41 protein-coding genes, 3 tRNA genes and 1 pseudogene (1 of these 45 running past the window's edge) are annotated in these 57,671 nt (G+C 50.4%); 40 read left to right on the top strand and 5 right to left on the bottom strand.

All coding sequences use genetic code 11. The annotated features are described in order from the left end of the window. From HMPREF1246_RS07480 to HMPREF1246_RS07390, 17 genes are all read left to right on the top strand, one after another. On the top strand, nucleotides 1-855 hold the end of the coding sequence (locus tag HMPREF1246_RS07480) for an OPT family oligopeptide transporter (RefSeq protein ID WP_035224582.1). The gene continues 1,038 nt to the left of window position 1, outside the view; 855 of the gene's 1,893 nt are visible here — the last part of the coding sequence; its start codon lies off the left edge, out of view; the stop codon is at nucleotides 853-855. Nucleotides 856-919: 64 nt separating this feature from the next. After that, entirely contained in the window at nucleotides 920-1,264 is a 345-nt protein-coding gene (locus HMPREF1246_RS07475) for a PqqD family protein (protein ID WP_009015409.1), read from the top strand. A 463-nt stretch (nucleotides 1,265-1,727) separates the two neighbouring features. Further along, on the top strand, nucleotides 1,728-3,035 hold the full coding sequence (locus tag HMPREF1246_RS07470; RefSeq protein WP_009015408.1) for a 2-hydroxycarboxylate transporter family protein: 1,308 nt from the start codon (nucleotides 1,728-1,730) through the stop codon (nucleotides 3,033-3,035). A gap of 136 nt (nucleotides 3,036-3,171) precedes the next feature. Beyond that, nucleotides 3,172-4,809 (top strand): glycosyltransferase family 39 protein, encoded by a 1,638-nt coding sequence (locus HMPREF1246_RS07465; protein WP_021737134.1) that lies wholly within the window; start codon nucleotides 3,172-3,174, stop codon nucleotides 4,807-4,809. A gap of 11 nt (nucleotides 4,810-4,820) precedes the next feature. Next, a complete protein-coding gene (locus HMPREF1246_RS07460; protein WP_014129071.1) occupies nucleotides 4,821-5,309 on the top strand; it encodes a hypothetical protein in 489 nt (162 codons plus the stop codon). Between the two features lie 563 nt (nucleotides 5,310-5,872). Next, nucleotides 5,873-7,069, top strand: a complete 1,197-nt coding sequence (locus tag HMPREF1246_RS07455) for an autotransporter outer membrane beta-barrel domain-containing protein (protein WP_231368260.1) — start codon at nucleotides 5,873-5,875, stop codon at nucleotides 7,067-7,069. Between the two features lie 142 nt (nucleotides 7,070-7,211). Continuing rightward, nucleotides 7,212-7,285 (top strand) — tRNA-Gln (locus HMPREF1246_RS07450). A 113-nt stretch (nucleotides 7,286-7,398) separates the two neighbouring features. Next, nucleotides 7,399-7,806 carry a MarR family winged helix-turn-helix transcriptional regulator gene (locus tag HMPREF1246_RS07445; protein WP_021737152.1) on the top strand — a complete coding sequence of 136 codons (408 nt, stop codon included), beginning with the start codon at nucleotides 7,399-7,401 and terminating at the stop codon, nucleotides 7,804-7,806. A 21-nt stretch (nucleotides 7,807-7,827) separates the two neighbouring features. Further along, nucleotides 7,828-9,336, top strand: coding sequence for an NAD(P)/FAD-dependent oxidoreductase (locus HMPREF1246_RS07440; protein WP_021737149.1), 1,509 nt, complete (start codon nucleotides 7,828-7,830; stop codon nucleotides 9,334-9,336). An 829-nt stretch (nucleotides 9,337-10,165) separates the two neighbouring features. Further along, nucleotides 10,166-10,240: transfer RNA gene (locus HMPREF1246_RS07435), tRNA-Glu, on the top strand. A gap of 77 nt (nucleotides 10,241-10,317) precedes the next feature. After that, the gene (locus HMPREF1246_RS07430; protein WP_014129067.1) at nucleotides 10,318-11,304 is read left to right on the top strand and encodes an iron ABC transporter permease; all 987 of its coding nucleotides are present in this window, start codon (nucleotides 10,318-10,320) and stop codon (nucleotides 11,302-11,304) included. 89 nt (nucleotides 11,305-11,393) lie between these two features. Beyond that, the gene (locus HMPREF1246_RS07425) at nucleotides 11,394-12,575 is read left to right on the top strand and encodes a M48 family metallopeptidase (RefSeq protein WP_021737150.1); all 1,182 of its coding nucleotides are present in this window, start codon (nucleotides 11,394-11,396) and stop codon (nucleotides 12,573-12,575) included. A 148-nt stretch (nucleotides 12,576-12,723) separates the two neighbouring features. Continuing rightward, complete coding sequence (locus tag HMPREF1246_RS07420) at nucleotides 12,724-13,281, top strand: flavin reductase family protein (protein WP_021737151.1); 558 nt, start codon at nucleotides 12,724-12,726, stop codon at nucleotides 13,279-13,281. A 1,126-nt stretch (nucleotides 13,282-14,407) separates the two neighbouring features. Next, complete coding sequence (locus HMPREF1246_RS07405; RefSeq protein WP_021737155.1) at nucleotides 14,408-15,010, top strand: hypothetical protein; 603 nt, start codon at nucleotides 14,408-14,410, stop codon at nucleotides 15,008-15,010. A 206-nt stretch (nucleotides 15,011-15,216) separates the two neighbouring features. Further along, nucleotides 15,217-17,607 (top strand): phosphoenolpyruvate synthase, encoded by a 2,391-nt coding sequence (gene ppsA / locus HMPREF1246_RS07400; protein ID WP_021737132.1) that lies wholly within the window; start codon nucleotides 15,217-15,219, stop codon nucleotides 17,605-17,607. A gap of 130 nt (nucleotides 17,608-17,737) precedes the next feature. After that, nucleotides 17,738-18,400, top strand: coding sequence for a helix-turn-helix transcriptional regulator (locus tag HMPREF1246_RS07395; RefSeq protein ID WP_009015397.1), 663 nt, complete (start codon nucleotides 17,738-17,740; stop codon nucleotides 18,398-18,400). Next, nucleotides 18,366-19,214, top strand: a complete 849-nt coding sequence (locus HMPREF1246_RS07390; RefSeq protein WP_009015396.1) for a pyruvate, water dikinase regulatory protein — start codon at nucleotides 18,366-18,368, stop codon at nucleotides 19,212-19,214. Before HMPREF1246_RS07395 ends, HMPREF1246_RS07390 begins: the two co-directional genes overlap by 35 nt. 43 nt (nucleotides 19,215-19,257) lie before the next feature. Here HMPREF1246_RS07390 and HMPREF1246_RS07385 read toward each other — a convergent pair whose 3' ends face one another. Next, nucleotides 19,258-19,743 carry an LptA/OstA family protein gene (locus tag HMPREF1246_RS07385; protein ID WP_009015395.1) on the bottom strand — a complete coding sequence of 162 codons (486 nt, stop codon included), beginning with the start codon at nucleotides 19,741-19,743 and terminating at the stop codon, nucleotides 19,258-19,260. Between the two features lie 236 nt (nucleotides 19,744-19,979). Here HMPREF1246_RS07385 and dnaG point away from each other — a divergent pair, with 236 nt between their 5' ends. From dnaG to glyS, 14 genes and pseudogenes are all read left to right on the top strand, one after another. After that, the gene (gene dnaG / locus HMPREF1246_RS07380) at nucleotides 19,980-21,797 is read left to right on the top strand and encodes a DNA primase (RefSeq protein WP_021737137.1); all 1,818 of its coding nucleotides are present in this window, start codon (nucleotides 19,980-19,982) and stop codon (nucleotides 21,795-21,797) included. Nucleotides 21,798-21,839: 42 nt separating this feature from the next. Continuing rightward, nucleotides 21,840-22,346, top strand: a pseudogene (locus HMPREF1246_RS11105) (RNA polymerase sigma factor region1.1 domain-containing protein); the annotation flags it as partial. Between the two features lie 54 nt (nucleotides 22,347-22,400). Next, on the top strand, nucleotides 22,401-23,588 hold the full coding sequence (rpoD, locus tag HMPREF1246_RS11020; protein WP_369751267.1) for an RNA polymerase sigma factor RpoD: 1,188 nt from the start codon (nucleotides 22,401-22,403) through the stop codon (nucleotides 23,586-23,588). A gap of 45 nt (nucleotides 23,589-23,633) precedes the next feature. Continuing rightward, nucleotides 23,634-23,708, top strand: a tRNA-Ile gene (locus HMPREF1246_RS07370). A gap of 453 nt (nucleotides 23,709-24,161) precedes the next feature. Then, entirely contained in the window at nucleotides 24,162-25,697 is a 1,536-nt protein-coding gene (locus HMPREF1246_RS07365; protein ID WP_021737147.1) for an AbgT family transporter, read from the top strand. 75 nt (nucleotides 25,698-25,772) lie between these two features. Then, nucleotides 25,773-26,942, top strand: a complete 1,170-nt coding sequence (locus tag HMPREF1246_RS07360) for a M20 family metallopeptidase (protein WP_021737145.1) — start codon at nucleotides 25,773-25,775, stop codon at nucleotides 26,940-26,942. A 3-nt stretch (nucleotides 26,943-26,945) separates the two neighbouring features. After that, nucleotides 26,946-28,124 (top strand): M20 family metallopeptidase, encoded by a 1,179-nt coding sequence (locus HMPREF1246_RS07355; protein WP_021737129.1) that lies wholly within the window; start codon nucleotides 26,946-26,948, stop codon nucleotides 28,122-28,124. Nucleotides 28,125-28,533: 409 nt separating this feature from the next. Then, complete coding sequence (locus tag HMPREF1246_RS07350) at nucleotides 28,534-29,706, top strand: M20 family metallopeptidase (protein ID WP_021737130.1); 1,173 nt, start codon at nucleotides 28,534-28,536, stop codon at nucleotides 29,704-29,706. A gap of 19 nt (nucleotides 29,707-29,725) precedes the next feature. Next, the gene (locus HMPREF1246_RS07345) at nucleotides 29,726-31,165 is read left to right on the top strand and encodes a YfcC family protein (RefSeq protein ID WP_009015391.1); all 1,440 of its coding nucleotides are present in this window, start codon (nucleotides 29,726-29,728) and stop codon (nucleotides 31,163-31,165) included. Between the two features lie 144 nt (nucleotides 31,166-31,309). Continuing rightward, the gene (locus HMPREF1246_RS07340; RefSeq protein ID WP_009014977.1) at nucleotides 31,310-33,343 is read left to right on the top strand and encodes an LTA synthase family protein; all 2,034 of its coding nucleotides are present in this window, start codon (nucleotides 31,310-31,312) and stop codon (nucleotides 33,341-33,343) included. 2 nt (nucleotides 33,344-33,345) lie between these two features. After that, nucleotides 33,346-34,089, top strand: coding sequence for a glycosyltransferase family 2 protein (locus tag HMPREF1246_RS07335; protein ID WP_009014976.1), 744 nt, complete (start codon nucleotides 33,346-33,348; stop codon nucleotides 34,087-34,089). Nucleotides 34,090-34,576: 487 nt separating this feature from the next. Next, nucleotides 34,577-36,031 carry an amino acid permease gene (locus HMPREF1246_RS07330; RefSeq protein WP_009014975.1) on the top strand — a complete coding sequence of 485 codons (1,455 nt, stop codon included), beginning with the start codon at nucleotides 34,577-34,579 and terminating at the stop codon, nucleotides 36,029-36,031. A gap of 524 nt (nucleotides 36,032-36,555) precedes the next feature. Next, on the top strand, nucleotides 36,556-37,434 hold the full coding sequence (glyQ, locus tag HMPREF1246_RS07325) for a glycine--tRNA ligase subunit alpha (RefSeq protein ID WP_021737128.1): 879 nt from the start codon (nucleotides 36,556-36,558) through the stop codon (nucleotides 37,432-37,434). Further along, the gene (gene glyS, locus HMPREF1246_RS07320; protein WP_009014973.1) at nucleotides 37,434-39,494 is read left to right on the top strand and encodes a glycine--tRNA ligase subunit beta; all 2,061 of its coding nucleotides are present in this window, start codon (nucleotides 37,434-37,436) and stop codon (nucleotides 39,492-39,494) included. Before glyQ ends, glyS begins: the two co-directional genes overlap by 1 nt. Nucleotides 39,495-39,567: 73 nt before the next feature. Here glyS and HMPREF1246_RS07315 read toward each other — a convergent pair whose 3' ends face one another. Both HMPREF1246_RS07315 and HMPREF1246_RS07310 read right to left on the bottom strand, forming a co-directional pair. Next, on the bottom strand, nucleotides 39,568-39,858 hold the full coding sequence (locus HMPREF1246_RS07315; protein ID WP_009014972.1) for a GNAT family N-acetyltransferase: 291 nt from the start codon (nucleotides 39,856-39,858) through the stop codon (nucleotides 39,568-39,570). Nucleotides 39,859-39,999: 141 nt separating this feature from the next. Further along, entirely contained in the window at nucleotides 40,000-41,136 is a 1,137-nt protein-coding gene (locus HMPREF1246_RS07310) for a PLP-dependent aspartate aminotransferase family protein (RefSeq protein ID WP_009014971.1), read from the bottom strand. Between the two features lie 296 nt (nucleotides 41,137-41,432). Here HMPREF1246_RS07310 and gatC point away from each other — a divergent pair, with 296 nt between their 5' ends. Genes gatC through gatB form a run of 3 tightly spaced genes read left to right on the top strand, consistent with a single transcriptional unit; the run spans nucleotide 41,433 to nucleotide 44,646 of the window. After that, the gene (gene gatC / locus HMPREF1246_RS07305) at nucleotides 41,433-41,720 is read left to right on the top strand and encodes an Asp-tRNA(Asn)/Glu-tRNA(Gln) amidotransferase subunit GatC (protein ID WP_009014970.1); all 288 of its coding nucleotides are present in this window, start codon (nucleotides 41,433-41,435) and stop codon (nucleotides 41,718-41,720) included. A gap of 14 nt (nucleotides 41,721-41,734) precedes the next feature. Continuing rightward, complete coding sequence (gene gatA / locus HMPREF1246_RS07300; protein WP_021737139.1) at nucleotides 41,735-43,201, top strand: Asp-tRNA(Asn)/Glu-tRNA(Gln) amidotransferase subunit GatA; 1,467 nt, start codon at nucleotides 41,735-41,737, stop codon at nucleotides 43,199-43,201. Continuing rightward, the gene (gatB, locus tag HMPREF1246_RS07295; RefSeq protein ID WP_009014968.1) at nucleotides 43,201-44,646 is read left to right on the top strand and encodes an Asp-tRNA(Asn)/Glu-tRNA(Gln) amidotransferase subunit GatB; all 1,446 of its coding nucleotides are present in this window, start codon (nucleotides 43,201-43,203) and stop codon (nucleotides 44,644-44,646) included. Before gatA ends, gatB begins: the two co-directional genes overlap by 1 nt. Nucleotides 44,647-45,061: 415 nt before the next feature. Here the strand turns inward: gatB and HMPREF1246_RS07285 are convergent, their stop codons facing one another. After that, entirely contained in the window at nucleotides 45,062-45,952 is an 891-nt protein-coding gene (locus HMPREF1246_RS07285; protein ID WP_021737146.1) for a DMT family transporter, read from the bottom strand. Nucleotides 45,953-46,226: 274 nt separating this feature from the next. On the opposite strand from HMPREF1246_RS07285, the gene rplU reads away from it, so the two are divergent. From rplU to rpmA, 3 genes are read left to right on the top strand one after another with little or no spacing between them, the layout of a single operon-like run. Continuing rightward, a complete protein-coding gene (rplU, locus tag HMPREF1246_RS07280) occupies nucleotides 46,227-46,538 on the top strand; it encodes a 50S ribosomal protein L21 (RefSeq protein ID WP_021737136.1) in 312 nt (103 codons plus the stop codon). 3 nt (nucleotides 46,539-46,541) lie between these two features. Then, a complete protein-coding gene (locus HMPREF1246_RS07275) occupies nucleotides 46,542-46,868 on the top strand; it encodes a ribosomal-processing cysteine protease Prp (RefSeq protein WP_009014965.1) in 327 nt (108 codons plus the stop codon). A gap of 5 nt (nucleotides 46,869-46,873) precedes the next feature. Next, nucleotides 46,874-47,164, top strand: a complete 291-nt coding sequence (rpmA, locus tag HMPREF1246_RS10300; RefSeq protein WP_016459987.1) for a 50S ribosomal protein L27 — start codon at nucleotides 46,874-46,876, stop codon at nucleotides 47,162-47,164. Nucleotides 47,165-47,278: 114 nt separating this feature from the next. Here the strand turns inward: rpmA and HMPREF1246_RS07265 are convergent, their stop codons facing one another. After that, entirely contained in the window at nucleotides 47,279-47,887 is a 609-nt protein-coding gene (locus tag HMPREF1246_RS07265) for a tetratricopeptide repeat protein (RefSeq protein WP_021737133.1), read from the bottom strand. 219 nt (nucleotides 47,888-48,106) lie between these two features. Between HMPREF1246_RS07265 and HMPREF1246_RS07260 the strand changes: the two genes are divergently transcribed. The 3 genes from HMPREF1246_RS07260 (at nucleotide 48,107) to rpoC (ending at nucleotide 57,617) form a co-directional block, all read left to right on the top strand. Then, nucleotides 48,107-48,460 (top strand): hypothetical protein, encoded by a 354-nt coding sequence (locus HMPREF1246_RS07260; RefSeq protein WP_035224553.1) that lies wholly within the window; start codon nucleotides 48,107-48,109, stop codon nucleotides 48,458-48,460. Nucleotides 48,461-49,858: 1,398 nt separating this feature from the next. After that, entirely contained in the window at nucleotides 49,859-53,590 is a 3,732-nt protein-coding gene (gene rpoB, locus HMPREF1246_RS07255; RefSeq protein ID WP_016459989.1) for a DNA-directed RNA polymerase subunit beta, read from the top strand. A 43-nt stretch (nucleotides 53,591-53,633) separates the two neighbouring features. Then, complete coding sequence (gene rpoC / locus HMPREF1246_RS07250) at nucleotides 53,634-57,617, top strand: DNA-directed RNA polymerase subunit beta' (protein ID WP_081690380.1); 3,984 nt, start codon at nucleotides 53,634-53,636, stop codon at nucleotides 57,615-57,617. Nucleotides 57,618-57,671: the final 54 nt, after the last annotated feature.

Below are 57,671 nucleotides of genomic sequence, written 5' to 3'. Positions count from 1 at the left end.
ATGATTCCTCTCAATGCTTTTGGAGCTCTGCTGGTTGCTGTTTTTGGCTTTTTCTTTGCAACCGTCTCTTCCCGCATGGTCGGGCTGATCGGATCGTCCAACAACCCTGTTTCCGGAATGGCCATTGCTACCCTCCTGGTTTCCACCTTACTGCTCAAGAATACGGGCAATGACGGTGCCATGGGAATGGTCACGGCCATTTCCATCGGCGGCATCATCTGTGTCGTGGCTGCCATTGCCGGGGATATTTCCCAAGACCTCAAAACGGGTTTTCTTGTGGGTGCAACGCCTAAGAAGCAGCAGATTGGAGAAATCCTAGGGGTTATTTGTTCAGCCATTGCTATTGGCAGCATCATGTATCTGTTGAATTCTGCCTGGGGCTATGGTTCTGCTGAGTTGCCCGCTCCGCAGGCCATGCTCATGAAAATGGTGGTTGAAGGTGTCATGCTGGGGAACCTGCCTTGGAATCTCGTCCTTATCGGTGTATTCCTTTCCCTTGCCATGTGGATCCTTGGTATCCCTGTTCTGGCAGTGGCCATTGGAGTTTACCTTCCCATCCATCTGTCGGCTCCCATTATGGTGGGCGGGCTGCTGCGCCGGTATATGGAATCCCGTAACTTTGCTGATGCCGCGGAAAGAACAAATTGTGTTCAGTCCGGCGTACTCTATAGTTCCGGTCTGATTGCCGGGGAAGGCCTGATCGGAATCTTGCTCGCCATCCTTGCCGTCATGGATTTGGATCTTGATATGTCAAAAACCATCAATCTGGGGAATGTGGGAGGCCTTGTCGTCTTTGCCCTTCTTGTGGCGACCATCTACGCGGCTTGCCAGAAGGGCCGGAAATCCCGTCCCTAACCCTGTCTGTAGGGTGTCAGGCTGCAGATTACAGAAACCAATCCCTTGATTTTGGAGAAAGCACATGAAAAAGGAAAAAGAAAACTACTTGGACCGGATTCCCTGCCATACCAGCGGGTATCGATGGACCCGGGATGAAGGGGGCCTTGTTACGATTCATGTCGTGCATCGTGGCTTTTTCGCCCGCTTGGCCCAGGATTTTTTTAACCGGCCTTCTGTTAGCCATATTGACCTTGATGCGTTTGGCAGTGCCCTTTGGCTAAGCATGGATGGGAAAAAGAACGTCGGGGACCTTGCTCAGATGATGGAAAGCCGGTTTGGGAAGCAGGTTTATCCCCTTTATGAGCGCTTGATCGTTTTTTTGCAGATGTTGGTCCAGCAGCAATTCATTACGTGGAAAAAAATCTGATTGGCTCTTGCTTCAGTTTGCGTCTAAAGGCTAGAAAAAGACACGGGGCGCTCCTTAAAAGGCGGCTTCCTGCACTCAAATGGAAAATCTTGTTCTTTTGGGAAAGGCTGCAGGCTTTTCTTTGGCCCTTCCCGCCAGCAGAGCAGCTGCTTTTTGATAGAAACCGGATATCGCTTTTTCCAGCTGAATCTTTTATGTAGGAATGACCCTCATGGCGTCTTAAAAACAGCCCTTCTATCTCTTGCTGGATAGGGGACTGGGACGACAGGGGGTCTTTCTTTTGTTATCGGCACACAGTGCCTGACTGCGATGGAAAAACATCAGGTAGATTCTGAATTGTAAATGATTTGACATTCCGCCCTCATATGACTATGATAGAAAACGCTCTTGAATTAATCATAATTTAAGGTAAAGTCTATTCAAAATAGACGGAAAGAAGAAATGTAAAGGAGAATGAGAGTTTATGTCAAATGAGAAAGTCAAGTCATTTCGCCCTTTTGGGCTCACCTGGCCCCTTTGCTTAGGGTTTATTGTCATCATTTTTGCTGGGGTATGGACTGGATCCTTGACGACAGACCTTGCCGGTGGTTTTGCCTTGACGCTTGCCATGGGTATCGTTTTCAATGAAATCGGGGAACGGATTCCCTTCTGGAATTCTTACGTAGGGGGCGGGCTTGTCCTGTCGTTCCTGGCATCGGCCTATTTGTTTACCAACCATCTGATTCCCGAACAATATGCGAAATCCGTTTCCTACTTGATGAATGAATCAGACTTTCTGAGCTTTTTTATCGTCTTTTTGATCTGCGGTTCCATTTTGGGGCTGGAAAAGAAATTGCTCATTAAATCTTTTGCCGGCTATCTTCCCGCTATCTTCGGCGGCCTTATCGGCGCCGCTTGTTTAGGCATTGTAGGGGGCTTTTTCTTTGGCATCTCTCCATCCATGATTGTCCTCAACTACGTGCTTCCCATCATGGGCGGCGGCAATGGCGCAGGGGCTGTACCGCTTTCCCAGATCTATGAAAGCGTGACCGGTCATAAGGCTTCTGATTATTATGCATTTGCCATTACGGTCCTTACCATTGCCAATATCTTTGCCATCCTTTCGGCTGCCGTATTGGATCAAATCGGCCGCAAACATCCTTCCTGGACGGGTGACGGATCAACCTTGATCCGGAAGGGCCTTGATATCGAAGCGGAAAAAAATGATGCCGTACCTTCCATCAAGGAAATCGGCGGGGCTTTCTTTATGGCCATCAGCCTGTATGCAGCTGGCACCCTCCTTGGTAAATCCCTTTTGCCAACGGTCTTTGGGGTGGCCATCCATCCTTTTGCTTGGATGATTGTCGTTGTGACAATCCTGGCCATGCTTGGCTGGGTTCCCCAAGAGACCAAGGCCGCTGCAAAACGCCTGCAGTCTTTCATGAGCTCCTGCCTTGTTCTGACCATCATGGTCGGCGTTGGGGCGGATACGGACCTCAACCAATTGATGGCGGCCATTACGCTGAGTAACGTCGTCATTTCTTTCCTTATCGTTGTTGGCGCCATTTTGGGTTCTGCCATTGTCGGACAGTGGGTTGGTTTTTATCCGATTGATTCAGCCATCACGGCTGGCCTTTGCATGGCAAACCGCGGCGGATCAGGAGACCTTGCCGTATTGGGGGCCTCCCACCGGATGGGACTGATTGCTTATTCCCAGCTTTCTTCCCGTCTTGGCGGCGGGATTGTCCTCATCTTGGGATCCGTCCTGTTTGGCTCCATGATTGGAAAATAACGGGTTTTGTTGAGCCCTAGGCACCTGGCTTTTGCCGGGTGCCTTCTTCATTTCCCGGGCAGTGTCCTTTTTCCTAGGAAAATGATACAATAGGCAGTATCGACTTGAGTCAATCTATTTTTTGGGAGGCACCGCCATGAAAAAACGCTACTGGGTCATTTTTTGGCTCGCTGCTGTACTGCTCTTATACTACCTCAATGGAACCTTGCCCCTGACAGACAGTGTGGAAGGAAACTATGCCCTTACGGCCAAGGAAATGGTTGTAAGTGGAGACTTTTTATCCCCCCAGATTTATGGCAGGTATTGGTTTGATAAACCAGTTTTTGCCTATTGGATGATTGCCTTGGGCTTTAAACTTTTTGGATTTACGGAATTTGGGGCTCGTTTTTTCCCTTCTCTTTATGGTCTTTTGGGCCTTTATCTGGTGACTTGGGGCGGCAGGAAACTCTACGGGGAAAAAGTGGGATTCTTCAGTGGTGTCTTTCTGCTCATGACGCTTCAATTTTTTACCATTTCGAAGTCGGTCCTTACAGATGGCATGCTCTTCCTATTTTTGAATGGAGCCCTTCTTTTTTACTACTTGGGCTATAGCACGCCGCAGAAAAAGTATTACTACGGGATGTATGTCTGCGCAGCCCTAGCCACCCTCACCAAGGGCCCTATCGGTTTTTTGCTTCCTGGCCTGATTTTCCTGCTCTTTCTTATCTGGCGCCGGGATTTTGCCTCACTTAAATCGGCAAAACTGGGAAGCGGCATCCTTTTGTTTCTTCTTGTAGGGGCCCCTTGGTATGTGGCCATGGCCATAAAGCATCCAGACTTTCTTTCTGGGTTCATTGGTACGCAGAATTTCCTGCGAGCTACGGTATCGGAGCATCCTCGGGATAACGTCATTTGGTATTATACGGCAGTGAATCTGTTGAATGCATATGCTTGGATTGGCCTGCTGCCAGGGGCGCTGAAGGCCTATTTGTGGAAGGATCACCATCTTGTCCGGCCTTCTGCGCGGGAAGGCTACCTGCTGCTCTGGATTGGGACAATCTTTATTTTCTTCCAGTGCATGGCAACGAAATACATTACCTATACCTATCCCATCTTGATGCCGCTCAGTATTTTTACGGCCTCTTATTTTGTCGAAAAAGGAGAAGCCCTCTCCCTTAAAGGCGTCCTTGGGGGGAACCTCCTTTTTTATGGAGCCTTGGCGGCAGCTGCCTACCATCTGCCGAAACTGGCACCGGGGCTGCTTTCCCATCCAAAGGATATCTTTTACTTTGTCAGCATCTTCTTAGGCTGCTTTTTGGTCCTTTCCATCCACCGCTTCCGAGGTAAATCTGTACGGGAAGTGATGACCATGACCATTCTTTTGACTTATCTTTTCTTCTTCTGCATTACCAAGATGCTGGCCCTGCCGCTTATGAGCGGAGTGACCGGAAAATGGGTGGGACTTTATATCAATACCATGATTCCCGAAAATGTGCCTATTTACGTACGGGGCGGCGGATATCCAACGTCGACATGGTTCTATACGGATCGAATCCTGACCATGCTTGTTCCAGATGAGCAGACGGAAGCCTTTGCTCCCAAGGATTACAGCTGGTCGGCCAAGAATATCATGCCATGGACCACGTACAGCAAGGTCCAGAATGTACCTGAAGCGGTCGTGCTCGTTGACACGAATACACGGAAAATCAAGACGAAACTCGAAGAAGATTGGCCCGGTGCATGGGAAAAAATCAAGTTCTATGGCCAATGGACCATGATGATCAAACATCGCTAGGAGGAAATTCCATGGAAGAAAATGACATCAAATCCTATCTTGACAGTCATGAAACCATTCAGTTCCAAGTGACGCGGGAAGAATTGGATGATCCAAAGAAGAGTGCCCGCTATTTTGCCCTGTTGGATTACTTTGGAGCCCATCCACAGGAAGCTGGGAAATTCTGCAGCCGTCTCCTTTTGGTCTTTCATCCAAGCTGCGGTACAGACTTATGGGAAAATGAAGCCGCCGCAGCCTTCGTCAAACGGCTTACTGCCTATCCCTATCTTTTCTTTCTTGCCGAAAAGGAAGGGGAGACCTTGAAGTTCCTGACGGCGCTTAGCTGCCGTAAGGGGGGGCTTGTCGGCGATAATCTTTCCCTTGATAAGGACCTTTTCAATGAACTTCTTCAAAAACAAATGAAGGGCATCCTTGTCATGAGCCAGGCGGCCCATTTTAGCCCGGAAAATGCCAAGAGCATCATGGACAGCGTCTTCACCTATTTCGGTATGGATAATTAGCTGTCACAAACTGTTCAAATCTGCGCCCTTTCTTTGACAAGAATTTGGGCTATACTTCTTCTTGTAGCAGGGATCACCCCTCCTTGCTGCAATCTTCCCCATCAAATCATCATAAACAACTTCCTTTCTGGAAAAGGCCTCCGCCGGAATCGGCAGGGGCCTTTTTCCGCAGGAGATTTTCTTCCTCTGCGTCCCATATCTTAGACCGAAATGAATCGAGGAAAACTTCTCTTTTCCCTATTGCTTAATAAAATAAATCATCGTGATAAATTAAATTCAGGAAAGAATGTGAATAATAGGGAATGATCTTATTTCATATTGATTTCATAAGGATTTATGTCATTCCTTTTGACTTGCGAGTCAAATTCACAAATAGTTCATTCTTTCTTTATTGCTTTTTAAGAAAGAATCTTATATACTGGGCATGTAGCAAGGATTACCCCTCCTTGCTGCAATCTTCCCCATCAAATCATCATAAACAACTTCCTTTCAAGAAAAGGCACCCGTTTCCCCGACGGGTGCTTTTTCTTGAAAGGAAGCTTTTTTTATTTTTCGGCAACGGCGTGACCTGGCGCATGACGGGTCCTTCGCCCGTCACAACACTCACAGGGAAGGGCGACGTCTACTTTGAAAACGGCGGTGACGCCCTGTGCATCGGCACGTTGGGGAATGATTCCCGGACTTTCTACATGGACCTTGACGGCGATGACGGCGTGAGCAGCGACATGCTCTACATCGGCGAAGAACCGGAAGCAGAGCAGAACCTCGTCGTCAAGAACCTTGCTGCGCTCGACAAGCAGGTGGAAGATGGCGAAGCCGTCCGCTTTGCTACCGCTAGAAATGGCAGAAATGCTTTCCGAGACGGCAAGACCGTGGGCTACACGACAAACGGCATCTACCGCGACGCCTTCAAAGTCGACTGCCGCGACGTGGCGGACGATCCCCAAGCGACTGACGAATACAACAAGGCCTACAACGGCGACACGTCGGATGGCATCCGGAAACCGACGACAGCGGACGTGGCTTCGATGTATCTTAGTGGCGAGAATTCGCAGAACGTGTATCTCGTCAAATCCATCGACAGCATCAACGACGGCGCGAAAACGCCGGCTAAATCCGATGAAATCGTTCTGCGCTACGTGGCGGATCTTGATACCTTCACCAAGCGTTCGGGCAATACGACATACTTCACGCCCGGCGCGGACCAGGGCGGTTGGATCCGCTTCGGGTACCGCAATCTCGGGGTCGACGGCATTGGCAAAGTAAACGGCAACACGTACGAACTGGGTTACACAAAGGTCCTGGACGACAAGGAGAACTACAAGCATCGCTTCAGCCTCTCTGGTGCCTGCGGCAAGGAAAGCGGAAGCTGGGAAGGTCTTGGCGGCTATGACTTTACGGACTCCCAGGGCATCCATGTGTCGGCGGACCATGATTGGAGCCTCATTGGCCGCGTCGGCTTTGACCTTGTAGATGAAATGGATAAGGAAAAGAACACCAAGCTATACCTGAAAGCAAGTCTTCTCCGCGAATTTATCGACGGTTATGATGTTGTGGCAGAAAGCCTCGCCCAAGGTGGGACTGTGGCTGGCACCTACCGTACGGCGGGCAGCCGCCGCGGGACTTGGGGGGTCATCGGTCTTGGTTACAGCACGGTCATTGGAAAGAACCAGACCTTCTATGTCGATGCCGAACGGTATGTGGGCAACGACTTTAGCCGGACCTACGATATCCGTGCTGGAATTAACTGGAAATTCTAAAAGTAAAAAGGCGGAGCGCAGGGGCGTTCCGCCTTTTTGCTTTTTCCAAAGGAGGGAAGAGGGGAAGCTCTTTTTTTGTAAAAAATATTTCAAAAAAGGGGTTGCATTTTATTTTATCTTTGCTATAATAATGACTGTTCCTTCCGGGATGGTGTAATGGTAGCACAGGAGATTCTGGATCTTCTTGTCTGGGTTCGAGTCCTAGTCCCGGAGCCATATGGAAGCTAAGCTGTCACTTTAGTGGCAGCTTTTTTGTTACAAAAAATCATACTTGACAGGAACCCTACCATCCAATATGATGTATATACAACAAATGAAAGGAGGTTCCCATGGAAATCTGTCATTGCTGGCGCCTTAAACGGGCGGCTCACCATTTAAATGAATTCTATGACAAAGCCCTTGCGCCGTCGGGCGTCACCATCAGTCAGTATGGGATGCTCCGGGAAATCAACCAGCATGGAGGCTGCAGCGTCATGGATCTAGCCGGATATCTGGATCTGGAACGGTCCACGCTGACGCGCAGCTTAAAACCCCTCATGCAAAAAGGATTTGTTTCGGACTGCCGGGAATGTCACATGAGAAACTGCCGGCTTGTCCTGACAGCTGAAGGTCACAAGGCCTTTGAAGAGGCCCATCTGCTTTGGCAAAAAGCCCAGGCTGCTTATGAAGCGGCCTTGGGAACAGAGGGTGTAAGAACCCTGGAAACGCTGCTTGCCGCGATCCAGCAGGCAACCTGATTTTGTGATAAGGAGAAAACCATGAAAAAATATGATGTTATCCTCATTGGAACGGGCGCGGCCAATATCATCGCCGATGCGGCGCAGCTGGCCGGAAAGAAAGTGGCCCTTATTGAACGCGGTGCCTATGGTGGGACCTGCCTGAACAGGGGCTGCATTCCGACGAAGATCCTTGTGAGTGCGGCAAATGCTGTTCTTTCCATCAAAGAGGCCGCCCGCATTGGCGTCAAGGCAGAACAAGTAACGCTTGATTGGAAAACCGTTTCTCGCCGCCTGCAGGCTAAACTTTCCGAGAGCCCGGAAATCAAGACGTATTATGAAGCCTTTCCCAATGTGGATACCTTTGACGGAACGGCTTCCTTTACGGGGAAAAAGACCCTTTCCATTGCTATGAATGACGGTACGACGGAAGAACTGGAAGGGAAGATGATCGTTATCGGAACCGGGGGCAGGACCAATATTCCTAAGTTTCCTGGCCTTGAAGACGTAGGGTATATTACGTCCGAATCCTTCTTTACAGACGCCTTCCCTCAAAGGCCTTACAAGAGCCTGATCATTCTTGGCGGTGGTCCCATTGGCTGTGAATTTGCCCATATCTTTGACGCTGCAGGAACGGACGTGACCATCGTTCAGCATAATGTGCGCCTGCTTCCTAAAGAAGATGCCGATGTATCGACTTTTCTCCTGAAACAGTTCCAAAACCGCGGTCTTCATGTGGCCCTTAACAAGGAAACCCTTTCCGCCCGCATCGAAAATGGGGAAAAGGTTGTTGTCCTTGAAGACCGTGGAACTGGTGAGAAAACGGAAGTACGGGGAGAGGAAATCCTTGTCGCCCCGGGCATCCGTCCTATGACGGACCTGCTCCATCTGGAAAACACGGACGTCACGGTTGATAAACGGGGCTATATTGAAACCAATGAATTTCTCGAAACCGCGGCAGAAGGCATTTGGGCCATTGGCGACGTGAACGGGCGGGCCCCTTTCCGTCATAAGGCCAACTACGAAGCCGAAATCCTTGCGGACAATCTTTTTGGCACGGCGGCACCTGCTCATTGGCGCTGGGCTGAATATGGCGTTGTACCTGCCGTGACCTATACCTATCCAGAAGCGGCCCACGTGGGCCTGACAGCGGATGCGGCCCAAAAATTGGGATACCGTACAAAAGTGGCCGTGAATCACTTTTCTCACTCGGCGAAAGGATACGCCCTCGGGTATGAAGAGGGGGCTGATGACGATGGGTTCATTAAATTGGTCCTTGATGCTGATACGGGAAAAATCCTAGGGGCCCATATCATTGGCCCAGAAGCTTCCATCCTGATCCAGCCTTTCATTGATCTTATGAACAGCGGTACTCATGTCATTGCGCCGCTTCATCCGGAAATTGCGTCAGAAACGGTGAAACATCTGCGTGCCATGCCCCTTACAAGGATCCTTGACCCGCATAATGTCAGGACCCTCAATGAGACCATGACCCCTCATCCGTCCCTTAGTGAAGTGACCATGTGGACGCGGTATTATGTGATGCCTTAAGTATTTGATCGGCGCAATAATCGTGCCGATTCGATGCAGTTACGTGTCATCATTGGCTTTAAAAAGATATATCTGATGCTAATGATGGCATGTCCCATCGCAAGAAGATACGTACCACAATCTCATTTCTAAGACGCCCGAAATATGCCTTCGTCGATTCCTTTTGAGTCAGCCCAAAAATCGGGCTGATTTGATGAAGTGTGTGAGGCCACTTTTTAAAAAGGTTTTGTGGAAACAATGACCTCATGGCCTATCGTACGATGGACCGTCCCACGTTTGGGGGTAGCTTACGCCTGGGCGCTTCCTTTCCTAACCATGTGTCGTCACTTCCAGCGCCCAGCTTATCAAAGCGGAAGCTTTTTGCAATCTTCAGTCCATATGGACCCATCTACTTTGTCGCCCGCGCACCCAACCTCCTCAACGTACTGGCCTCTGGCCGCAAGGAAACTCACGCGTCGCCAATTTATTTTTGGTGGCGCCGCTTCGGAGAACCTCCACGCAACAGCTCCCGCGACGCTGCGCTAGCGGATTGCTGGCGACTCAGATCCACCGTCGTCGCTGAGGCCGGGGTCTCCTCGCAATTGGGCCCATCCGAGCCAAATTTACAAAAAAGCAAATGGAAGGTAATAAACGAAGGGAAAAGGAGGGGAATGGGACTGATTTAAAGGTGCTGTGAGTTTATGAGTGGTGAGTTGTGAGAAAAACCACGAAGGTGCGGGACCAAACAGACTCTCTTCTTTTTCCCTTTTCACCGCCAGCTGGTGATTTTCCTTGACAATCAGGGAAAAAGCGCCTATACTTACAAGGTACTAACAGTTTTGCTAGTCATGGCGCCATGGTCAAGCGGCTAAGACGTTGCCCTCTCAAGGCAAAATCACGAGTTCGATTCTCGTTGGCGCTACCAATTTGGAACAAGGCAGCTTCTGCTGCAGTTGAGACGCTCCTTGGGAGCGTCTTTTTTTTGTCTTGGAAAGGAGGGGCATGATGCGGGAAAAAGGGTTGGGACGGGTTTATGCAGTCCTTTTCATCCTGCTTTGGCTGATTTTTTTGGGTAGCCTTTTGACGGGCCTGATTCCTGTCAACGTCCAGCATCTTCTTATGGGCACACTCACGGACGAGGAAAAGACGGTCCTTACCGTCATTCGCCTGCCACGCTTTTGTTATGGGGCTCTCATTGGATCGGCCCTGGCAGCAAGCGGAGCCGCGCTTCAGGGAGTTTTTGGCAACCCTCTTGCAGACCCTGGACTTTTAGGTATTTCGAGCGGTGCTTCCCTGGGTGCTGTGCTTGTCCTTATCCTGAACCTAGCTGTCCTGTCACCGCTCATGGTCCCGTTGGGGGCTTTTATGGGCGCAGCCTTGATCTCTTTTTTTGTTGCCCTCTTGGGGCGCCGCTCCTTTAAGGCTTCCGTCACGTATCTTCTTTTGGGCGGCGTGGCAGTGAGCTTTTTTTGTGCGGCCCTTGTGTCAGGACTCCTTAGCTTTGCACCAGCGCCCATCATGCAGCAGTACTTCTTCTGGACCTTAGGGAGCCTCGGTACGGCTTCCCTCAAGGCATGGCCTCTTGCGGGGCTGATTCTTGTCCTTTTGCCCGGCGTCTTTATTTGGGGGCGGCCTCTGAATCTCTTATCTCTTGGTGGGGAGCAGGCAGCTGCCCTGGGACTTAATGTTGCGTTTTGGCGTAAGCTCATCCTTTTCTGGACGGCCCTTTTGACCAGCCTTGCTGTTTGTCTTGGCGGCAATATCGGTTTTGTTGGGCTCATCGTTCCCCATATGGGACGTTTTTTGAGCGGGGCCGACCACCATCGTCTCCTGCCTTTTGCCGCCCTGATTGGGGCTGTATTCCTCACGTTCTGTGACCTTATGGGGCGATGGATCCTTCCCGGCAGCGAGATCCGGACAGGAATCATAACTGCCCTTTTGGGCTCGCCCTATTTTCTCTATCTGCTTCATCAGAAGAAAGGGGCCTGATCCTTCTTTTTCTCTATGCCAAGTGCGGTGCCTGTGCTACAATAAAGAAAACTGGTTCTTACAGGATGATCCTTTTTCTGGAGGTTGATATGATGGAACGTTCAGTTTGGAAAAATCGTCTGGCATCCGCTGTCTTAGCAGGTGTCATGGGGCTTGGTCTTTCCTTTACAGCCCTTCCCATGCCTAGGGCCTATGCCGATGTGTTAGGTGCCATCCTTGCTGGGGTACAGGGCGTCGCGATTTATGGACAGGTTGATAAGGCCCTTAATTACTACAATAACACGGAAGAGGGACGGCAGAAACTTTTCTCGTCGTACAAGGAAAAATATGGCGTCAATTACGATGGTTATTTAAATGGTCAGCTTACGGACATGATGGGGCAGCTGACCAGCGCCATTGGGGCTGTAGATCCTACTATCCATCAAAAACCTTATCTTTATTTCATCAATAATGATAAATCTTTCAATGCGTTCTGCAGTATGGGCCATGTCATGAGCGTCAATACAGGGCTTTATTCCATGACGAGCAATCCTGATGAAATTGCCGTTGTCCTGCTTCATGAAATGGGGCATGGACAGAAGAACCATGTGGTCTCAAGTACGCGCAAAAAGATGCAGGTGGCCGTGGCAGCCGGCGTCGTAAGCGGCGCTGCGGGAAGCGGGATGGCGGATCTGGCCCTTAATATCCTTGTGAACCAGATTGATAATGTTCAGATTGGCAAAAGTGATGAATGGGAAGCTGATAACCTGGCACTGACCTATTTGCTTAACTCCAATTATAACCCGGGTGCGTCAGCCGCCATGTGGCAGCGAGTCATGGACCGGTCAAAGACGTATAAATCCAGTTTTGTTGGTGAAATCTTCTCGCCATCTGATCATCCGACCCATCAGCAGCGCCGCGATAATTATGCCAAGCGCCTGACTGATCTGTCCGGCGGCAACGTGACCATCGATGCGGATAAGGGCATGGTCAAAGTAGGGGGAAAGGATTTTGTCGCGCCTCATGCCTATGGCGATATGTCCGCAAAGGAACGCTCCTATTTTGTCATGGGCAACCTCGCCGCTGCTTTCCTGCATAAACAAAACCTTAAGGACGCTTCTTCTCAAGGCAGTACCGTATATTTGGGCAATCAGCCCATCATGGTCTCCGTAAATGGCGATCCAAGCGCGGCTGAACTTGCTCAGAAACTCAATGCAATCAAGAGCAGCAAGGAGAGCAAAGTCGCGTCTCGGGAGCTTAAGCTGCAGAAAAAAGCAGCCCCTAAAAAATAAAAGACGGTGAAAGGCCCTGTGCTTACGCGCAGGGCCTTTTTAGATGGCAGAATTGACGGAAGGGGAAGCTTATGCTAATATAAATGCGTGCACTTGCAAATAAATGCAGTGCTTCAAGAAACAGTCATCCAATTAAGGAGGGATATGAATGAGAAAAGAATTTGCTGTTAAACCCATTGCGCTTCCCCAGCCCGTCTTTATCATCGGAACCTATGACAAGGACGGGACGCCCAATGCGATGAACGCAGCTTGGGGCTGCCATAACGAAATGGACCAAATGATGTTTGCCCTCGCAAAAGGGCATAAGACGGTTAAGAATCTTTTGGAGACGAAAGCCTTTACTGTCAGCATGGGAACAGTGGAGCAGCTTGCTGCCTGTGACTATGTGGGCCTTGTAAGCGGCAGCAAGGAACCGCGGAAAGTGGAAAAGGCCGGCTTTCACGCGAAAAAAGCCCTTCACGTCAACGCCCCGTACTTTGAGGAACTGCCCATGACGCTTGAGTGCGAAGTCCTTTCCTATAACGAAGAAACGGAAATCCTTACAGGGCGGATTGTTGGCATTAGTGCTGATGAAAGCATCCTGACCGGGGGAAACATCGATCCAAAGAAACTGCGTCCTCTTGTCTTTGATATGGCTAACATGAAGTACCTTGTCGCCGAAGAGACGGTGGGAAATGCGTTTAGTGAGGGGAAGAAGTTATTTTAGTCAGCGCACAAATCGCGCTGATTTGATGGAGTTACGTGCTCCTATTGCCTTATAAAAATCTATGGTAACAATGGGACCATGACTTATCGTACGATGGACCGTCTCACGTTTGGGGATCGCTTACGCCTGGGCGCTTCCTTTCCTAACCATGTGTCATCACTTCCAGCGCCCAGCTTATGAAAGCGGAAGCTTTTTGCAATCTTCGGCCCATATGGGCCCATCTACTTTGCCGCCCGCGCCCCAACCTCCTCAACGTACCGGCCTCTGGCCGCAAGGAAACTCACGCGTCGCCGATTTGTTTTTGGCGGCGCCGCTTCGGAGAATCTTTGCGCAACAGCCCCCCGCGTCGCTGCGCTAGCAGATTGCTGGCGTCTCAGGTTTGCCGTCGCCGGTGGAATCGGAGGCTCTTTGCAATTGGACCCATCTGAACTGAATTTGCAAAAAGCAAGTTGTACGACGTCGTCGTCAGCCTGCAGTTTTTTTCCTAGCATCTGAACCAATCTGAGCCCCATTCGAATCATGTAAATAGAAGAAAGACCAGAACGCCGGCACCAAACTGCCCCTTTTCATCCACCCCCCACCAAGCCTGCTTGGTGGATACCCCCGCCTTGGTAAGCTGGAACGGCATTCGCCGTCTCTAAGGCAAAAGATCAAATCAGTTAGTGCTGATAAGAAGAAAATACTTTCTGATTCCATGTTGCGAAAATTTTAAGACCAAATAACAAAGAAAATTTTGTTGGACTAGCGAAGAAGCCTCAATCCGAAAACGCGCTTTGATTCGGTTTGAGGCTCTCTTTATATTCTTTTTCTTTAGGTACAATGCTGGATGCATCGTACCGTCCTTCATGCGGTCTTTTGCCTTAGAACTCGACTCGTAGAGTCGATCCGCCTCGCCAGGACGGGGGACCGAAAACCGCATATTGCCTCATTATAATGAGGCAGGCGTGCCCTTTCGGTGGTGGATGAGGAGCGCAGCGACGTTTCTTTATGAGCGCTAGCGAGGAACATCACATGATGGTCCAAAACCGCTGCAGATGGAGCAAATTTGCTCCATTGTCGGTTGCGGGACCGTGTTATCGTGTGATTTAATCCGTGCCGGCCCATCATTGCAACGGGTTTTTCGACCGTGTCCATGACCTTCCTCCTCGTTGTGGCCCGCATCTGGCCCCTTTCGGCCATTCCTGACACGTACTTTACGAGCGAAAAGGCCACTGTTCCTAAAGAAGAGGGAAGCCGCCTCGAGCGGGCTTGGAAGCTCGGCCTTGAAACGGATGCGGCCCAGCCCCCTGTTTTGAAGCTCTGCACGGATAACCTCATGAGCGGTCTCAAGATGGCCTTTGGCGTCATTCCTTCCATTACATCCATTGGGCTCTTGGGCCTCTTCCTTGCGGAATTTACACCCATCTTTGATTATTTCAGCTATCTCTTCGTTCCTTTCTTCAAACTCTTCGGTGTGTCCCAAGCGGTCCTTGCCGGTAAGGCAGCGGCCTTGAGCCTTCCGGAAATGTTCCTGCCGGCCATCCTCATCAAGGGGTCGGGGGGCCATGCTTTTGAAGTTTGTCATCGCTGTGGTCAGCATTTCCGCAATCCTTTTTTTCTCAGCCAGCATCCCCTGCATCATGGGGACGGATATTCCGCTCAAGATGCGGGACATCGTCATCATCTGGTTCGAACGGGTGGTCTTTTTCATCATCACGATCTCCATTGCCATGTTCTTGGGGCTGTCTGATTAATAGTGTACACTAATTAGAAGTCCTATCCTTTTCTGCTATCGGAGGGGATGGGACTTCTTTTTGAGTAAAAACAAGGCTGTATGCACCTTGCCGCCTCTTTTCCGGATTTCTGAAAAAGAGGGTTGAATATGCGTCATAATGGTGATATAGTGTATACTAAATTGAAACGATGTTTTCAAGTTTTGCTGAAAAGGAGCCCAACATGGATAAATCAAATGCTTATTTGCTGTGGTTTGAACAACTGGAAAGAAAAGACGTCGACATTGTCGGCGGCAAATCCTCTTCTCTTGGGGAAATGACGTCCAAGACCGATGTTCCTGTGCCGTATGGCTTTGCTACGACGGCCCATGCTTATCGGTATTTCATTGACCAGACGGGCCTGCGCGAAAAGATGCGCAGCATCCTTGCGGAACTGACGGATGTGGAAAATAGTGAACTTCTCTCCTCGGTCTGCGTGCGCCTGCGCGGAGCCATCATGGAACAGGAAATGCCCCAGGATCTTCAGGATGCCATCCGCAGAGCCTATGAAGAGCTGGCTCACAAGATGAATGAAGATGAACCCTATGTAGCCGTTCGCTCCAGTGCCACGGCTGAGGACCTGCCTGACGCCAGCTTTGCTGGCCAGCAGGATACGTATCTTAATGTCCATGGTGCCGATCAGGTCATCCGCAAGGTCAAGGAATGTTACGCTTCCTGCTTTACGGACCGCGCTGTCTACTATCGGGAAAAACAGGGTTATGATCATCTGTCCCTTGCTCTTTCCGCAGTTGTCCAGATGATGGTCTTTTCCAAAGCCGCCGGCGTTATGTTCACGGTAAATGTGGCTAACGGTGATGACAAGAACATCATGATCGAAGGGGCCTACGGCCTTGGTGAATATGTGGTTGGCGGCATTGTAACGCCGGACAGCTACGTCGTTTCCAAAGACGAAATGAAGCTCATTTCAGTATCGGTCAATGAACAGGATAAGATGCTCATCCGCAAGCCCGGCGGCGATACCATGGAAGTGCCTGTTCCTGAAGCAGACCGCAGGAAACAGACCCTGACAAACGCACAGATCCTGGAACTTGCAGGATACGCCAAAAAGATTGAAGCCCATTATGGCTGTTATATGGATATGGAATGGGGCATTGATGAAAGGGATGGCAAGATCTGGATTCTTCAGGCTCGTCCGGAAACTGTTTGGTCCCGCCGCAACAAGGAAAAGAAGAACGAAGAAGGACAGACGGCCGGATCCATGGAAGGGGCCAAGGTTCTTTTGAAGGGCCTTCCCGCAAGCCCGGGTCAGGGCTATGGCAAAGCCCATGTCATCCGCGACCCGAAGGATATTGACGAATTCAAGGATGGAGAAATCCTCGTTACGGAAATGACGGCTCCGGACTGGGTGCCTGCCATGAAAAAGGCACAGGCCATTGTCACGGACAGTGGCGGCATGACCTGCCATGCTTCCATTGTCAGCCGCGAACTGGGTATCCCCTGCGTCGTTGGCACCAAATCCCGCGGTGAAGCGGCTACGGAAGTCCTCAAAGGCGGCGAAGAAATCACGGTCGATGCGTCAAACGGCGTTGTTTTTGCAGGCAACCTTCAGGTAAAGAAGGCGGAAGCTGCCGCCGCGCCGGCGCAAGCTGCTGCTGTTGCGGAAACCTTCCCTGTAACGGGAACCAAGATCTACATGAATTTGGGTGATCCGTCCCTTGCCGATAAATACGCCAGCCTGCCCTGCGACGGCATTGGCCTCATGCGTGAGGAATTCATCTGGACGACCTATATCCATGAACATCCGCTTTATCTTCTGAAGACGGGTCATCCGGAAAAGGTTGTCGAAGCCCTTGCCGAAGGGTTCCGCAAGGTGGCTCAGGCCATGGCTCCGCGCCCTGTTACCCTGCGCTTCAGCGATTTCAAGTCCAGCGAATACCGCGACCTTAAGGGTGGGGAAGAATTTGAACCCCATGAACCGAGTGCCCTCCTTGGCTGGAGAGGGGCTTCCCGTTACTACGATCCGAAATACACGGCTGCTTTTCGTCTGGAAGTCCAGGCGGTCCGCAAGGTTCGTGAAGAATACGGCCTCAAGAACCTCAACGTCATGATTCCTTTCTGCCGCACCGTGGACGAATGTGCCAAGGTCGTATCCATCATGGAAGAAGAAGGACTCCATCGCGGACCGGACTTCAAGGTCTGGCTCATGGCGGAAATCCCGGCAAATATCATCCTTGCCGACAAATTTAATCAATATGTCGACGGCTATTCCATCGGTTCCAACGACCTTACGATGCTGACGTTGGGCTGTGACCGTGACAACGATGTCATTTCCCACCTTTTTGATGAACGCAATCTGGCTGTACGCCGCGCGGTACGCCACCTTATCGAAGTGGCCCACCGGGATGGCAAGACGGTCTCCCTCTGTGGGCAGGCTGCCAGCGTCTATCCGGAATTTGCCGAATTCCTTGTGGAAAGCGGCATTGATAGTATGTCTGTCAACCCTGACGCTGTGAAATTCACGAAAAAGATGGTGGCCCAGGTCGAGCAGCGGATCATCCTTGATAAACTGACGGGCCGCGGTCGCAATAAGAACGACGAAGAACTGGCTTGGTAATAGTCCCTGCAGGAAAGGCTGCTGCCGTGCGGCAGCAGCCTTTTCCTGCAAGAGGGAAGAATGCAGGGAAATGTTCTTGACGGATGCACGAAAATTAGGTACGCTTTTTTCGTAATGTGGAAGAAAGGGGGTGAATCCCATTCCACTAAGTGATAGACAGAAAAAAATTGCCGAGATTGTTCGCCGGAGCGGCCCCATTACGGGAACGGAAATTGCCGGAGAACTAGGTCTTACGCGGGCCGCCCTGCGCAGTGACCTTGCCATCCTCACCATGGGCGGGATTCTTGATGCCCGGCCTCGCGTTGGTTATTTCTACACGGGGAAAAGCACCTTGGGTATGCTGGTGGAGGAATTGTCTTCCATTACAATTGAGGATATCATGAGTGTCCCCATTGTCGTCAGTGCCAGCAAAAGTGCCTATGATGCTGTCGTCACCATGTTTTTGGAAGATGTAGGAACCCTCTTTGTTGTGGATGGAAAGGGATGCCTTTTTGGGGTCATTTCCCGTAAGGATCTTCTCAAGGCGTCGCTCAGCCAAGGCGCGGACCTACATAATCTGCCCCTTGCAATGGTCATGACGGGGCTATCCAAGATTGTCCTTTCTAAGCCCCATGAACCAGCTGCTGCGGCGGCTAGACGTCTTATCGAAAGGGAAGTGGACTGCTTGCCCGTAGTTCTTCCTTTTGACGAAAAAAAGGGCAAATGGAAACTCGTCGGACGCGTCTCCAAGACCAATATGACGAGACTTCTGGCAGAACTTGCCGAAGGAAAGGGAGGGACCTATCATAGCTAATCAACCCATCATCTATGCCATTTCCGACTCCATTGGGGAGACCAGTGAATCGGTTGTCCGTGCTACAACGAGCCAGTTTGTGCAGGAAAAGTTTGATATCATCCGTGTGCCCTATGTCAACAGCATTGAACAGATTGATAAGATTGTCCAAGAAGCAAAGGAATCCAATGCGGTTATCTGCTATACCATCGTATCTCCGGAAATCAGGGCCGAAGTCGCCCGCAAGACCCAGGAACTGAATGTGACTGCCGTTGATATCTTGGGGCCGGTCCTGACGGCCATTGAAAAGACCAGCGGGCTTACACCAAAAAATCAGCCTGGCCTCATCCATGCCTTGGATCATGAATATTTCAAACGCGTTGCCGCCGTGGAATTTGCCATCAAGTATGATGACGGGAAAAATCCTTGGGGCCTTACGAAAGCGGACCTTGTCATCATTGGGGTATCCCGTACTTCGAAGACGCCCCTTTCCATGTATCTTGCCAATAAGCAGCTCAAAGTGGCCAACGTTCCCCTTGTGCCGGAGATTCCGCCGCCTGAGGAACTTTTCAAGGTCCCGAATAACCGCATCATTGGTCTTCTCATCGATCCACACAAGCTCAATGAGATCCGTATTGCCCGTCTTAAGGCGATGGGGCTTGGGGATACAGCAAACTATGCGGACCTGCGTCGTATTGAAGAGGAACTCGATTATGCGCGAGCCATTATGCAGCGGCTCCACTGTATGATCATCAATGTTTCGAATCGGGCCATTGAAGAAACGGCAAGTCTCATTTTGGAGTATCTGCGCAAAAACTTTGATTTTGAATATTAAAAAACTGGGGAAAAGCGTTCAGGCTTTTCCCCGGTTTTTCGATTTACTGCACGATTTTCTTCGTCTTCACATTATAGGTAAGCGTGTCCTTTTCAACGCGATCCCCGGTCTTATGATTTACGTAGACCGCATCTCCCGTAAAGGTGGCAAGTTTCGTCTCCCAGTCAAAACGCCCCTGCTGGGCCCGGATGTCCGCATCTCCTTCTTCAAAGATGACGGGGCCTTCTACCTCGGCCGAATGATCACTATGCCGGACGATGGTGGATGTTCCCCGAAAGGTAATGTCTCCATCGACGAGGCTGATGTTTCCCCAAGCCCGTACTTCGTTGGTAAGGAGCGAAACTTCAGCTCGGTCAGCCGTAATGGTGCGGTTCCCTGTTTTTACGGCGACATGGCCGGAAAGACGGTAAGTCAGCGTATCAGGATCAAATTCCTGATGATCATACGTAATTTCTGGTGCTGCTGACGCTAAAGGAGCAGAAAGAAAAGTCATAAGAAGACAACAGCATAAGAAAATTTTTTTCAGCATCGGCGACGCCTCCTCAAGAAAAAGTCCAGCAGAAAAATGGCTTTTCCACGATTCTTCCATAAAAAATAACACTTAATTATACGCTATCTTGAAGAAAATTTCATTACAAAAAAGGGAATTCGTCACTTGTGTAGAATAAGATAAATAGCGAAGGAAAATTGAGGGAAGGCGTCTGCGGAGGTTTTCCCTTATTTTTATGATAGACAAGGGACTTTTTTAGGAAAGGCGGTGACGGTATGGGAGATCTCAAGGAAAAATATGAGAGCTTCAAGGAACAGGTCCGTCAGGCCGCTGATATTGTGAGCGTTGTTTCCGAAACGGTGGACCTCAAGAAAAAAGGCCGCCGTTTCTGGGGATGCTGCCCTTTCCACTCGGAAAAAACGCCTTCTTTTACCGTGAATCCAGAAAAGGGCTTTTTTCACTGCTTTGGCTGCGGCGCCGGCGGTGATGTCTTCACCTTCGTCATGAAGCGGGACCACGTTTCCTTTGTTGAGGCGGAACGGATCCTAGCCAATAAGTACGGAATTCCCATTCCGGAACCTGAAAAGACGGCTGAGGAAATCCGTCGGGAGCAGGAGGAAAAAGAAATCGTCGGGACCAATGAGCTGGCAGCCCGGTTCTTCCATGCGTGCCTGACAAAGACTCAATACGGAAAGGAAGGATTGACATATCTTGCCAGCCGCGGCATTGGTATGGATATTGTCGAGTCCTTTGAGTTGGGGCTTGCTCCACCGGATGCCCAGACCTTTCATAAGGCCCTTGAAAAGAGAGGAATCCCTGAAAAGACGCTCCTTAAGGCCGGGCTTATAGGCCAGTCCGATTCCGGTCGGATCTATGACAAATTCCGTGAGCGGATCATGATCCCCATCAAGAACCCTCGGGGGAAAGTCGTTGGCTTTACGGGCCGCATCCTGCGCAAGGAGGCTTCGCCGGCCAAATACATGAATACACCGGAGACAAGCTGGTTCCATAAAGGACGCCTGCTCTTTGGGATGGACCGGGCGCTTCCGAGCATCAGGAAGCGGCGCCAGGCACTCATTGTCGAAGGCCATATGGATGCCATCAGTCTCCATGCGGCAGGTATCACTTGGGCTGTGGCGTCCATGGGAACGGCCTTCACGGAATATCAGGCGAAGCTTCTAAAGCGCGTCACACCGGAAGTCATCTTCTGCTTTGACAGCGATAACGCCGGACGCAATGCAGCCATGCGGTCCATTCCCATTGCCCTTGCCGTGGGCCTTGAATGCCGCGTCATGCACGTTACAGACGGCAAGGACCCCGATGAATTCATCCGCAAGGACGGGCAGGAAGCCTTCCTTTCCCTCTTGGACCAGGCCAAGGGCGGCATTGATTACGAAGTCGACACGGTGCTCTCCCAAAGCGATGTAACGACTCTTTCAGGAAAGGTGGGGGCCGTTTCGGAAATCCTGCCCTTTTTCAAGGACTGCCGCTCTGATGTGGAAGTGGGTGAACGTATCCGCGATCTTTCAAGGCGCCTTGTCCTTGATGAGGGTGAAATCCGGAGTGAGTACCAAAAGCTTGTCCGCCCCAATGGGAGCGGACGCCCCTTCAATCCCGAATGGCTGCTGCAAAAGAAGGTTGCAATCAAAAGCCCGACCCAACAGGCTGAGCGGGGCGTGCTCTATGCACTTCTCATGGGCTTGGAAATCGATCCTGATCAGGCAGGTTTTGCTCATACGGATGCGTTTTCAACCGCTGCAAGACGGGCCATCTTTACCTCTTATTGTGCTCGCAAGGGAGCCGGCACTTTTCATGATGGACGGGACCTTTTTGAGGATGTAAATGAAGAAGGAGCCGCGGAACTATCGACCATCCTTGCTTCGTCAATCCCTCAAGAAACGCTCCCAGAAGTGCTCCGGGACTGTCTTTTCCGGCTGCAGACAGCAACGCTTGAAAAAGAATATGAACGGCACAGTGAACTGGCCCAGCGCTATGAAAAAGAAGGTAATGAAAAATTTTTAGAGGAATTACAGGAATGCCGACGAATAAGAATGGAGATACGAAATTTAAGAAGTGCGGTACCCACCCGGTGACCGCAGTACTTTTGATGATGAGGGGAAGGAGGGAACGCTCAAATGACTGATCAAAAAATAAAGGAGCTGGAAACTAAAAAGGTGAAGGAAACCAAAGAAACCGAAAAGAAACCGGCTGCAAAGAAGAAGACGGCGGCTAAATCGTCCGCTAAATCAGCCACGGCTAAAACAAAGACCAGTGGTAAGAAAGCTGCTCCCAAGAAAGATGCAGCACCGCAAAAGACCACCGCTGAGTGGATTACTGAATTCGAAGCCTTGGCAAAAAAGAATTCAGGCGTTCTCACTTATAAGGAAATCCAGGATCGCATGCAGAATACAGATTCCATTTCCGTTGATGAAATGGATGAAATTTATTCAAAACTGGCAGAAAAGAATATCGAAGTTGTTGATGACCATGCCGAAGAGGAAGAACCGGAAAACATGGACGATGAGGAACTGACCATTGAAGAGTCGGAACTGTCCAACCTGTCTGTCCCAGAAGGGGTCATCGTCGATGATCCTGTCCGTATGTATCTTAAGGAAATCGGCCGCGTGCCCCTGCTTTCAGGAAATGATGAAATCAAGCTGGCTAAACGGACCGATAAAGGCAATCAGGCCGCCGTCATTTTGGACGGTCAGTCCCCGGAAGTTGAACGGGAACCTGTCAATAAGCGCCTGAGCGCGGCAAAGCTCCTCGATACGATCGAGCAATACCTCAAGGAAGAGGAAATTTGGTGTGACAGCAGGACTGTATCCATCGTTTATCGCTTTATCCTAGCGGAAACGCAGGATAATCCAAGCCTTGATGAAGCGGCTATTGAAGCCTACAGCCCGGCCTTTACCGTAGATGAACGCAAGCGCCTGCAGCGGTTGCTTCTTGAAAAAGGGTATCATCTGACCCGTTCGCCCAAGACTGGCAGCGGAGATGAGGAAGTTGACGACAAGTCCTATCTGCCTGAGCTCTATGATCTGTTTGCCGCTGTTTCTGAAAAAGTTGAAACAAAACCGGACGAATCACTGAGCATCCGTCTTGAAGAGGACCGTAAGCGTTTTAACCGTGTCCTGCATCGGGCCGCTATGTGCGGTGAAAAAGCGAAGAAGGCTCTTTCGGAAGCCAACCTGCGGCTTGTTGTCTCCATTGCCAAACGGTATGTAGGCCGTGGCATGCTTTTCCTTGATTTGATCCAAGAGGGCAACCTGGGCCTCATTAAGGCTGTTGAAAAATTTGACTATAATAAGGGATTCAAGTTCAGTACCTATGCTACTTGGTGGATCCGTCAGGCCATTACCCGTGCCATCGCTGACCAGGCCCGTACAATTCGTATTCCTGTACATATGGTTGAAACCATCAATAAACTGGTTCGCGTTTCCCGCCAGCTCCTGCAGGAACTGGGCCGTGAACCGACTCCGGAAGAAATCGCCCAGGAAATGGATGTGCCTGTTGAACGGGTCCGGGAAATCCAGAAGATCGCCCAGGAACCGGTTTCCCTTGAAACGCCGATTGGCGAAGAAGAAGATTCCCATCTGGGAGACTTCATTGAGGATCAAGAAGCTCCCTCACCAGCAGAAGCCGCTTCCTATACATTGCTTCAGGAACAGCTGGGAAAAGTCCTTCAGGAGCATTTGAGCCCCCGCGAACGGCGTGTCCTCGAATTGCGCTTTGGTCTTCTCGATGGACGTACGCGTACCCTCGAAGAAGTCGGTCAGTACTTTGGTGTGACCCGTGAACGGATTCGTCAGATCGAAGCCAAGGCCCTGCGCAAGCTGAGAAGTCCGAAACGGAGCAAACCCCTCAAGGAATTCCTCGAGTAAGAAACGTTGACAGCGCATCTTTTTCTGGGGTATAATTCCTACATTGGGCCTATAGCTCAGCGGTAGAGCCCCCGGCTCATAACCGGTTGGTCCTAGGTTCGAATCCTAGTGGGCCCACCAACTTCACTCTATGCGAACCCTCTGTCTTTGGACAGGGGGTTTGTTTTATACATAATTATTTATCCAAACACCTTCCCTCGGGAGGGTGTTTTTGCATGCAATGAAATCAGCATTCGTGATGAATTTTTACATGAATTTACTAAACAAAATCAATAAAAGTTTTTCAATTATTACAGTTTGCATCCAAATTAGCAGTTAGATGGTGAATGAATTTACAAGCCATGACGAATGTGGTAAAACTAAAACAATAAAGGCGAATAAAAGGAGTAATATTCGAGTTGTCTCGAATATTAAAAAACTTAACGTTAATTACATGCGGGAAATAAAGGGATACCCGATTTTTACCGAATCTGGATCCGTATGCTTACCAGTTCCCGATGCTTCAACATAAAGAAAGGGGGAGTATTTTTTAGTCGCCTGTATTTAATCCACATAAAGAAAGGAAGAATGACTATGGAAACAAAGAAAAAGACATTTATGGATCGGTTTCTTAACTTTGTAGAAACTGTTGGAAATGCCCTTCCCGATCCAGCCTCTCTTTTTATTATCCTCGCACTTATTACCTTGGTCCTATCGGCCATCTTTGGAAGTATGGGAGCTTCTGCCGTTCACCCTGGTACGGGAAAAACCATCAAGGTCCTCAATCTTATGACTCTTGATGGCTTCCGGATGATTTGGAGCCAAGCTGTCAATAACTTTGCAAGTTTTGCACCCTTGGCCATGGTTCTTGTCTGTGTCATCGGCGCAGGCCTTGCTGAACGAAGTGGCTTTTTGGCCACCTTTATGCAGGTAGCCCTTGGCAAAGCCGCTCCGGCTGTTGTTACCTTTGCCATTATTTTTATTGGAATTAATGGCAATGTGGCCGGCGACTCTGCTTTTGTTGTCCTGCCGCCTGTAGCGGGTGTTGTGTTCCTTAGTTTGGGAAGGAATCCCTTGGTTGGTGTATTCTGCGCTTTTGCTAGTGTTGCTGCTGGCTTTTGTGCTAACATGATGCTCGGTATGTCTGATTCCTTGGCGTATGGCTTTACGGAAGCGGCCGCTCGTCTCATCGATCCAAATTATCAAGCTTCTCCTGCCATCAACTATTATTTCATGGTTGCATCCTGTATTGTTCTTAGTCTAGTTGGAACTTTTGTAACGGAGCGTTTCATGATTCCCCGCTTTGCTGGGGAAGATCTGAGTCAGTACGAACTTGATAAGGATCTGACAAACATCACGCCGGGAAAGGTGTCAGCTGTCAAAAAAGCCTGTATTGGTGCGCTCCTTACGATTATCGTCATTGGCCTCATGTGCGTCGGTGAGGATCCGATTTTAGGAAACCCAAAGACTCATTCCGTCCTTGACCCTAAATCGCCTTTCATGACGGGCATCATCCTCATGGTTACGTTGGTTCTTTTCGTTCCTGGTGCTGTCTTTGGCTTTGCCAGCGGGAAATACAAGAATGATAAGGATATGTTCGCCGATATCTCCATGGGCTTCAAAGATGTATCATCTTACATTTTACTTTGCTTCTTCTGTGCACAGTTTACGAAGTTCTTTGCTTGGTCGAATCTTGGCGTAGTCCTTGCTATCAATGGGGCAAATCTTTTGAAGACTTGGAACTTTACGGGTGTTCCGCTTATCATCGGTCTTATTATTGTGTCCTGTATTGTCAACATTTTCATTGGTTCTGCTTCAGCAAAATGGGCAATCTTGGCCCCAGTCATGGTGCCCATGATGATGCTCTTAGGCTACGATCCTGCTCTAACCCAGGCGGCCTATCGTATTGGGGATTCCATTACGAACCCCCTTTCTCCGCTCTTTTACTACTTCCCTTTAATCCTTGGCTTTGTCCGGAAGTATCAAAAGGATGCAGGCATGGGAACCATCATCGCCAATATGATCCCTTATTCCCTGTCCTTTGCTATTAGCTGGATTGTCCTCATCGCCATTTGGGTCATCTTCAATATTCCCCTTGGCCCTGGCGGTCCTATTCTCCTTTCTCATTGAGTTGAAGCAATGGTCCTGCCGATTTTGGCAGGACCCTCTTTGGCTGTTTATAAACGTTAAGGAAAAGGTGATTATATGGATTTACGTAAGGCAATCTGTGAGCTTTCAGAAACGCTCACAAGAGACAGACATGAACTTCACGAGCATCCAGAACTTTCCTTTAAAGAAGCAAAAACGACGGAATATATTGCTAAAAGACTGGAAAGCATGGGAATTCCTGTGATGCGCTATCCCTCCTATTATGGTCTAGTCGGGACCATTGCCGGCAAAGCACAGGGCAAGACCGTTCTTTTGCGGGCCGATATTGATGCCCTTCCCATAAAAGAAGCAAGCGGCGTATCCTTTGCTTCCCAAAATATAGGTGTTATGCATGCCTGCGGTCATGATGCCCATACGGCGATGCTTCTTGGCGCAGCAAAGGTACTTAAAGAGGAGTCTAAAAATTTTTTGGGGACCGTGAAGCTCCTTTTTCAGTCGGCTGAGGAATCGGGTAATGGGGCGCCCTTTTACATTAAAAACGGCATCTTAAAGGATGTCGATGCGGCTTTTGCAATCCATGTGCAGCCTGGACTGCCTCTTGGAACCATCTCTCTTGATGCAGGTCTCCGCTCCACGTCCTGCACCAACTTTAACCTGACCATTACGGGAACTTCGGCTCATGGATCAACGCCTCATCTCGGTCACGATGCAATCGTGGCCGCAAGCGCAGTGATCATGGATATCCAAACCCTTGTGAGTCGGATCAGCGATCCCTTGAATCCCCTTGTTGTGACAATCGGAAAGGTGGAGGCTGGAAAACAGTTCAATATCATCTGTGACGAGGTGAAACTGGAAGGCACCATCCGGACTTATGACCGTGACCTTTTTGAAGGGATTCCCAAAAAGTTGGAAGCCTTGGCACAAGGCACGGCGGAAGCCATGGACTGCCATGCAAAGATGGACGTTGTCACCCACGAACCACTGTGCAGCAATGATGACCCAGCGCTCCTCGACGCAGCTTCCAAAGCTGCTGTTTCCCTCTGGGGTGAGGAAGCCCTTGTCACTATGCCGGCCATGATGGCGTCTGAAGACTTTGCTTTTATCATGGATGAAGTTCCCAGCGTAATCGCCTATTTGGGGACGGGTACAGACACCGATAAGTCCCCACTTCACAGCAATACGTTCCGTATTGATGATGCGGTCCTTCCTCGCGGGGCTGGAATTTATGCCGGTTTTGCACTGAATGTATTGGGAAAGGAAGGCTGACTTATGGATGAACTGAAAAAAGACGCCCTTGCCTTGAAGGACTATATCATCAAGGAACGCCGTTATTTCCATAGCCATCCGGAACTGGGCTGTCACGAACTGGGAACGACGGCGCACATCAAAGAAGCCTTGGAGACTATTGGCGTTGAAGTGCAAACTTTCTCCGGAATGACGGGCTGTGTGGGCATCATCCGGGGCAAACAATCTGGAAAGACAGTTACGCTCCGCGCTGATATTGATGCGCTCCCCATTACGGAACATGCGAACGGAAGGGACTATGCTTCGCAGAACCCTGGGGTCATGCATGCCTGCGGACACGATGCCCATATGGCCATGCTCCTCGGTGCCGCCCGTCTCCTTGTAGAGCGGCGGGAAGAAATCTGTGGTACCGTCAAACTGCTTTTCCAGATGGGAGAGGAAATCGGCACCGAATCGCGCCATTATGTAGAAGCGGGCGCCTTGGATGATGTGGACGCCATTTTTGGTCAGCATATTTGGGCACTCCTTCCCGTTGGGACTGCCAATCTCGAAGACGGTCCCCGCATGGCGTCCAGTGACCGTTTTACCATTACGATCCATGGAAAGGCCGCGCATGGGAGCGCACCGCAAAATGGCCATGATACCATCGTCGCTGCAGCAGCCACTGTCATGGGCCTTCAGACCCTTGTAAGCCGTGTCAATGATCCGAAGAATACCTTTGTCCTTACTGTAGGAATGATGAATGGGGGGACCCAAAGCAACATCATTGCTGATAAAACGGTACTTGTGGGGACTACGAGGGCTCTTGTTAACGACTTCCGTAAAAAGATCCCCGGTCTCATTGAGAACCTTTCAAAGAATCTTGTCAAAGCCTATGGTTGTACGGCAGATTTGACCTATTTCTTTGGCCCTGATCCCCTCGATAACAGTCATCACGAGCTCAATGAAATCGGCCGGGCGGCTTATCGCTATATGCTGGGGGGCGATGCCCTTGTTCCCATGCGAAAACAGATGGGTGCAGAGGATTTTTCCGTCTACATGGCAAAGACCGCCGGCGTTTTTGGCTTCTTGGGGACCCGCAATGAAGCAAAGGGCTCTGTTTATCCTCATCATCATCCGGATTTTTGTGTTGACGAGGACTCCCTGCCCTATGGAGCTGGTGTGTACGCATATTTTGCCCTCCATTATTTGGCTGGGAAATAATAACTAAGGGACTATAAAAGCCGCAAGGGCAGCGCTAAACCGCTCTACGGGAGGGCGGTGAATTGTTCTTTAACACGGTCCGTGAATCAAATCGCTGCGACAGGAGTCTTGCGATTAGCGGTTTTGGCCCGTCGAAAAATGTTCCTCGCTAGTCGCTCGGAGGGAGACGTCGGGCTCCCCTTTTATTTCTACTCCGAGAAAAAATAGGGGGAGAGGGGATTTTGTCCACTCAGCATGCATAATTAACCACGCAGACCCGAATGAAGCAAGGATTAGGTCTTTCAATTCACACTAAGCTCCAAATGCATACACGGTTTTGAAGAAAAAGTAGTTGCACCATGCATAATCGTGGAGTAAAATGTATTTATATTCATTTCGCAAAATTGACACAGTGAGGAAAGGGATAACTATGGAAAATTTACAAGAAACCATTCAAAATAAAGTATCCTTCTACCGTGACGATATGATTACCTACTGGAAAGACCTTGTTAACTACCAAGCAGGAAGCAAGGAAGCAGAACTCATCACCGCCCTCCTACAAAAGGTGGCGGACCGTTTCACCAAGGAAGGCTTTACGGCGACAATGCTTGATACGGGCTGCGCCATCCCCATGCTGCGGGCAACCTTGGGCGATGATCGACAGGGAAAACCCATTCTTTTCTGTGGTCATGTCGATACGGTATTCCCCAGTGGGTCCTATCCTGATCAACCTTTCCGTATTGAAGACGGAAAGGTCTATGGACCGGGCTGCGCCGACATGAAGGGCGGCGTCGTGATGCTTTTATATGTCATCAAGATCCTGACGGATCTGGGATATAAGGACCATCCTTTCAAGGTCGTCCTTGTCGGCGATGAGGAAACGACCCATGTGGGATCTCGGGCCGACCAGATGCTTGCCGAAGAAGCGAAAGGTTGTCTCTGTGCCTTCAATATGGAAACGGGCCGCATGAATCACGTCCTTACCGTCGCCCGTAAGGGGTGCATGGATGTGTGGGTCAAGGTCCACGGCAAAAGCGGCCACGTCGGTAATGCCTATACGACGTCGGCAAATGCCATTGAAGCTATGGCCGGTATTATCACCAAGATGCGGGCGCTGACGGACCTTGAAAAAGGACGCATCGTCAGTACCGATGTCATTTCTGGCGGCGTGGTCTCAAACGCTGTCCCCGATTTTTGTCGCATCGAAGCGGATTGCCGTGTCGACTACAATAAGGATTTGGAAGAACTTAAAACGGCCATTCGAGCCATTTGTGAGCATCTTGACGTGCCGAACACAAGGGCGGAGGTGGAATTTCCAACAGAAATGCCTGTTTTTGAAAAAAACGAAGGAAATCTCAACCTCCTTGCTCTCTACAACGAATCTGCAGCGGAATTTGGCATTGAGCCCTTTGGTCCTTACCATCCAGGCGGCTGTTCTGACGCCTCGTACCTTGCCAAGGCAGGAATCCCCATCCTCGATTCCTTGGGCCCCGAAGGGGATCATGCCCATACCATGCAGGAATATGCCGTTCTTGACAGCCTCTTTACCCGTACAGCCATGCTGGTCCGTACCATCTTGAAACTTACGGACGTTACCCTATAAGAAAAAAGGAGAACTCACGATGAGCGAAAATCCTCAGCAGGCGGCAAAGCCCGTCCAGAACAAAAAAGTCTCGGTCCCAAGTCCTATTATGATCATTGCGGTCATCCTCGTCTTAAGTGCCATTGCTACGTATATTGTACCGGCTGGTGAATTTGTCCGCATCAAGGACGCAGCCAGCGGCCGTATGATTGTTGATCCGAACTCGTTCCATTTCATTGCCCAGAAACCAACGAAGATCCTGGATTTCTTGATGTCTATTCCAAAGGGCATCAAAGGCGCGGCCAGTATTGTTGGCTTCCTTATGATCATTGGCGGTGCCCTGAACGTCATGGCGGAAACAGGCGCCATCCACGCTTTCATGGGCCACGTTGTCAAAAAGATGGAAGGTCACGAAACGCTGATCATTCCTGTCCTTCTGCCGATTTTTATCTGCCTCAGCGCAACGGCTGGCTGCAGCGAAGAATACATTGCTTTTATTCCGCTCATGACCGCTGTGTGCTACGCTTTGGGGTTCGACTCCATTGTAGCGGCTGGTATGTTCCTCTGTGCTGTTGGCGCAGGCTATGGTGCCGGTGTGACGAATCCTTTCACGGTTGGTGTAGCGCAGAGCATTTCAGGGCTGCCCATGTTCTCAGGGATCCAGATCCGTCTTGTCATGCTTGTAACCCTCATCATTGTTACGGTGATTCCACTCTACCTTTATGCCCGTATGGTCAAGAAGCATCCGGAAAAGAGCTTCATGTATGACTATGACCAGATCTACAAGGAAAAGATGAACATCGAATCCATTATGGGTGAAACGGGCACTATGACCCGAACCCATAAGCTTGTCCTTTTTGGTTTCTGTCTTGTTGTAGCCGGTATCCTTATTGGCGTTTTGAAGTTTGATTTCTATATGGATGAAATTGCGGCTCTTTTCATTGCCCTCATCATTTACACCGGCATTGTGTCCCGCATGAATGCGAACAAGGTCGCCAATGCTTTCATCAAGGGCGTTGCCGGTATGGCGCTTCCTTGCATGATGGTCGGTATGTGCAAAGGCGTGACCATTTTGTTGGATAATGGCCATATCCTTGATACCATCATCTACTACCTAGCAAACTCCCTGAACGCCGTGCCGAAATCCATGCTTGGCATTGGGATGTTCATTGTTCAGGATATCTTCAACATGGTGGTTCCTTCCGGTTCCGGTCAGGCCGCCATCACGATGCCAATCATGGCGCCGTTGGCTGACCTCGTCGGCATTACCCGTCAGACCGCTGTCCTTGCCTTTCAAATGGGCGATGCCTTCACCAACAGTGTCACTCCTGCAAGCGGTACGACCATGACCATCCTCAGCATTGCTGGCATTCCCCTGCGCCGCTGGTGGAAATTTGCTATCCCCATGCTGGGCATTTGGTGGATTGTAGCCTTTGTGGTTCTCTTTTATGCAACGGCCGTTCAGATCGGTCCCTTCTGATTATGGAATAAAAGCCCTTTCCTGCTGTTTTGCGGCAGGGGAGGGACTTTTTCTTTTGTGCGAAAACAAGATTTTTATGCTTTTTCTTGCAGTTCACGCAAAGAACCGATAAACTAAGAGCAGATAGAAGCAAAGGAGCTCATTATGTTCAGTCAATTTTTTGCGTCCCTGCAGCAGGATGCCAAACTTTTTTTATTTTTCCCCATCCTATGCGCCCTCTTTCGGGCTATTTTCATCAAGGTCTACAGCCCGTACCCCAATTTTGCGGGGAAGGGAAAGATTCTCTGGCACACCTTTCGTTACGGTTTTTGGTGGGGCATGGACTTTAACGCCTATGTTTTCCTGATTTCCCTGGTCCTTGTGAGCCTGCCCGGCGCCTTTTTTCCTGCCTATTTTGCCCTGGGCAATACACTGCGTCTTGTGGGCGGCCTGCTTTATGCCCTTGTCCTTTATCTTGCTTTCATGGGAAAGATGCTCTACTACAGCCATTTTCATGACATCTACAACCAGACCATGAAGCTTGGCGCCCATGCGGAAAAGCACAACCTCGTTGATATTTTCTTCCATCAGGACCATGGTGCTTGGATCCTTCTTGGCATTGTGCCCTATCTGTACCTGTGCCGCCTTGCACTCTTGGCGTTTTTAGGTCTTCCCAGTCTTTCCTATCCAGCTATTGCCTCGCCTTTTCTTCGCTGCGCCTTCAATACAGTTGTTTTTCTTTTGTGTATTGCTGCGTTTTACTGGTTCCGGTATGGCGGGACCTTCTGGCATGACGATAAGCCCGAATGGGATACGATTCCGAGTCTTGTGAAAAAGGATATCTTTTTTGCCAAAGCGACCGTGGATGACCTTGTCGCCTTGGAACAGGTGATGAAGCATGACCTCAATGAAGCCTATGAGCACACGGACGAAGAGGACCTTGCCGCCATTGCGCCGCTGGTGCCGGTAAAAATGCCCCTTTCCGATTTTCCCAATCCTGTCTATGCCTTTCGCCGTGCGGCAAAGGGCGCGCGCATCACAAAACCGCGCCATATCTTCCTCCTTGTGGGGGAGACCTATCTTCAGCAGTTCTTTGACCCGGCCTTTGCCTCGCTGAACCTTGTCTCGGGCGGACGGTTTCTCAAGGATGATCCCCACACAGCCCAGCTTACGAGTGCCCTTTCAGCTGGCATCATTTCCAGGCCATCCATCGTGAGCCTCATGAGCGGCATCTTTGACGCTGGTCTTGAACTCAACGAAAAAGAAAGCTTCTGGACGAACAAACTTCCTACGGCCCTGCCACGACAGCTGAAGAAACTTGGCTATCACGCGGCCTATTGGTATGGCGGCAATGTCACATATGGAAACTTTAACCAGTTTGCTCCCAGCTGCGGCTTTGACGAAGTGGAAACGGCAACGGATTTTTGCGGCCCTGACGCGCCAAAGACCTGGGTCGGCGTCTATGACAACCTCTTTCTGGAAAAAGCAGCGGACATGATTCTTTCCGGGGACGAAGAGCGCGGGGAATATCAGTTCCATTTCCTTTATACGACAAGTTATCACGGGCCCTTCAAGATTCCTCTTGAAAAATATGGCTATGATACGGAGCGTGTCATGCCGGATGCTCCGGAAGACATCAAAAACAGCAAGAGTTTGCAAAAGAATCTCGGGACCTTCTGGTTCTCAGACCAGGCGATTGGAAAGTTCCTGCGCACCATGAAGGAAGCCTATCCAGACAGTCTTTTCATCGTGACAGGCGACCATTCCTATGACATGAGTGCCGTCCTTGGGAAAACAAGCCTCATGAAACGAGACGCGAACCTGCGGGAACGCCATAGTCCGGTTCTATTCTTCCATCATCCTGAAATCGACCAGTCCCTTTTCGGGGAAAATACCATTGGCGGTCATATGAATATCCTGCCGACGATTTTTGAACTCATTGCGCCAAAGGACTTTACGTACTATTCCCTTATGACGAGCCTCATGGATCCCATCGACCATGTCGTGTCGCCTTACCACTGGCTGCGAAAGGATGCTTACGGGACCTACAGCAACGACTTTTATCAGCCCTTAGGGGACGGCTTTGGACCGCAGGCTCTTCGGGAAGGCCCTCAGCCGTACCGTGAGGAAAGGGAAGGGTATATGGATCTTACGGGGTACCTTGTGCGCCATCCGGAACTTTTAGGAAAGGAAGAATAGTCATGGGCAGCATAACCTGCATCATCCTCACTAAAAATGAAGAAAAAAATCTTCCCAGCGCCCTTCAAAATGCTGCGTCCTGGGCCGATGAGATTCTTGTCGTTGACTCTGGAAGTGACGATGGGACCGTGGAAATCGCAAAAAAAAGCGGTGCTTCTGTGATTTACCGGGCTTGGGACGGGGACTTTGCCGCCCAGCGTAATTTTGCCCTGACGGGTGCCCATGGTGACTGGGTACTTTATCTTGATGCCGACGAACGGCTTACAGCAGGGGCCATCCAAAAGGTCCTTGCCATCAAAAAGGGAGCGCCCAACCACCATTACTCCTTCCGCAGGGAAAATATTGCCTTCGGTCATCATTTCCATCATGGGGCGTTCGGACCGGATCGGGTCGTGCGCCTTTTCCCAAAAGCGGCGGTCCACTGGGAGGGAAAGGTCCACGAACACGCCGTTTGCACCGTGCCTCTTGAGGCCCTTTCAGAAAGGATGGACCATTATACCTATGCGGCCTTTGCCGATTGGTGGCGCAAAGCCGGCCAGTACACGACCATTTGGGCCGATGATGCCTACGCCCGAGGAAAAAGGGCAAGCTATGGAAAAGCAGCCAGCCATGCCCTTTTGGGCATGCTTAAGGTCTATCTTCTCCAAGGAGGATTTCTTGAAGGAAGTATGGGCATCATTGCCACACTCCAGCACGGTATCTATACGGCCATAAAATATGCAAAACTGGCGGAAAAAAATAATTGAAGAAGTGATAATTCCCTCAAATTGGGGTTCCCTGTTTGAGGGATTTTTTATATTTCAAAAATAGAGGCTTATTTTACAGGTTCTTTCTTACGTGGATAAAAAGCCATCAAATGATTCATTGTAAGTTTCTTTAGTGTGGACAGCTTGTTCTTCAGATGCGGACTTTTTTCTTAACAAAAAAGGTTCCTAACTGCGACTTATCCTTTATTCCTTCACCGGTTGGTTTCATTCATAGGCCTGTTTAAAAAAATTTCAAGTTGATTTGTGATGGCTGGATAACACGATATTGCGATGCTTTCTTCAAAAATGGTTCACTTTTTTTATATTTCGAATAATACGATGAAAATGTTACAGTGAACGTTCGGGATTGTCCTTAATATAAAGACAATAGCGAAAAGTCCTTATTTTCTGTCTTTTATGGAAGAACAAATCTTGTTATAATACGTGTAACAAATGTTGCACTTTAAACCAATTAGGGGGTATCGAAATGAGCAGCAACACAAATTCAAAAAACAAAGCCATGACTTGGCAAGCTCTGTGCCTAATGGCCTACACGGTCGTGTGGGGATTTGGCAATACGGTCAATGGCTTTGCCAACCAAGGTCTGAAAGTCGTCGTTTCCTGGATGATTCTCTTCCTCTTCTACTTCATTCCGTACACGTTGATGGTGGGGGAAATGGGCGCGACCTTTGAAAATGGTGCTGGCGGTGTCAGCTCCTGGATCAAAGAAACCATGAGTTCCAAATTGGCCTTCTTTGCTGGCTGGACCTTCTGGGTAGTCAATATTCCTTATCTAGCCCAGAAACCGCAGAATATCCTTATTGCTATGGGGTGGGCCATTTTCCAGAATGACCAACTGACAACCATGATTTCGCCTATGATGCTTCAGCTTATCAGCCTTGGCATTTTCATGTTCTTCATGTGGTATGCCGCTCAGGGTGTATCGGCTTTGAAGCGCATTGGTTCCATTGCCGGTTCCTTTATGTTTATCATGAGCATCCTTTATGTGCTTCTCGTTCTCGCTGCGCCTTACATCACGGAAGCAAAGACCTTCTCCTACAGCCTCAGCTGGGATACGTTCATGCCGAACTTCAACTTTGAATACATGACGACCCTCAGCATCCTCGTCTTTGCTGTCGGTGGCTGTGAACGCATTGCACCGTATGTCACGAACCTCCAGAATCCGGATAAGGAGTTCCCGCGTGCCATGATTGTCATGACCGCAATGGTGGCTGTTACGGCTGTTCTTGGTACCTTTGCCATGGGTCTTATGTTTGACCCCAACAATGTGCCGAAGGACCTGATGATGAATGGAGCTTACTACTGCTTCGCCAAGCTCGGCGCTTATTATGGCGTGGGCCGCGCTTTCGTCATCCTCTATGCTATTTGCCAGTTCTTTGGCCAGGCAGCAACCCTTGCCATCTCCATTGACGCACCCATCAAGTTCCTCTTAAGTGATGTTGATCCGAAATTCGTACCTCATTCCTTCACGAAGATCAACGAAAAGGGCATCCCTGTGAGCGGTTACAAACTGACGGGCATCCTTGTCAGCATTCTTATCATCGTACCGGCCCTTGGCATTGGCGACATGACAACGCTCTACATCTGGCTCCTGCGCCTGAATGCCATCTGCATGCCGCTGTCCTACCTGTGGGTCTTCCTGGCTTATATGGCGCTCAAACGGGCGAAAAAGGCTTACAGCTCTTCCTACTACCTTACAAAGAGCAAAGGCACCGGCTTTATGATTGGTTTCTGGTGCTTTGCCCTGACGACCTTTGCTTCGCTCATGGGTATGGTTCCTTACGGTGTAGAAATGTATTCTTCCACCTGGTGGTTCCAGATGATCATGAACGTCGTAACGCCGGTCATCCTTCTTGGTATCGGCCTTATTTTCCCTATCCTTGCACGCCGCGAACGGGAAAGATTGGGCGAGACGGCATAACCTTAATAATTTAATCGGCGTGGACATCGCTCCGATTTGATGGAAAACATGAGCCCATTGCTTCAGAAACATATCCGAAGCAATGGGCTCATGGCATATTGGAAGAAGGAACGTACTGCGATTGGGAAAAACGTAAAAGGGGCCATCATGCTGTCATGACTCTTCGGCGCTGGCTGTCGAGCTAAAAGATAAAAAGGCAGCTGTGATGCTGCAGGGACATGTTTCCAGGTGAATGTAATTCCGACCCATCCCCCGCAGGGGGGCGGTTTGGGTCCGTGTCTCACGGTCTTTTAGCATCACATCTCGACCGCCTTTTTCCACCGCTGCCTTGACAATCTTTCCCAATTTTGCTATATTGTTCGGAGCGCAATGAGGGGGTTGGCATCCCTGAGCGACTGTACCACAAGAGAGGCTGCCTTGGCAGCAAACAGGGTGGAACCGCGGAAGTCACTCCCGTCCCTGTAATGTAGATGATTCTCGTCTATATTGCAGAGACGGGAGTTTTTGTTTAGGAGGAGAAAACCATGAATTTCCAAGACATCATTTCGGCGCTGAGTGCCTATTGGGGGCGTCAGCAATGCATCAACTTCCATCCTTATGACGTAGAAAAAGGAGCTGGGACCATGAACCCGGCAACTTTCCTTCGCGTCTTGGGACCGGAGCCGTGGAACGTATGCTATGTGGAACCGTCCCGCCGCCCGGCTGACGGACGTTATGGCGATAACCCTAACCGCCTTTATCAGCATCATCAGTTCCAGGTCATCATGAAACCGTCTCCGGATAACATTCAGGAACTGTATCTTGAAAGCCTGCGCGAACTAGGGATCCATCCCGAAGAACACGATATCCGTTTTGTTGAAGACAATTGGGAATCGCCGACCCTGGGTGCCTGGGGCATGGGCTGGGAGGTCTGGCTCGACGGGATGGAAGTGACGCAGTTCACCTACTTCCAACAAGTTGGCAGCCTTGATATCAAACCTGTTGCCGTTGAAATCACGTACGGCCTCGAACGCCTTGCCATGTATATCCAAGGTGTGGAAAATGTCTACGACATCAAATGGGTGGGCGATGTGACCTACGGCGATGTGTATCACACAAACGAGGTGGAACAGTCCTGCTACAGCTTTGATATTGCCGATACGGATCTGCTCTTTGACCTCTTTGATAAATATGAAAAGGAAGCCAAAAGGGTCCTGTTAACGGGGAACATCCATCCAGCTTATGATTATGTGCTCAAGTGCTCCCATACGTTCAACCTTTTGGACGCCCGAGGTGCCATCAGCGTTGACGAACGGACCAACTACATCGGCCGTGTCCGCGCCCTGGCCCGCCTGTGCGCCGCGGCGTATGTGGAACAGCGTGAAAAGATGGGATTTCCTATGCTGAAGAGAGGGAACAACTAATGGCTACGTTATTATATGAAATCGGAACGGAAGAAATGCCGGCCCAATACATGCCGGGTATCTTGAAAAACTATAAGGAACTGGCAGAAACAAAACTCAAGGAAGCCCGTATTCCTTTTGAAAAAGTCAGCGTCTACGGAACGCCGCGCCGCATGGCCTTTGTGGCTGAAGGCATTGCTGACCGTCAGGAAGATATGACGGCAGAGAGCAAAGGTCCATCCCTCAAGATTGCCTTTGACGCAGACGGCAACCCGACGAAAGCCGTCCAGGGCTTTGCCCGCGGTCAGGGTGTGGAAGTCTCTGCCCTTGAAAAACGGGATGGTTACGTTTATGCCATCAAACACACAAAGGGCGGTGAAACCAAGGTACTGCTGCCTGCCTTGTTGGATGATATTCTCCACAGCCTGTCCTTCCCAAAGACCATGCGCTGGGCCGACTATGACTTCGGGTTTGTCCGTCCTTTCCACTGGATGGTGGCCCTTCTTGACAGTGAAGTCATTCCTGTTGAAGCAAACGATGTCAAAAGCGGCAATGTGACCCGCGGCCATCGCTTCCTGGGCAGTCAGACCATTACGATTCCTTCGGCCGAGGCTTATGTAAAAACCCTCGAAGAAAACTTCATCATTGTCGACGTGGAAAAACGCCGTGCCCTCATCCGGGAACAGATTGAAGCGTTGGGCAAAAAAGCCGGCGGCCATACGGCCATTTCTGAAGACCTGCTCGATGAAGTCACTTATCTTGTCGAATATCCGACGGCCCTTTGCGGTTCCATTGATGATAAGTACCTGAAGCTCCCGAAAGAAGCTGTCATTACTCCCATGCGCGACCATCAGCGCTACTTCCCTGTCCTTGATGACAGCGGCAAGCTTTTGCCTTATTTCATTACGGTCCGCAACGGCAACAGTGAACATCTTGACATCGTGACCCACGGCAACGAACGCGTCCTTCGTGCCCGTCTTGACGACGCGGTCTTCTTCTTTGAAAACGACCGGAAAAAGAGCCTTGAAGCACATCGGGAGGCCCTGCATGATGTAGCCTTCCAGCGCGGCATGGGGAATATGTATGAAAAGACGGAACGCCTCGAAGCCCTTACGAGCTGCCTCCTCAAGGAATCGGGCGTTGCCGCTGATGAAAAGGCTCTTGTTCGCGCAGCCCGCCTCAGCAAGGCCGATCTTGTGACCGGCATGGTTACGGAATTTACGGAACTGCAGGGCACCATGGGCCGTGAATATGCCCTTCTTGACGGCGAAGGCGATACGGTCTCGACGGCTATTGGAGAGCAGTACATGCCGCGCTTTGCCGGCGATGAACTGCCTCAGACGAATGAAGGCCGTCTCCTTGCCATTGCCGATAAACTGGATAATATCACAGCAACCTTCAGCCGCGGGGAAGCTCCAACCGGTTCCCAGGATCCCTATGCCCTGCGCCGCCAGGCCCTGGGTATCCTCAATATCGTCACCGATGGAAACATCCACTTTGCCCTTACAAGCGCCATCAAGGAAACCTTGAGCCGCCTGCCCAAAACGAATCAAAGTGAAGACAAACTTGTGGCTGATATTGTTGAATTCTTCGCCCAGCGTTCCAAGAACATGATGCTTGACCGCGGCGTTCGGTACGATATCGTCGATGCCGTCCTTGGTGCTGAAGGCCGGGATGACCTGTGCGACGCTTTTGCTGCCGCTGATGCCCTGACGGCCTATCTCGGTACGGATAAGGCGCCAGAAACGCTTCAGGCCTTTACCCGCGTGGAAAATATTACCAAGAAAAGTCGCGTTGACGCACCTGTTTCCGAGGCCCTTTTGAGAGAAGACGCTGAAAAAGCCCTCTTTGAAGCTGTGGAAAAGGCTGCTGAAAACGTACATGGAATGCTTCTTTCCCGTGATTTTGCCGGCGTCCTTACCGCTTGCGACAGCCTTTCTGCACCCATCAACCATTTCTTTGATGACGTCATGGTCATGGATAAGGATGAAGCCGTAAAGCAAAACCGCCTTGCCCTTTTGACAAAGATCCGCAGTCTCATTGGCTGTGTGGGTGATGTCTCTCTTCTTGTCATGAAATAAAAACGTCATACTAAAAAGCCGGAAGATCCGATGTTAATAGGTTCTTCCGGCTTTTTGCATGCTGACGTCATGGTTAGAGATTGGCGTTTACTTCGTCGTATTTATGATCCTTCTTAAAAAGGCTCACGGCGTAGGAACACATGGGCAGGATCTTGACGCGGCTGTCCCGGGCTCCCATGACAACAGCGTCCACGAGACGGCGGGCCAGGCCTCTTCCTCCATAGGCGGGATCGACGACGGTGTGTTCAATGACCCAGACATCTCCATCAAGGGTGTAAGAACAGTACCCTACTTCTTGGTCTCCATCGTAAGCTGCGGAACGGTTATTATTTTCTTCAAAGCGTACACTGATGCAATCGTCCATGCCGTACTCCTTTCCTTGTCTAACGTTTCTAAGTGTTTTACGGCTTAGGATATTTTACACTATTTCCTCTTATTTGGATAGAGGCAAGGTATGAAAAAAGAGCTGCCGCCCCATATGGCGGGGAGCAGCCCAGAAACTGTTTTAGAGATTTTTGAAGACGGACAAAAGGTCTTCCTTGAGGTCTTCTACATCTTCAAGACCTACGGAAAAGCGCAGAAGCGTATCCGTAATTCCCTTTTCTTTTGCTTCTTCCGGCGTCAAGTCCGCGTGAGTCTGGGTGCGGGGATAGGTCATGAGGCTTTCGGCACCGCCCAAACTTTCAGCAAACTGGATGAGGGAAATCCCTTCAAGGATTTTCTTGGCCCGCTCCGGTGTATCAACATAAAACGAAATCATGCCGCCAAACCCGGTGGCCTGTTTTTTCTGGATCTCATACCCCGGATGTTCGGGAAGGCCTGGATAGAGGACCTTTTGCACATAGGGCTGGGTCTTTAGGAAAGCAGCCAGCGTTTCCGCATTTTTCTCGTGCTGGCGCATACGCAGGGGGAGGGTGCGGAGGCTGCGCAACATGAGCCAGGCGTCAAAAACGCTCAGGCAGGCGCCTGTCGTTTTGTAGATGGAACGAAGTTTTTCCGCGATGGATTTTTCCCGGCTGATTACAAAGCCTGCGAGGATATCGTTGTGACCGGCCAGGTACTTCGTCCCGCTGTGCAGGACAATATCGCAGCCAAGTTCCAGAGGACGTTGGAAATATGGGGTGAGGAACGTATTGTCAACGATGACCAGAAGACCCTTTTTGTGGGCAAGTTCTGCCAGGGCGCGCAGGTCGGTGATTTCCATGGTGGGATTTGTCGGTGTTTCCAGATAGATGGCCTTTGTTTTAGGTGTAATGGCTCTTTCCACGGCTTCAAGGTCGCTTGTATGGACGGCGGAAAAGGTTAGACCGTACGGTTCGTAGACGGAACGGAAGAGACGGAAGGAGCCGCCATAAAGATCAAAACCTGTAAGGATATGGTCTCCGGATACAAAAAGACGCATCACCGCATCAATGGCAGCCATACCGGACGAAAAGGCGAGGGAATCGACGCCGCTTTCAAGGGCGGACATGACTTTTTCCAAACGGGCATGGGTGGGATTGGATTCCCGGGTGTAGTTGAAGCCTGTTGACTCTCCTACATGAGGATGGGAAAAGGTGGACGTACAGTAAATCGCCGGTGAAACGGCACCCGTTGCATCGTTGGGCCCGTCTCCATGGATACAGGTTGTTTGAAACTTCATGGAAACCCCTCCTAAAACATAGAAAATTGATAGGATTAAAAAGCATAAAAGAAATCACATCAATGATTTTCTACTACTTTACGATGAAAAAAAGCGGCTGTCAATAGAAAGGCCCATGATTGATTGGAAGACAGCCTCTTCTTTCAGTATAAGAAAATGCGCGAGGCGTTTTTGATCGGGCCTGAGGGAAGTTCTCTGCCGATTGAGTGAGGATAAAGGCGGGGCGGGGGATGTTCACACGTCCTTTCATGTGATATAATCATTAGATGTTAAAAGTATAGACAGGCGGTGAGACCATGAGTATTACAGCGAAAGATGTCAAACATATCGCAACTCTGTCGAGACTCAATGTGCCGGCAGATGAGCTGGAAAAATTCGAGGACCAGTTCAACCAGATCCTCAATTATGCGGAAATCCTGAAACAAGTCGATACGACGGGAATTGAACCTTCTCCTTATGTCCTTCCGACGAGCAATGTCTTCCGTGAAGATGTGCCCCAAGAAGGGCTCTCCCACGAGGACGCCATGAAAAATGCACCGGAAGAACATGATGGCGGCTTTAAGGTACCCCGCGTCATCGAATAAGAGGAGGAAGCACTGTGACGTTATATAATGAAACTGTTCACGATCTCCATGAGAAGCTGACCAAAAAAGAAATCAGCTCCGTGGAACTGACCGAAAAAGTCTTTGACCGCATTGACAAAGTCGAAGACAGTGTCAAGGCATACATTACCTTGGATAAAGAAGGGGCCCTGAAGAAAGCTCGCGAAGTCGACCAGAAGATTGCCGCGGGTGAGGCCATAAAGCCGCTGACGGGGATTCCCGGCGCCATCAAGGACAATATCAGCCTCAAAGGTATGCGCCTGACGTGTGCTTCAAAGATCCTGGAAAACTTCCAGCCCGTCTACGATGCCCACGTCATTGAAAATCTCCGTAGGGATGATACGGTCTTTATCGGTAAGACCAACATGGATGAATTTGCCATGGGTTCCACGACGGAAACAAGTTATTTCAAGGCCACGTCGAACCCTTGGGATCTTACCCGCGTACCGGGCGGTTCTTCCGGCGGCAGTGCCGCTGCTATCGCAGCCGGCGAAGCTATTTGGTCCCTGGGCAGTGATACGGGCGGATCCATCCGTCAGCCTGCTTCCTTTAATGGCTGTGTCGGAATCAAACCGACCTATGGCCGTGTCTCCCGTTATGGCTGCATTGCCTTTGCTTCTTCCCTTGACCAGATTGGGCCCATCACGAAGGATGTGACCGATGCGGCGATTGTCCTCAACACAATCTGCGGCGTAGACGCCCATGATTCGACTAGTGCAAATGTCCCTGTGCCCGACTTCACGAAAGCCTTGAAACAGGACGTAAAGGACATGGTCATCGGCCTTCCGAAGGAGTTTTTTGGTAAGGGGACCGATCCCAAAGTCGCTGAACAGATCAAATTGACGGCGAAAAAATATGAGGAGCTGGGCGCAAAAGTCGTCGAAGTTTCCCTGCCTCATACGGAATATGCCGTCATTACGTACTACATCATCGCACCGGCAGAAGCGTCGGCCAATCTTGGCCGTTTTGACGGTGTTCGTTACGGCTTCCGTGACCTTTCTGCCAAATCGGCCCCGGAAATGATGGCCGCCACCCGTACGGAAGGCTTTGGCGAGGAAGTGCGCCGCCGCATCATGCTTGGGACCTACGTCTTAAGCTCTGGTTATTACGACGCTTACTACAACAAAGCCATGCAGGTCCGTACCCTCATCCGTCAGGACTACCAGAAGGCCTTTGAGACCTGTGACCTCCTGCTTACCCCGACGAGCCCGGTCGTGGCCTACTCACTCGATGCCAAGATGGATCCCCTGACGGTCTATATGCTTGATGTGACGACCATTCCTGTCAACATGGCCGGCCTGCCCGGTATGTCCATCCCCTGCGGATTTGTGGATGGCATGCCCGTTGGTGCCCAGCTCATCGGCAAACCGCTTGGCGAGGAAACCCTGCTGCGCGCCGCTTACACCTTTGAACAGGCTACGGAATTCCACAAAGCCGTGGCGCCCCTGGGAGGTAAGAAATAATGACTGAATATACTACTGTAATTGGTCTTGAAGTCCATGCCGAACTAAAGACGAAGACCAAAGCTTTCTGCTCCTGCTCCACTGCCTTTGGCAGCGAACCGAACACCCATGTCTGCCCTGTGTGCCTTGGTATGCCTGGCGCCCTGCCGGTCATGAACAAGCAAATGGTTGAATTTGCCCTGCGGTTTGCCCTGGCTGTCAATTGTGATATCCAGCACTACAGCAAGTTTGACCGGAAAAACTATTACTATCCAGATCTTGCCAAAGCCTACCAGATTTCCCAGTTCTATCAGCCTATCGCCTTGGGCGGTCATGTTGATGTCAACGTAAATGGTGAAACCAAGCGCATTGGCATTACGAGAATTCATATGGAAGAAGATGCTGGTAAGCTCGTCCATTCCGGTGCCACCATTTCAACGAGCGACTCTTCCGCCGTTGACTATAACCGTGCCGGTGTGCCCCTTATCGAAATCGTTTCCGAACCGGATATGAGAAGTGCGGCAGAAGCCCGTGCTTATATGGAAAAACTCCGTTCCTACCTGCAGTACACGGAAGTCTGCGATGGAAAAATGGAAGAAGGATCCATGCGCTGCGATGCCAATATCTCCATCATGCCTGTAGGCAGCAAGGAATATGGCACCCGTGCAGAAATCAAGAACCTGAACTCCTTCAAAGCCTTGGAACGGGCCATTGAGTATGAAGTCCAGCGTCAGAAAGAGATACTCGAAGACGGCGGGCACGTCGTCCAGGAAACCCGTACGTGGGATGATGCCCAGGGCATGACCTTCTCCATGCGTTCCAAGGAAGAGGCTCATGACTATCGCTATTTCCCGGAACCGGATCTTGCGCCCATCATCATTGATGACGCGTGGATCGAAAAGGCCAAGAGCGAACTGCCTGAACTCCCTGATGCGAAGAAAGACCGCCTCATGAAGGAAAAAGGCCTCGATGAATACAATGCTGAACTCATTGTATCGGACAAGAAATTTGCCGCTTACTTTGATGAAGCTGCTAAATCAACGGAAGACGCCAAGAGTGTCGCCAACTGGATGCTCGGTGACGTATCGGCTTATCTTAATGCCAATAGCGTGACCATTGGCGAATTCCCCGTTTCCCCGACCCATCTTGGGGAAATGGTCAACCTCATCAATAAAGGCGTCCTTTCGAGCAAGCTTGCCAAGAAAGTCTTTGCGGAAATGCTCAAGACCGACAAAGCTCCGGCTGCCCTTGTTAAGGAACTGGGCCTTGAACAGGTGAGCGACGCTGGCGCTATCCAAGCCATGGTCGACGAAGTCCTTGCTGCCAATCCGCAGTCTGTTGCGGATATCAAAGCGGGTAAGGATAAAGCCATTGGCTTCCTTGTAGGACAGATCATGAAAAAATCCCGCGGCAAAGCTAACCCGGGCATGGTCAACCAGATGATCAAGAAGAGCATTCTCGGCTAAGAAAAATGAAAGGAACGGCATCCCAAGCAATTGGGATGCCGTTTTTGTATTTTTGTGATGGACAGTCTCAAATGTATTGCCTTTTGAGAGGTGAAAAAGACCAAACGCACGGCCCGAAACCGTTACTTCTTCGAAGGGTGGGAATCAAACTTAATTTGGCTTAAAACAAGTTTCTCGGACTTCCGCTATCGCTCCAAAGGCACCCTTCGAACTCCGGGCGAATGGTCCCTCACTACCGTTCGTATGAAAAGGTCGCTGTGCGGTCTCATCCACTGCCAAGACGGGGAAATGGCAATGGAACGACTTATGGCCCTCCTGCGATACGTCATGAATCCATTGCCTTAGAAGAATCTTTTCTAAAGCAATGGGCTCAAGTTCTACATCAATTCGGAGCGGTTCTTGCTTTGAATAAAAATCAACCATGCGTCGTCAGGTATACCCCTACAAAAATCACACTGGCTCCGACAATCTGGAGCGGTCCGATGGGATCTGCAAAAATGAGATACCCGGCAACCATTCCCATGACGGGCGTGAAATTCAAAAAGACGGAACTGACGCTGGGACCGACATTCTTGACGCCAATGTTCCAAAAGACATTGGCGGCAATCCCGCCGAAAAGGGTGATATAAAGATAGGAAAGAAAGGGAACAGGCGGCAAGGGAGAAAGGACAAGGGTGTTTGAAAAAATCCCATAAATAGCGGTTCCGGCTGTCCCGCAGAGACTGCACCAGCCAAGGGCCGTAAGGACGTCCATGTGGCCTGTCAGCTTTCGTGAGGCCAGGCTGTAAAAGGCCCAGGCAAGCTGGGATGCAATACAGAAGACGTCGCCTACATTGAAGCTCATGGTGCGGATTATGTCAAAATTCCCTTTGGTAATGACTGCAAGGACGCCGCTAAAGGAGAGCAGGATGCCCAGCCACTGTTTCTTGGAAAAGGCTTCGTGAAGGAGCAGGTAGGCGCAGACCGACGTAATGGCAGGTGTCGTCGCCGTAATCAGGGTGCTGTTTGTCACCGTCGTGAACTGGAGACCGTGGAACTGGAGCACGGAATTGAGCATCTGTCCATTGATTCCCATAAAAACAATCCACGGCCAATCTGTCTTGCGGGGGAGAAGCTTTGCCATGTCCCGACCGAGACGGAAGTATTGGTAAAAGAGGATGACCATGCCGACGACGAGGAACCGGAAGGTCGTAATGGTTGCTGGCGTCCAATAAGGGAGCAGCCATTTGAGCGTAATGGGCTGGAATCCCCACAAAAGCCCGATGAGGGACAAGAGGATATATGTTGCCTTCGTGCTGATGATCATCGCCCCCTTTAGTATCATAGATGCATTATATCATAGAAGGCGTCAAAAAAACGGATGGGGCCATTTATCTTTTCGCTAAGCTGGCGGCAGCGTGAATCGGTTCCATTCATTGAAAAACATGAAGAGAAAGCCCAAAATGGCTTGACTTTTCCCTTTTCATATAGTAAATTTATAGGGCTGAAGCTAATTTTAGCACTACCGCCCGGAGAGGTTCCGAAAACTCCGGAAGGAGTACCGTATTCGGCGAGTCTTGGAATGAGGGAGGTGCATCTGAATGTACGCTATTATCCGTACTGGTGGTAAACAGTATCGTGTCAGCGAAGGGGATGTCCTGGAAGTTGAAAAACTGAACGTCCAGGAAGGCGACGAAGTCGTTTTCGATGACGTCCTGACCGTTGTAAGCGATGGGGATGTCAAGGTTGGCAAACCGACTGTAGAAGGCGCTAAAGTCACTGCAAAGGTTGCTACTCAAGGCAAAGCTGATAAGATCTTTGTTTTCAAATACAAAGCAAAGAGCAACTATCGCAAACGCCAGGGTCATCGTCAGCCCTTCACCCGCGTTGAAATTACTTCTATCGAAGCATAAGCCATGATCAAAGTCGATATTTACGAAGATGATCAAGGAAAGATCAGGGAGTACCGTGTATCCGGTCATGCCGATTCGAATCCCGAGGGATTCGATGAAGTGTGTGCCATGGTTTCCCTCACAACCCAGGTCCCGGTACTTGGGATGGAGCAGGTCCTTTCCCGTACGCTGGATTACAGCGTCGATGAAGAAGACGGATTGCTCTGTGTCAGACTGGTCGATGCGCCCGATGATAAAACCGAAGTCCTCCTGCGGACCATGGTCCTGGGACTGAAGGGCATCCAAAAGGCATATTCCGACTATCTGGCTATCGAGGAACACAGGAGGTGAGTTTAGTGTTCGAATTAATCCTGCAATTACACGCTCATAAAAAAGGTTCTGGTTCCACTCACAACGGTCGTGACTCCAACGCTCAGCGTCTGGGCACGAAAGCTCATGATGGTCAGTTTGTAACGGCTGGTTCCATCATTGTCCGTCAGCGTGGTACCCGTTTCCATATGGGGAAAAACGTTGGGATGGGTAAGGATTACACCATTTTCGCAAAAGTTGACGGTAAAGTCGCTTTTGAAAGATGGGGTAAGGATCGCCGCATCATCAGCATCGTTCCTGTTGAGGCGGAAGCTTAATTCCAAAATAAAAAGACTGCTGCTTAGGCGGCAGTCTTTTTTTATTCTTGGGAATGTTGGGCGCCTGAAGCGGAACATTTGATGAGGGAATACCGATGGCGTCAAAGAAAGTTTTTAGTGTTCCCCATGAAGAAGTGCAGCTGCGGCTTCCTTGCTTCCGGACTTACTGGCACGAGCGTACCAATAACGGGCTTTTGAAAGATTCCTTGCCGTGCCTTCCCCCTTTTCATAGAGGCGTCCCAAGGCAAGCTGACTGGGGGCTGAAACATGGTCGCTGCGGTATGCGGACTGCAGGTAAAGGTCCATGGCTTTTTGTATGTCTTGAGGAACGCCCTTGCCTTTTTCGTAAAGCGTACCCAACAGATAAGTAGCAGTTACATCTCCTCTAAGGGAGGCTGCTTGGTACCAATGGGCGGCTAACTGGGCATCAGGAGCCACACCATATCCATTTTCAAAGCAAAGACCGATATATCGTCCTGCCTTCATGTCGCCTCGGTCAAAGGCAATTTGTAAAATCTTGAGTGCGCTTTCATAATGACCCTCGGTGTATAAGCGGATTCCCTCTTTTAAGAAGAGACGATCTGAAAGGGAATGTGTGGCTGTTTTTTCATAAGCTGAATGAATTATGATTCCTCCCGTTTTCGTCTTAGCCTGAGCTGGAGCAAGAGGCAGTAAGAAAAGGCAGGAAAGCAGAAAGGATCCCGCCATGGCAGCAAATTTCATAGGAATGCCTTCTTTCGTAAATCATTGATTGCGGTCATTATAGCATATAAATCTAGTATGAATCATGAATTTTCGATAAGTTGATTTTACTTTCCACTAATATGACGCGATTCGATGATTTACTAGATATTTATGATATAATACAAAATATAAATATAGAAATAAAAATAATTAGCATTAAATATATTGATTTACTGGGAAAGGGGGGAGGCGGAGTTGATGAAACCTACGTATTGTTCTTGCCGGAGCATACTTGCTTTTTTTGTTTTATTGAGCCTTCAGACGGGAGTCACCCATGCGGAAACCCATACGTACGGTACCATTGCGGGTCCTGATCATGTCAGCGCGACTGATGATGGTGACATCACGGCCGGAGGTATCAATGGCTGGCATTGGAAATGGACAGATCCCGCGACAGGCGAAGTTTATGAAAATACGTACACAGGAGACTTGCTTGTCGGCAACCGCACGGGAACGGATACGGTTGCTATCCAAAAGGGAAAATGTTCCTCGCTTGCCGCTCGTAAGGAGACGTCGGGCATATATTTTTACTCAGCCCAAAAATCGGGCTGATTTGATGGAGTACGTGAGGCCATTGCTTAAAAAAGATTTTGTGAAAACAATGGCCTTATGGCCTATCGTACGATGGACAGTCCCACGTTTGGGGATAGCTTACGCCTGGGCGTTTCCTTTCCTACCCATGTGTCGTCACTTCCAGCGCCTAGCTTATCAAAGCGGAAGCTTTTTGCAATCTTCAGTCCATATGGGCCCATCTACTTTGTCGCCCGCGCGCCCAACCTCCTAGACGTACCGGCCTCTGGCCGCAAGGAAACTCCCGCGTCGCTGCGCTAGCGGACTGCTGGCGTCTCAGGTCTGTCGTCGGTGGAAGCGGGGGCTCCTCGCATCTGGATTCATCTGAACCGAATTCGCAAAAAGCAATTGGAGGAAAAGACCGGAAGGGAAAAGATTGTAAGGCAAAAAACGTAAGAGAAGCCCAAAACCGAACGTAGACGTAGGTTCGGTTTTGGGCTTTTATCTTCTGTTCGGCTTTTGTAAGAGGTGGGTCCTTTGAAATAGAAAGATAACAATGGCGCTTGGAACGACTCGCGTCCCCTCTTTCCCCTTTGAACTTGCTGCAACGCATCGATCTGCCTTTGCCAAGGCGGTAAGCGCATCGCTGCCTTAGAAAAGCGAAGTGGGACATCGTGCAGGGCGGGTAAGTGAGTCGCCGAATTTTTCGTTTTCTCTTATGCTGAAAAATTCGTGCAGAAAGCTTACTCAGAGGGCAGCAACGATAGGAGCAGTCGGAGTTTCCTCTGCCGGAAAGGCCGGTCTTCTGATGTGAAACAGCAGAAAGCGAGTCCTTTTATCCCTTACAGCCGCACCCGTATAAATCCATTGCGGCTGCGGAGGCAAAGGAACTGTTTTCGTGTACGACAGGGCCGCTGATAAAATTGATTAACACTCATGTTGTGTGGAAATTTCCATAAGCATTTATCAACATAATTTTCCCGTTTTGGTGATGGATGAGAAGCGGCGCTTCGTCTCCTTGCAGGCGGTAGTGAGGAAGATTCGCCCGAGTCCCAAGCCCGCTTTGGAGCAGCCGCGGAAGGGCGCAGCGGCATGTTTCCGGGCGAATGAAGTTCCACCCCTCCAGTAGGGAGGCTTGGGGCGGCGCACCATGGTCTTTCCTCCATATTTCACAAAAATATTTTTCTTTAAAACTCCTTGCAATAACCTAAAATACATGGTACAATATCAGTCCATGAAATTTTATTTACTAGCAGGATTATAAGGTTTCGCGAGTGCTCAGTGGTTGGACATCGCGTTCCGATCGTTTGGTTGAGAGGAGCACGAAATGCTGACTGAGGGAACTTGGTTTTTACAAGGCTAATCAAAGATTCATTTTGATTGTGGGCCTTGTTTTTTTGTGTTAAAAAACCTGCAGGATGTAAAGGAGTGAGAACCCATATGTTGTTCAAGCCGGTTCATAATGGCAACCGTAAAAGGTACAGCTATGCCAGAATCAAAGAAGTCCTGAAGATGCCGCATCTGATTGACTTGCAGAGAAAATCCTATGAGTGGTTCATCAGGGAAGGACTTCATGACGCGTTCCAGGACGTATCGCCTATCAAGGATGCTACAAACAGCCTGGAACTGAGTTTCGAGAATTTTACCATCGGCGATCCGAAGTATGATATCGAAACTTGCAAGGAAAAAGATGCAACCTATGCGGCTCCTTTGAACGTAGACGTCCGTCTGCTTTATAAAGATACGGGCGAAATCAAGGAATCGACTGTCTTTATGGGCGATTTCCCCCTTATGACCGATACGGGGACCTTCGTCATCAATGGGGCAGAACGTGTCATTGTCAGTCAGCTTGTCCGCAGCCCTGGCGTCTATTATGCCAAGGACATGGATCCAATGGGTAAGTTCCTCTACGGGACCACAGTCATCCCGAACCGCGGGGCCTGGATTGAATATGAGACCGACCTTAACAGCATCATTTATGCCCGTGTGGACCGGACGCGCAAACTGTCTGCTACGGCCCTCCTGCGTGTCATGGGTCTGCCGACAAATGATGATATCATCAGCGTCTTTGGTGAGCATCCTTACCTGGTTGCTACCCTTGCCAAGGACACAACGAAAAATGAAGATGATGCCCTTCTGGAAATCTATCGGAAGCTGCGTCCGGGTGAACCTGCTAACCTTGAAAACGCTGAACAGCTCATCTATAACCTTTTCTCCGACAATCGCCGCTATGATCTGGCAAATGTCGGTCGTTACAAAATCAATAAGAAATTGGGCTGGCGTCATCGTCTTCATGGCAAGACCCTTGCTGAAGACCTGTGCGCTGAAAACCCCGATGGCACGAAAGGTGCCGTGGTCCTTCCTGCAGGGACGAAGATTGGCGATGCCGAAATCGATACCATCGAAAAGAGCGGTATCTTTGCCGATGAGGGCTATGCCATCGTCTATGTCAAGTTCCAGGAACATGCAGAACGCATGATTGTAACGAAGGATATTGAAGCGTCCGTACGCACCATCACGCCGGCTGATGTCATTGCTTCCTTTGGCTATCTCCTGAATGTCATTGATGGCATGGAAGGCAAGGATGATATCGACCATCTGGGCAACCGTCGTGTCCGCTGCGTTGGCGAACTCCTGCAGAACCAGTTCCGCATTGGACTGTCCCGTATGGAACGTGTCATCCGTGAACGCATGACCATCCAGGATGCTGACGTCATCACCCCGCAGGCCCTTATCAACATTCGTCCGGTCGTAGCGGCTGTGAAGGAATTTTTCGGCAGCAGCCAGCTGTCCCAGTTCATGGACCAAAACAACCCGCTTGCCGAACTGACGCATAAACGCCGTCTGTCCGCCTTGGGACCTGGCGGTCTTTCCCGTGAACGTGCCGGCTATGAAGTCCGTGACGTCCATCCTTCCCATTATGGCCGTATGTGCCCAATTGAGACCCCTGAAGGTCCGAACATCGGGCTCATCGGTTCCCTGGCTGCCTATGGCGTGATCAACCGGTATGGTTTCATTGAGACCCCATATCGCAAGGTCGATAAAGTCAATAAGCGTGTTACCGATGAAATCGTCTATCTGACCGCTGACGAAGAAGATAACTATGTTGTTGCCCAGGCCAACGAACCGCTGACCGAAGACAACCATTTTGTGAATACCCACGTCACCTGCCGCGATAAGAACGAAGTCCTTGCGATTCCGCCGGAACGTGTTGACTTCATGGACGTTTCGCCAAAACAGGTTATGTCCATTGCAGCTGCCCTGATTCCTTTCCTTGAAAACGACGACGCCAACCGTGCCCTCATGGGTGCGAACATGCAGCGTCAGGCTGTACCTCTGCTCAATCCGAAGGCGCCAGTCGTTGGTACGGGGATGGAATATAAGATCGCTGTTGACTCCGGTGTCTGCATCCTGGCTAAGCACGCTGGTACGGTCAAGTATGTCAGTGGTGACAAGATCCTCATCACTCGTGATGATGGAAAAGGCATCGATGAATACAATGTCCTGAAATTCAAACGTTCCAACCAGAGTACCTGTGTCAACCAGCGCCCCATTGTCTTTAAGGGCGATAAGGTCGAAGAAGGTCAGGTCCTTGCTGATGGACCGGCAACAGATCACGGCGAGCTTGCCCTTGGCCGCAACGCCATTGCTGCCTATATGCCTTGGGAAGGCTACAACTACGAAGACGCCGTCCTCCTCAGCGAAGACCTCGTCAAGGAAGATGTCTTTACCTCCATCCATATTGAAGAATATAACTGCGATGCCCGCGATACGAAACTGGGACCGGAAGAGATTACCCGCGATATCCCGAACGTTTCTGAAGATGCCCTGAAGGACCTCGACGAAGACGGAATCATTCGTGTCGGTGCTGAAGTCCGTCCTGGCGATATCCTCGTCGGCAAAGTCACGCCGAAAGGGGAAACGGAACTTTCTGCTGAAGAGCGCCTCATCCGTGCCATCTTTGCTGAAAAGGCACGGGAAGTCCGTGACAGCTCCCTCCGTGTTCCTCATGGGGAATTCGGGATCATTATTTCCGTCAAGGTCTTTACCCGTGAAAACGGCGATGAACTGCCGCCTGGCGTCAATAAGCAGGTTCGTGTCAGCATCGTTCAAAAACGTAAAATCGGCGAAGGCGATAAGATGGCAGGCCGTCACGGGAACAAAGGTGTTGTTTCCCGCATCCTGCCGCGCGAAGATATGCCGTTCCTGCCTAATGGCGAACCGGTCCAGATCGTACTGAACCCCTTGGGCGTACCGAGCCGTATGAATATTGGGCAGATTCTTGAAGCCCATCTGGGCTGGGCGGCAACCGCGCTGGGCATGCGTATTGACAACCATGACCCCAACGTCGAAGCAGACCTGCGCAAAGCGGGCTATGATTTCGATGAACTGGGCATGCCAGAAACGGTGGATGGCGCTGTTCCTGTCGCGGTCCCGGTCTTTGACTCGGCTCGCCAGGATGATATGGCCCGTACCCTCGAAGCGGCTGGCGTCGATCCCAGCGGCAAGACAGTCCTTTATGATGGCCGTACCGGGGAACCGTTTGATAACCCTGTTACCGTTGGCTGCATCTACTACCTCAAGCTTCACCATCTGGTTGCTGATAAGATCCATGCCCGTTCTACCGGTCCGTACTCCCTGGTTACCCAGCAGCCGCTTGGTGGTAAGGCGCAGTTCGGTGGACAGCGTTTCGGTGAAATGGAAGTGTGGGCCCTCGAGGCTTATGGCGCTGCCTATACCCTCCAGGAAATCCTGACCGTGAAGTCTGACGATGTTGTCGGACGTGTAAAGGCTTATGAATCCATCGTCAAGGGTGAAAATATCCCTGAACCGGGTGTCCCTGAATCTTTCAAGGTCCTTGTCAAGGAAATGCAGGCAATCGGTCTTGATGTAAGCGTCCTCGATGAAGATGATGAGGAAATCGATCTTGATGATGAGGATGAAGATATTGGAATGGGCGATATTGCCCGCGAGCTTGACATGGATATGTCCGGCAAGGTCTCCACGGCTGCCAACACCGGGGAACAAGCCCAAAACCGCGCCAATAGCGACGAAGAAGTGAGCCCCGATGAAGACCAGACGGAAGACAGCGATTTTGATGTCATTGCCGATATCGGCAACATGGGAATGGATGATTCCCAAGGCGATGACAACGGCTCTGATGAAGAGTAGGAAGGAGTGAGTGCTCTTGTTGGACGTAAATAAATTTCATTCTATGAGAATCGGCCTGGCTTCCCCGGAAAAGATCCGTTCCTGGTCCCACGGCGAAGTCACGAAGCCGGAAACGATTAACTATAGAACGCTGAAACCAGAACGGGACGGCCTTTTCTGCGAACGCATCTTTGGCCCGACCAAGGACTGGGAATGCCACTGCGGTAAGTACAAACGCATCCGCTATAAAGGTGTGGTCTGCGACAAGTGCGGCGTCGAAGTCACGCGGGCAAAAGTCCGTCGTGACCGCATGGGCTCCATTGAGCTTGCTGCTCCTGTCTCCCACATCTGGTATTTCAAGGGGATTCCCTGCCGCATGGGCGCCATCCTTGACATTGGTCAGCGCGCCCTTGAAAAGGTCCTCTATTTTGCAAGCTACATCGTCCTTGATCCGGGCGATACGAACCTGACAAAAAAGCAGCTCCTCACAGAAGCCGAATACCAGGAAAAACTGGATGAATTCGGGGATACTTTCCGCGTCGGCATTGGTGCCGAAGCCATCAAGGAACTGCTCCACGAAATCAATGTGGAAGAACTGACGAAGGAACTGCGGGCAGCACTCAAGACGGAGACGAGCCTCCAGAAAAAACGCAACATCGTGCGCCGTCTCGATGTCTGTGAAGCCTTCCTCAAGAGCGGCAACAAGCCAGAATGGATGATCATGGATGTCATTCCGGTCATTCCGCCGGATTTGCGTCCGATGGTTCAGCTCGATGGCGGCCGTTTTGCTACAAGCGACCTGAACGACCTCTATCGCCGTGTCATCAACCGTAACAATCGTTTGAAACGCCTTCAGGAACTGCAGGCTCCGGACATCATCGTCCGGAACGAAAAACGGATGCTCCAGGAAGCTGTCGATGCCCTTATCGATAACGGCCGCCGCGGCCGCGCCGTAACGGGCCCTGGCACGCGCCCCTTAAAGAGCCTTTCTGATATGCTCAAAGGGAAGCAGGGCCGTTTCCGTCAGAACCTTTTGGGTAAACGTGTCGACTACTCCGGTCGAAGCGTTATTGTCGTTGGTCCTGAAATGAAGATGCATCAGTGCGGCCTGCCGAAAGAAATGGCCCTTGAACTCTTCAAACCGTTCATCATGAAACGCCTTGTCGAAAACGGTACGGCAACGAACATCAAGAGCGCAAAGAGAATGGTCGAACGCGCGACGGATGCCGTTTGGGATGTCCTGGAAGAAGTCATCAAGGAACACCCTGTCATGCTGAACCGTGCCCCGACGCTGCACCGTCTGGGCATCCAGGCTTTTGAGCCGATTCTGTCCGAAGGCCGCGCCATTAAACTTCATCCGCTCGTCTGCACGCCTTTCAACGCCGACTTCGACGGTGACCAGATGGCTGTTCACCTGCCGCTGTCTGCTGAAGCCCAGGCTGAAGCCCGTGTGCTCATGATGAGTGTCAATAATATCCTGGCTCCAAAAGATGGGAAACCAATCACCGTTCCGACGCAGGATATGGTATTGGGCGCGTATTATCTCACCATTTTCCGCGAAGGGGCCAAAGGAGAAGGCCGTCGCTTCATCAGTTTTGACGAAGCAAGACTGGCATACTTCAATAAGGACATCGCCCTCCAGGCCAAGATCAAGGTTCGTGTCCCCAACTCCGAAATCTATCCTGAACCGTCCGATGTGGGTGAGAGCCTTGTCACGACGAGCATGGGCAATATCATCTACAACTGCGAACTGCCGCTTGAAATGCGCTATTATTCCAAGCAGGAAGATGGAACCTGGCTTCTTGGCAAGCTCATTGATAAGAAGGAACTGGGCCGTCTTGTCGCCAAGGCCCATAAGCTTTACGGGAACTTCGGCACGGCCCGCGTCCTTGATACGGTCAAGAAACTCGGTTATGACAACGCTTGTCTGTCCGGTCTGTCCATTGCCGCGTCGGATATCGAAATTCCGAAGGAAAAGGGCGAAATCCTTGCTGCTGCTGAAAAAGAAGTCGATAAGGTCGAACGCCTCTTCAGCCGTGGGTTGATGAGTGAAGACGAACGCTACCGCAAGGTCATTGATATTTGGAACAAAGCTACGGAAGATGTTGCTGATGCCCTGATGAAGAACACCATGGATCAGTTCAACCCGCTCTTCATGATGGCCAATTCCGGTGCCCGCGGTAACGTACAGCAGATCCGTCAGCTCGCTGGTATGCGTGGATTGATGGCTGACCCGTCGGGCCGTATCATCGACCGTCCGATTAAATCAAACTTCCGTGAAGGGCTGACCGTATTGGAATACTTTATTTCCACGCACGGTGCCCGTAAAGGTCTTGCCGATACGGCCCTTAGAACGGCTGACTCTGGGTATCTGACGCGCCGCCTTGTTGATGTTGCCCAAGATGTCATTGTACGTGAAGATGACTGCGACGTAACGACCATGAATCTCGTCCGCGAACGGGCTCGTTTCTGCAAGAACGTCCTCGGCTCCAGCCAGCGCAAGCTGAAGGAATACGCCGTGGGCCGTACCCTTGCTTCCAGCGTCCTTGCTGACGATGATTCCATCATTGCCGAAGCCGATACGGTGGTTACGGAAGACGTCTTTGACCGTCTCCTTGCTGCCAAGGTCCTGGAAATCCGTCTGTATCCTCTTGATGAAGAAAATGGCGAAGACGCCGAGACCCTTGCCATCAATGTCAGCGAAGATAAGGTCAAGACGGCTTTCCGTGAACACATGACCCATCACTTCCTCGATAAGGAAGTGGCGGAAGATATCCTTGATGGGGAAGGAACCGTCCTTGCCCATAAGGGAGATCATTTCACGGCAGAGCTCATTGAAACCATTCTTGATAATGGCACGGTTAAGGAACTGAGTATCCGCAACAACGAAGTTGACGGTATCTACGTTGAAGCCATTACGGCCGGCAAGAACAAGAGCACGGTCCTGGAATCCCTCCGCGACCGCCTCGTGGGCAGAACCCTTGCCGAAGAAATCGAAGACAAGGACGGTCACGTCCTTTATCACATCAATGACTACATTACGGAAGATATGGCTGATGTCATCGCCAGCCTCCGTGAAAAAGTCAAGATCCGCAGCGTTCTTACCTGCAAATCCCACTTTGGCGTCTGCCGCAAGTGCTATGGACGCAACCTCGCCACGGCCCGCAAGGTCGAAATCGGCGAAGCTGTCGGGACCATTGCCGCCCAGGCCATCGGGGAACCGGGCACCCAGCTCACGATGCGTACGTTCCATACGGGCGGCGTTGCCGGTGCTGACGATATTACCCAGGGTCTTCCTCGTGTCGAAGAGCTCTTCGAAGCACGGAAACCGAAACATCCGGGTATCCTCAGCGAATCGGCAGGAACCGTCAGCGTCCAGGAAAAGGAAGATGGCCGTTTTGTCATCATCACCCGCGAAGATGGCACGGAAGATTCCTACCATATTCCATATGGGGCCAAACTTCATATTGCCGACGGCGATCATGTGGAAGTGGGCGACCGCCTGACCGAAGGGTCCCTCAATCCGCACGATATCCTGCGTATCAGCGGGCCTGCCGCTACGCGTCACTACCTCGTGCAGCAGGTACTCAGTGTCTATAAATCCCAGGGCGTTGAAATCAACGATAAACACGTTGAAGTCATGGTCCGTCAGATGATGCGCAAATACCGCATCGACGAAGCTGGAGATACAAAGATGCTGCCGGGCTCCGTTGTGGACATCGCACAATTTGAAGATGAAAACGATGAAGTCATGGCAGAAGGCAAGGAACCGGCACAAGGACATCCGATCCTCCTCGGGATCACCAAAGCTTCCCTGGCAACAGATTCCTTCCTGTCAGCTGCTTCCTTCCAGGAAACGACGAGAAACCTGACCGACGCCGCCATCAAAGGCAAAGTCGATCCGCTCCTTGGTCTTAAGGAAAACGTCATCATTGGTAAGCTGATCCCCGCAGGTACGGGCATGCCTAAATACCGCAATATCCAGCTCAAGCTTCATCGTCCCGATGAAGTTCAAGAGAGCACGGACAGCGAAAATGCTGATGAATAAGCTGTAAATAGAAAGCCGCGAAGAAACCTAGATTTCTTCGCGGCTTTTTGTGGG

Source organism: Acidaminococcus sp. BV3L6, from assembly GCF_000468835.1.
GTDB classification, from domain to species: domain Bacteria; phylum Bacillota; class Negativicutes; order Acidaminococcales; family Acidaminococcaceae; genus Acidaminococcus; species Acidaminococcus intestini.
The sequence above is the reverse complement of the archived record's forward strand: the minus strand, read 5'-3'. Positions and strand labels throughout refer to the sequence as shown.

Bases quoted from the DNA above. Each gene is read 5' to 3' on its own strand.
- HMPREF1246_RS07430 (WP_014129067.1), top strand. From the start codon at position 10,318: ATGATGCGGGAAAAAGGGTTGGGACGGGTTTATGCAGTCCTTTTCATC.
- HMPREF1246_RS07460 (WP_014129071.1), top strand. From the start codon at position 4,821: ATGGAAGAAAATGACATCAAATCCTATCTTGACAGTCATGAAACCATT.
- rpoB (WP_016459989.1), top strand. From the start codon at position 49,859: ATGTTGTTCAAGCCGGTTCATAATGGCAACCGTAAAAGGTACAGCTAT.
- HMPREF1246_RS07420 (WP_021737151.1), top strand. From the start codon at position 12,724: ATGAGAAAAGAATTTGCTGTTAAACCCATTGCGCTTCCCCAGCCCGTC.
- HMPREF1246_RS07345 (WP_009015391.1), top strand. From the start codon at position 29,726: ATGAGCGAAAATCCTCAGCAGGCGGCAAAGCCCGTCCAGAACAAAAAA.
- HMPREF1246_RS07350 (WP_021737130.1), top strand. From the start codon at position 28,534: ATGGAAAATTTACAAGAAACCATTCAAAATAAAGTATCCTTCTACCGT.
- HMPREF1246_RS07475 (WP_009015409.1), top strand. From the start codon at position 920: ATGAAAAAGGAAAAAGAAAACTACTTGGACCGGATTCCCTGCCATACC.
- ppsA (WP_021737132.1), top strand. From the start codon at position 15,217: ATGGATAAATCAAATGCTTATTTGCTGTGGTTTGAACAACTGGAAAGA.
- gatC (WP_009014970.1), top strand. From the start codon at position 41,433: ATGAGTATTACAGCGAAAGATGTCAAACATATCGCAACTCTGTCGAGA.
- HMPREF1246_RS07260 (WP_035224553.1), top strand. From the start codon at position 48,107: ATGAAACCTACGTATTGTTCTTGCCGGAGCATACTTGCTTTTTTTGTT.
- HMPREF1246_RS07315 (WP_009014972.1), bottom strand. From the start codon at position 39,858: ATGGACGATTGCATCAGTGTACGCTTTGAAGAAAATAATAACCGTTCC.
- HMPREF1246_RS07355 (WP_021737129.1), top strand. From the start codon at position 26,946: ATGGATGAACTGAAAAAAGACGCCCTTGCCTTGAAGGACTATATCATC.
- HMPREF1246_RS07360 (WP_021737145.1), top strand. From the start codon at position 25,773: ATGGATTTACGTAAGGCAATCTGTGAGCTTTCAGAAACGCTCACAAGA.
- rpoC (WP_081690380.1), top strand. From the start codon at position 53,634: ATGAGAATCGGCCTGGCTTCCCCGGAAAAGATCCGTTCCTGGTCCCAC.
- rplU (WP_021737136.1), top strand. From the start codon at position 46,227: ATGTACGCTATTATCCGTACTGGTGGTAAACAGTATCGTGTCAGCGAA.
- HMPREF1246_RS07445 (WP_021737152.1), top strand. From the start codon at position 7,399: ATGGAAATCTGTCATTGCTGGCGCCTTAAACGGGCGGCTCACCATTTA.
- HMPREF1246_RS07440 (WP_021737149.1), top strand. From the start codon at position 7,828: ATGAAAAAATATGATGTTATCCTCATTGGAACGGGCGCGGCCAATATC.
- HMPREF1246_RS07425 (WP_021737150.1), top strand. From the start codon at position 11,394: ATGATGGAACGTTCAGTTTGGAAAAATCGTCTGGCATCCGCTGTCTTA.
- HMPREF1246_RS07340 (WP_009014977.1), top strand. From the start codon at position 31,310: ATGTTCAGTCAATTTTTTGCGTCCCTGCAGCAGGATGCCAAACTTTTT.
- gatB (WP_009014968.1), top strand. From the start codon at position 43,201: ATGACTGAATATACTACTGTAATTGGTCTTGAAGTCCATGCCGAACTA.
- HMPREF1246_RS07465 (WP_021737134.1), top strand. From the start codon at position 3,172: ATGAAAAAACGCTACTGGGTCATTTTTTGGCTCGCTGCTGTACTGCTC.
- HMPREF1246_RS07275 (WP_009014965.1), top strand. From the start codon at position 46,542: ATGATCAAAGTCGATATTTACGAAGATGATCAAGGAAAGATCAGGGAG.
- HMPREF1246_RS07470 (WP_009015408.1), top strand. From the start codon at position 1,728: ATGTCAAATGAGAAAGTCAAGTCATTTCGCCCTTTTGGGCTCACCTGG.
- dnaG (WP_021737137.1), top strand. From the start codon at position 19,980: ATGGGAGATCTCAAGGAAAAATATGAGAGCTTCAAGGAACAGGTCCGT.
- HMPREF1246_RS07310 (WP_009014971.1), bottom strand. From the start codon at position 41,136: ATGAAGTTTCAAACAACCTGTATCCATGGAGACGGGCCCAACGATGCA.
- HMPREF1246_RS07330 (WP_009014975.1), top strand. From the start codon at position 34,577: ATGAGCAGCAACACAAATTCAAAAAACAAAGCCATGACTTGGCAAGCT.
- glyQ (WP_021737128.1), top strand. From the start codon at position 36,556: ATGAATTTCCAAGACATCATTTCGGCGCTGAGTGCCTATTGGGGGCGT.
- HMPREF1246_RS07365 (WP_021737147.1), top strand. From the start codon at position 24,162: ATGGAAACAAAGAAAAAGACATTTATGGATCGGTTTCTTAACTTTGTA.
- HMPREF1246_RS07385 (WP_009015395.1), bottom strand. From the start codon at position 19,743: ATGCTGAAAAAAATTTTCTTATGCTGTTGTCTTCTTATGACTTTTCTT.
- glyS (WP_009014973.1), top strand. From the start codon at position 37,434: ATGGCTACGTTATTATATGAAATCGGAACGGAAGAAATGCCGGCCCAA.
- HMPREF1246_RS07265 (WP_021737133.1), bottom strand. From the start codon at position 47,887: ATGAAATTTGCTGCCATGGCGGGATCCTTTCTGCTTTCCTGCCTTTTC.
- HMPREF1246_RS07335 (WP_009014976.1), top strand. From the start codon at position 33,346: ATGGGCAGCATAACCTGCATCATCCTCACTAAAAATGAAGAAAAAAAT.
- HMPREF1246_RS07285 (WP_021737146.1), bottom strand. From the start codon at position 45,952: ATGATCATCAGCACGAAGGCAACATATATCCTCTTGTCCCTCATCGGG.